The 57,500-nt window shown below is 57.3% G+C and carries 56 protein-coding genes, 1 rRNA gene and 1 pseudogene (1 of these 58 only partly in view); 21 read left to right on the top strand and 37 right to left on the bottom strand.

The features are described from left to right. Positions 1-50, bottom strand: a 16S ribosomal RNA gene (locus JK232_RS20600); it reaches 1,492 nt to the left of the window's first position. 402 nt (positions 51-452) lie between these two features. Then, positions 453-1,019, bottom strand: coding sequence for a D-glycero-beta-D-manno-heptose 1,7-bisphosphate 7-phosphatase (gene gmhB / locus JK232_RS20595; RefSeq protein WP_072932392.1), 567 nt, complete (start codon positions 1,017-1,019; stop codon positions 453-455). A 188-nt stretch (positions 1,020-1,207) separates the two neighbouring features. On the opposite strand from gmhB, the gene metN reads away from it, so the two are divergent. From metN to proS, 6 genes are all read left to right on the top strand, one after another. After that, positions 1,208-2,239 carry a methionine ABC transporter ATP-binding protein MetN gene (gene metN, locus JK232_RS20590; protein ID WP_212589636.1) on the top strand — a complete coding sequence of 344 codons (1,032 nt, stop codon included), beginning with the start codon at positions 1,208-1,210 and terminating at the stop codon, positions 2,237-2,239. After that, positions 2,232-2,885, top strand: a complete 654-nt coding sequence (locus tag JK232_RS20585; RefSeq protein ID WP_072932396.1) for a methionine ABC transporter permease MetI — start codon at positions 2,232-2,234, stop codon at positions 2,883-2,885. Before metN ends, JK232_RS20585 begins: the two co-directional genes overlap by 8 nt. Positions 2,886-2,947: 62 nt before the next feature. After that, a complete protein-coding gene (locus JK232_RS20580) occupies positions 2,948-3,763 on the top strand; it encodes a MetQ/NlpA family lipoprotein (RefSeq protein ID WP_212589635.1) in 816 nt (271 codons plus the stop codon). A gap of 113 nt (positions 3,764-3,876) precedes the next feature. Continuing rightward, positions 3,877-4,284, top strand: a complete 408-nt coding sequence (rcsF, locus tag JK232_RS20575; RefSeq protein WP_072932409.1) for an Rcs stress response system protein RcsF — start codon at positions 3,877-3,879, stop codon at positions 4,282-4,284. Continuing rightward, on the top strand, positions 4,281-4,988 hold the full coding sequence (gene tsaA, locus JK232_RS20570) for a tRNA (N6-threonylcarbamoyladenosine(37)-N6)-methyltransferase TrmO (RefSeq protein ID WP_072932411.1): 708 nt from the start codon (positions 4,281-4,283) through the stop codon (positions 4,986-4,988). The genes rcsF and tsaA overlap by 4 nt, the downstream gene beginning before the upstream one ends. A 121-nt stretch (positions 4,989-5,109) precedes the next feature. Then, entirely contained in the window at positions 5,110-6,828 is a 1,719-nt protein-coding gene (gene proS / locus JK232_RS20565; RefSeq protein WP_072932413.1) for a proline--tRNA ligase, read from the top strand. Between the two features lie 68 nt (positions 6,829-6,896). Here the strand turns inward: proS and nlpE are convergent, their stop codons facing one another. Genes nlpE through JK232_RS20550 form a run of 3 tightly spaced genes read right to left on the bottom strand, consistent with a single transcriptional unit; the run spans position 6,897 to position 8,605 of the window. Further along, positions 6,897-7,589 carry an envelope stress response activation lipoprotein NlpE gene (nlpE, locus tag JK232_RS20560; protein WP_072932415.1) on the bottom strand — a complete coding sequence of 231 codons (693 nt, stop codon included), beginning with the start codon at positions 7,587-7,589 and terminating at the stop codon, positions 6,897-6,899. Positions 7,590-7,639: 50 nt separating this feature from the next. After that, positions 7,640-8,059 (bottom strand): alternative ribosome rescue aminoacyl-tRNA hydrolase ArfB, encoded by a 420-nt coding sequence (arfB, locus tag JK232_RS20555; protein ID WP_212589634.1) that lies wholly within the window; start codon positions 8,057-8,059, stop codon positions 7,640-7,642. Then, the gene (locus tag JK232_RS20550; RefSeq protein ID WP_072932419.1) at positions 8,060-8,605 is read right to left on the bottom strand and encodes a YaeQ family protein; all 546 of its coding nucleotides are present in this window, start codon (positions 8,603-8,605) and stop codon (positions 8,060-8,062) included. Between the two features lie 225 nt (positions 8,606-8,830). On the opposite strand from JK232_RS20550, the gene JK232_RS20545 reads away from it, so the two are divergent. Beyond that, complete coding sequence (locus JK232_RS20545; protein ID WP_072932421.1) at positions 8,831-9,031, top strand: YaeP family protein; 201 nt, start codon at positions 8,831-8,833, stop codon at positions 9,029-9,031. Then, entirely contained in the window at positions 9,018-9,278 is a 261-nt protein-coding gene (rof, locus tag JK232_RS20540) for a Rho-binding antiterminator (RefSeq protein ID WP_072932423.1), read from the top strand. Before JK232_RS20545 ends, rof begins: the two co-directional genes overlap by 14 nt. Positions 9,279-9,338: 60 nt before the next feature. On the opposite strand, the gene JK232_RS20535 is transcribed toward rof, so the two are convergent. The 3 genes from JK232_RS20535 to JK232_RS20525 are packed head-to-tail and all read right to left on the bottom strand — an operon-like array spanning position 9,339 to position 11,494. Further along, on the bottom strand, positions 9,339-9,650 hold the full coding sequence (locus tag JK232_RS20535; RefSeq protein ID WP_212589638.1) for a c-type cytochrome: 312 nt from the start codon (positions 9,648-9,650) through the stop codon (positions 9,339-9,341). Beyond that, complete coding sequence (gene tilS / locus JK232_RS20530; protein WP_101828677.1) at positions 9,650-10,999, bottom strand: tRNA lysidine(34) synthetase TilS; 1,350 nt, start codon at positions 10,997-10,999, stop codon at positions 9,650-9,652. Before tilS ends, JK232_RS20535 begins: the two co-directional genes overlap by 1 nt. 51 nt (positions 11,000-11,050) lie before the next feature. Further along, a complete protein-coding gene (locus JK232_RS20525) occupies positions 11,051-11,494 on the bottom strand; it encodes a VOC family protein (protein ID WP_072932430.1) in 444 nt (147 codons plus the stop codon). 302 nt (positions 11,495-11,796) lie between these two features. Between JK232_RS20525 and JK232_RS20520 the strand changes: the two genes are divergently transcribed. From JK232_RS20520 to JK232_RS20510, 3 genes and pseudogenes are all read left to right on the top strand, one after another. After that, a complete protein-coding gene (locus tag JK232_RS20520; RefSeq protein WP_072932610.1) occupies positions 11,797-12,516 on the top strand; it encodes a (Fe-S)-binding protein in 720 nt (239 codons plus the stop codon). 9 nt (positions 12,517-12,525) lie between these two features. After that, positions 12,526-13,951: pseudogene (locus tag JK232_RS20515) on the top strand (LutB/LldF family L-lactate oxidation iron-sulfur protein); the annotation flags it as partial. Then, positions 13,947-14,651, top strand: coding sequence for a LutC/YkgG family protein (locus JK232_RS20510; protein ID WP_072932435.1), 705 nt, complete (start codon positions 13,947-13,949; stop codon positions 14,649-14,651). The pseudogene JK232_RS20515 and the gene JK232_RS20510, both read left to right, overlap by 5 nt. 1 nt (position 14,652) lies before the next feature. Here JK232_RS20510 and JK232_RS20505 read toward each other — a convergent pair whose 3' ends face one another. Together JK232_RS20505 and JK232_RS20500 are read right to left on the bottom strand one after the other, a co-directional pair. After that, the gene (locus JK232_RS20505; protein WP_101834880.1) at positions 14,653-16,821 is read right to left on the bottom strand and encodes a lysine decarboxylase LdcC; all 2,169 of its coding nucleotides are present in this window, start codon (positions 16,819-16,821) and stop codon (positions 14,653-14,655) included. 142 nt (positions 16,822-16,963) lie between these two features. Continuing rightward, a complete protein-coding gene (locus JK232_RS20500) occupies positions 16,964-18,787 on the bottom strand; it encodes a chitinase (RefSeq protein WP_072932612.1) in 1,824 nt (607 codons plus the stop codon). 120 nt (positions 18,788-18,907) lie between these two features. Between JK232_RS20500 and JK232_RS20495 the strand changes: the two genes are divergently transcribed. Then, entirely contained in the window at positions 18,908-19,111 is a 204-nt protein-coding gene (locus tag JK232_RS20495) for a hypothetical protein (RefSeq protein WP_139300363.1), read from the top strand. Here JK232_RS20495 and accA read toward each other — a convergent pair. The 17 genes from accA to rpsB all read right to left on the bottom strand — a co-directional run bounded on the left by accA (position 19,102) and on the right by rpsB (position 38,820). Beyond that, a complete protein-coding gene (accA, locus tag JK232_RS20490; protein ID WP_072932451.1) occupies positions 19,102-20,061 on the bottom strand; it encodes an acetyl-CoA carboxylase carboxyl transferase subunit alpha in 960 nt (319 codons plus the stop codon). The two genes, JK232_RS20495 and accA, sit on opposite strands and share 10 nt — an antisense overlap. 12 nt (positions 20,062-20,073) lie before the next feature. Further along, entirely contained in the window at positions 20,074-23,556 is a 3,483-nt protein-coding gene (dnaE, locus tag JK232_RS20485; protein ID WP_072932453.1) for a DNA polymerase III subunit alpha, read from the bottom strand. A gap of 60 nt (positions 23,557-23,616) precedes the next feature. Further along, on the bottom strand, positions 23,617-24,219 hold the full coding sequence (rnhB, locus tag JK232_RS20480; protein WP_072932455.1) for a ribonuclease HII: 603 nt from the start codon (positions 24,217-24,219) through the stop codon (positions 23,617-23,619). Continuing rightward, a complete protein-coding gene (gene lpxB / locus JK232_RS20475) occupies positions 24,216-25,364 on the bottom strand; it encodes a lipid-A-disaccharide synthase (protein WP_072932458.1) in 1,149 nt (382 codons plus the stop codon). The genes rnhB and lpxB overlap by 4 nt, the downstream gene beginning before the upstream one ends. 3 nt (positions 25,365-25,367) lie before the next feature. After that, a complete protein-coding gene (lpxA, locus tag JK232_RS20470) occupies positions 25,368-26,156 on the bottom strand; it encodes an acyl-ACP--UDP-N-acetylglucosamine O-acyltransferase (protein ID WP_072932460.1) in 789 nt (262 codons plus the stop codon). Positions 26,157-26,159: 3 nt separating this feature from the next. Further along, positions 26,160-26,615, bottom strand: coding sequence for a 3-hydroxyacyl-ACP dehydratase FabZ (gene fabZ, locus JK232_RS20465; protein ID WP_072932463.1), 456 nt, complete (start codon positions 26,613-26,615; stop codon positions 26,160-26,162). A 156-nt stretch (positions 26,616-26,771) separates the two neighbouring features. After that, positions 26,772-27,794, bottom strand: a complete 1,023-nt coding sequence (gene lpxD, locus JK232_RS20460; protein WP_072932465.1) for a UDP-3-O-(3-hydroxymyristoyl)glucosamine N-acyltransferase — start codon at positions 27,792-27,794, stop codon at positions 26,772-26,774. A 3-nt stretch (positions 27,795-27,797) separates the two neighbouring features. Further along, positions 27,798-28,295, bottom strand: a complete 498-nt coding sequence (skp, locus tag JK232_RS20455; protein ID WP_072932467.1) for a molecular chaperone Skp — start codon at positions 28,293-28,295, stop codon at positions 27,798-27,800. A 156-nt stretch (positions 28,296-28,451) separates the two neighbouring features. Beyond that, positions 28,452-30,875, bottom strand: a complete 2,424-nt coding sequence (gene bamA / locus JK232_RS20450; protein WP_101828681.1) for an outer membrane protein assembly factor BamA — start codon at positions 30,873-30,875, stop codon at positions 28,452-28,454. A 35-nt stretch (positions 30,876-30,910) separates the two neighbouring features. Beyond that, positions 30,911-32,266, bottom strand: coding sequence for a sigma E protease regulator RseP (gene rseP, locus JK232_RS20445; RefSeq protein WP_072932472.1), 1,356 nt, complete (start codon positions 32,264-32,266; stop codon positions 30,911-30,913). Between the two features lie 28 nt (positions 32,267-32,294). Then, entirely contained in the window at positions 32,295-33,143 is an 849-nt protein-coding gene (gene cdsA / locus JK232_RS20440; RefSeq protein ID WP_072932474.1) for a phosphatidate cytidylyltransferase, read from the bottom strand. 9 nt (positions 33,144-33,152) lie between these two features. Then, the gene (ispU, locus tag JK232_RS20435) at positions 33,153-33,911 is read right to left on the bottom strand and encodes a (2E,6E)-farnesyl-diphosphate-specific ditrans,polycis-undecaprenyl-diphosphate synthase (RefSeq protein WP_072932477.1); all 759 of its coding nucleotides are present in this window, start codon (positions 33,909-33,911) and stop codon (positions 33,153-33,155) included. Between the two features lie 235 nt (positions 33,912-34,146). After that, complete coding sequence (ispC, locus tag JK232_RS20430; protein WP_212589633.1) at positions 34,147-35,343, bottom strand: 1-deoxy-D-xylulose-5-phosphate reductoisomerase; 1,197 nt, start codon at positions 35,341-35,343, stop codon at positions 34,147-34,149. Positions 35,344-35,497: 154 nt separating this feature from the next. Next, positions 35,498-36,055, bottom strand: coding sequence for a ribosome recycling factor (gene frr, locus JK232_RS20425; RefSeq protein ID WP_072932483.1), 558 nt, complete (start codon positions 36,053-36,055; stop codon positions 35,498-35,500). 158 nt (positions 36,056-36,213) lie between these two features. Beyond that, positions 36,214-36,939 (bottom strand): UMP kinase, encoded by a 726-nt coding sequence (pyrH, locus tag JK232_RS20420; protein ID WP_072932486.1) that lies wholly within the window; start codon positions 36,937-36,939, stop codon positions 36,214-36,216. 147 nt (positions 36,940-37,086) lie between these two features. After that, a complete protein-coding gene (tsf, locus tag JK232_RS20415; protein WP_072932488.1) occupies positions 37,087-37,944 on the bottom strand; it encodes a translation elongation factor Ts in 858 nt (285 codons plus the stop codon). A gap of 150 nt (positions 37,945-38,094) precedes the next feature. Next, positions 38,095-38,820: a 30S ribosomal protein S2 gene (rpsB, locus tag JK232_RS20410; protein ID WP_072932490.1), complete on the bottom strand. Its 726-nt coding sequence runs from the start codon at positions 38,818-38,820 to the stop codon at positions 38,095-38,097. A 344-nt stretch (positions 38,821-39,164) separates the two neighbouring features. Between rpsB and map the strand changes: the two genes are divergently transcribed. The 4 genes from map (at position 39,165) to JK232_RS20390 (ending at position 44,070) form a co-directional block, all read left to right on the top strand. Continuing rightward, complete coding sequence (gene map, locus JK232_RS20405) at positions 39,165-39,959, top strand: type I methionyl aminopeptidase (protein ID WP_072932504.1); 795 nt, start codon at positions 39,165-39,167, stop codon at positions 39,957-39,959. Positions 39,960-40,002: 43 nt separating this feature from the next. After that, the gene (gene glnD / locus JK232_RS20400) at positions 40,003-42,681 is read left to right on the top strand and encodes a bifunctional uridylyltransferase/uridylyl-removing protein GlnD (protein WP_072932507.1); all 2,679 of its coding nucleotides are present in this window, start codon (positions 40,003-40,005) and stop codon (positions 42,679-42,681) included. Between the two features lie 39 nt (positions 42,682-42,720). Continuing rightward, the gene (gene dapD, locus JK232_RS20395) at positions 42,721-43,545 is read left to right on the top strand and encodes a 2,3,4,5-tetrahydropyridine-2,6-dicarboxylate N-succinyltransferase (RefSeq protein WP_101834874.1); all 825 of its coding nucleotides are present in this window, start codon (positions 42,721-42,723) and stop codon (positions 43,543-43,545) included. 132 nt (positions 43,546-43,677) lie between these two features. After that, positions 43,678-44,070, top strand: coding sequence for a DUF3461 family protein (locus tag JK232_RS20390; protein ID WP_072932614.1), 393 nt, complete (start codon positions 43,678-43,680; stop codon positions 44,068-44,070). Between the two features lie 58 nt (positions 44,071-44,128). On the opposite strand, the gene JK232_RS20385 is transcribed toward JK232_RS20390, so the two are convergent. The 4 genes from JK232_RS20385 to syd all read right to left on the bottom strand — a co-directional run bounded on the left by JK232_RS20385 (position 44,129) and on the right by syd (position 46,947). Then, positions 44,129-44,578: a flavodoxin gene (locus tag JK232_RS20385; protein ID WP_072932512.1), complete on the bottom strand. Its 450-nt coding sequence runs from the start codon at positions 44,576-44,578 to the stop codon at positions 44,129-44,131. A 27-nt stretch (positions 44,579-44,605) separates the two neighbouring features. Further along, on the bottom strand, positions 44,606-45,379 hold the full coding sequence (truC, locus tag JK232_RS20380; RefSeq protein WP_072932514.1) for a tRNA pseudouridine(65) synthase TruC: 774 nt from the start codon (positions 45,377-45,379) through the stop codon (positions 44,606-44,608). Position 45,380: 1 nt separating this feature from the next. Next, positions 45,381-45,707: a YqcC family protein gene (locus JK232_RS20375; RefSeq protein WP_072932516.1), complete on the bottom strand. Its 327-nt coding sequence runs from the start codon at positions 45,705-45,707 to the stop codon at positions 45,381-45,383. Between the two features lie 694 nt (positions 45,708-46,401). Beyond that, entirely contained in the window at positions 46,402-46,947 is a 546-nt protein-coding gene (gene syd / locus JK232_RS20370; RefSeq protein ID WP_072932531.1) for a SecY-interacting protein, read from the bottom strand. Between the two features lie 73 nt (positions 46,948-47,020). On the opposite strand from syd, the gene queF reads away from it, so the two are divergent. From queF to xni, 3 genes are all read left to right on the top strand, one after another. Further along, the gene (gene queF, locus JK232_RS20365) at positions 47,021-47,866 is read left to right on the top strand and encodes an NADPH-dependent 7-cyano-7-deazaguanine reductase QueF (protein ID WP_212589632.1); all 846 of its coding nucleotides are present in this window, start codon (positions 47,021-47,023) and stop codon (positions 47,864-47,866) included. Positions 47,867-47,982: 116 nt separating this feature from the next. Next, on the top strand, positions 47,983-49,347 hold the full coding sequence (gene ppnN / locus JK232_RS20360) for a nucleotide 5'-monophosphate nucleosidase PpnN (protein ID WP_072932536.1): 1,365 nt from the start codon (positions 47,983-47,985) through the stop codon (positions 49,345-49,347). An 86-nt stretch (positions 49,348-49,433) separates the two neighbouring features. Next, positions 49,434-50,186 carry a flap endonuclease Xni gene (gene xni, locus JK232_RS20355; protein WP_072932539.1) on the top strand — a complete coding sequence of 251 codons (753 nt, stop codon included), beginning with the start codon at positions 49,434-49,436 and terminating at the stop codon, positions 50,184-50,186. A gap of 35 nt (positions 50,187-50,221) precedes the next feature. Here xni and rlmM read toward each other — a convergent pair whose 3' ends face one another. The 4 genes from rlmM to JK232_RS20335 form a co-directional block, all read right to left on the bottom strand. Further along, the gene (gene rlmM / locus JK232_RS20350) at positions 50,222-51,322 is read right to left on the bottom strand and encodes a 23S rRNA (cytidine(2498)-2'-O)-methyltransferase RlmM (RefSeq protein ID WP_072932540.1); all 1,101 of its coding nucleotides are present in this window, start codon (positions 51,320-51,322) and stop codon (positions 50,222-50,224) included. Next, positions 51,315-51,710, bottom strand: a complete 396-nt coding sequence (locus tag JK232_RS20345; RefSeq protein ID WP_072932542.1) for a DUF423 domain-containing protein — start codon at positions 51,708-51,710, stop codon at positions 51,315-51,317. Before JK232_RS20345 ends, rlmM begins: the two co-directional genes overlap by 8 nt. Positions 51,711-51,785: 75 nt before the next feature. Next, on the bottom strand, positions 51,786-52,706 hold the full coding sequence (locus JK232_RS20340; protein ID WP_072932544.1) for a transcriptional regulator GcvA: 921 nt from the start codon (positions 52,704-52,706) through the stop codon (positions 51,786-51,788). 364 nt (positions 52,707-53,070) lie between these two features. Next, positions 53,071-53,292, bottom strand: a complete 222-nt coding sequence (locus tag JK232_RS20335) for a YgdI/YgdR family lipoprotein (RefSeq protein ID WP_072932547.1) — start codon at positions 53,290-53,292, stop codon at positions 53,071-53,073. Between the two features lie 193 nt (positions 53,293-53,485). Here JK232_RS20335 and csdA point away from each other — a divergent pair, with 193 nt between their 5' ends. Both csdA and csdE read left to right on the top strand, forming a co-directional pair. After that, positions 53,486-54,691: a cysteine desulfurase CsdA gene (gene csdA / locus JK232_RS20330; RefSeq protein WP_101828685.1), complete on the top strand. Its 1,206-nt coding sequence runs from the start codon at positions 53,486-53,488 to the stop codon at positions 54,689-54,691. Between the two features lie 22 nt (positions 54,692-54,713). Then, entirely contained in the window at positions 54,714-55,151 is a 438-nt protein-coding gene (gene csdE / locus JK232_RS20325) for a cysteine desulfurase sulfur acceptor subunit CsdE (protein ID WP_212589637.1), read from the top strand. Between the two features lie 5 nt (positions 55,152-55,156). Here the strand turns inward: csdE and tcdA are convergent, their stop codons facing one another. Together tcdA and mltA are read right to left on the bottom strand one after the other, a co-directional pair. After that, positions 55,157-55,981: a tRNA cyclic N6-threonylcarbamoyladenosine(37) synthase TcdA gene (gene tcdA / locus JK232_RS20320; RefSeq protein ID WP_072932551.1), complete on the bottom strand. Its 825-nt coding sequence runs from the start codon at positions 55,979-55,981 to the stop codon at positions 55,157-55,159. A gap of 83 nt (positions 55,982-56,064) precedes the next feature. Further along, complete coding sequence (gene mltA, locus JK232_RS20315) at positions 56,065-57,237, bottom strand: murein transglycosylase A (protein WP_072932553.1); 1,173 nt, start codon at positions 57,235-57,237, stop codon at positions 56,065-56,067. Between the last annotated feature and the right edge of the window lie 263 nt (positions 57,238-57,500).

Raw genomic sequence — 57,500 nt, 5'->3', positions numbered from 1 at the left:
TAGGCCTGCCGCCAGCGTTCAATCTGAGCCATGATCAAACTCTTCAATTAAAAGCTTGATTTGCTAAGTTAATAGCGATGCTCAAAGGTTACTGTCTAAATTACTTTAGTTAGTCACTCTTCAAGACTTAATATTTTGTGCATCCGANTTTGTGCATCCGAAGATGCTTGATATTGTCTTGTGAGTGCCCACACAGATTGTCTGATAAATTGTTAAAGAGCAGTGAGTTACGCGCTTTCGCTTGCTAACTCGAGGTGGCGTATATTACGCTTTCCTCTTTCAGAGTCAACCTCTTTTTCAGAAGTTTTTTCTCTTGTTTTCTCTCTTCCCGGCCGCTTGTGAAGTGAATCACTTGCGCCGTGTCGATGGAGGCGCATTATAGGGAGCTGGCTCAGGATGGCAAGCAAATATCTTCACTTTTATTCTACATGCTCTCTTTTCAAGCAACATGTTTAGCTTTTACGCTTTTTAATCGCTTCCGGCAGATCAGCCAGGCTATTTAACACCCAGTCTGCCTGTTTTTCACCCTCAGCCGTCACCGGCTTGCCGCTTCTGACCAGAACTTTGGTCCCTACCCCTGCCGCCAGCCCGGCCAACATATCTTCTGGTTTGTCCCCTACCATATAAGAAGCGGCCATATCGATATTAAGCTCTTGCTGTGCAGATAACAGCATACCTGGCTGTGGCTTACGGCAATCACACGCCTGGCGGTACGCCTCGACGCTGCCTTCAGGGTGGTGCGGGCAGAAATAGATGCCGTCCAGATCCACCTCGCGGTCTGCCAGTGACCAATCCATCCATTCGGTCAGCTGCATGAACTGATCTTCTGTGAATATCCCACGGGCAATACCTGACTGGTTGGTCACGACCACCAGTGCAAACCCCATCTTTTTGAGGGCCTGACAGGCTTCAATTACGCCCTCTATAAATTGAAAGTTATCGATCTCGTGAACGTATCCATGATCAACATTTAATGTACCGTCACGGTCGAGGAAAATAGCTGGAACTTGTTGTGCCACGTTTTTGCTCCTGATGGCTGGAAAACCCGGCCAGTATCGCATGTTTTTATCGGGTGAGAGAGTACCGGGACGCTGCAATCTGCGTTGACTTAGACGTCTAGACACCTTAACATCCGCCCACGCTCTGACATCCTATGCCGGAGCCACTTTTATCAAGCCACAGGCAACCGCGATAAAATAAGAAGAACATGATTAAACTTTCCAACATTACTAAAGTGTTTCAGCAGGGGTCGCGTACCATTAATGCGCTCGATGATGTGACACTTCACGTCCCTGCCGGACAGATCTATGGTGTCATCGGTGCCTCTGGTGCCGGTAAAAGCACCCTTATCCGCTGCGTTAACCTGCTGGAGCGCCCAACCCATGGGCAGGTTCTGGTAGACGGTACGGATCTCACCACGCTTTCCGAAAGTCAGCTGGTGCGCGCCCGCCGTCAGATTGGCATGATCTTCCAGCACTTTAACCTGCTCTCATCCCGCACTGTCGCCGGTAATGTCGCCCTGCCGCTGGAGCTGGACAACCAACCCGCGGCGGAAATTAAACGCCGCGTCGCTGAATTGCTGGATCTGGTCGGGCTGGCTGACAAGCATGACGCTTACCCGGCAAACCTTTCCGGCGGCCAGAAACAGCGCGTGGCGATCGCCAGGGCGCTGGCCAGTAACCCTAAAGTCCTGCTGTGTGACGAAGCCACCAGCGCACTGGACCCGGCCACCACCCGCGCCATTCTGGAATTATTGAAAGACATCAACCGCCGTCTCGGCCTGACGATTTTGCTGATTACCCATGAAATGGACGTCGTGAAACGCATCTGTGATCAGGTCGCCGTGATCAGCGGCGGCAAGCTGATTGAGCAGGATAAAGTCAGCGAAATGTTCTCTCATCCAAAAACGCCGCTGGCCCAGGCCTTTATTCAGTCTACCCTGCACCTGGATATCCCGGATGATTATGCCGAGCGCATGATCCCGGAGCCGGCTGCCGGCCGCGTGCCGTTATTGCGGCTGGAGTTCACCGGTCAGTCGGTGGATGCGCCATTGCTGTCGGAAGCGGTACGCCGTTTCAACATCAATAACAATATTATCAGTGCCCAGATGGATTATGCCGGTGGCGTCAAGTTCGGCATTATGCTGACTGAACTGCATGGCGATGAATCTTCCACCCTGGCGGCGATTCAGTTCCTGAAGGAACATCATGTGAAAGTTGAGGTTCTTGGTTATGTCTGAGGCAATGATGTGGTTATTAGGCCGCGGCGTCTGGGAAACCCTGATGATGACCTTCGTCTCCGGTTTCTTTGGTTTTGTGCTGGGTCTGCCGGTGGGCGTGCTGCTCTATATTACCCGCCCCGGCCAAATCAGCGACAACCCGAGCCTTTATCGGGTGCTGTCAGCCCTGGTCAATATTTTCCGATCGATTCCTTTTATCATCCTGCTGGTCTGGATGATTCCCTTCACGCGCATTATTGTCGGCACCTCGATCGGCTTGCAGGCGGCAATTGTGCCGCTGACCGTGGGGGCCGCACCCTTTATTGCACGGATGGTGGAAAACGCCCTGTTGGAAATCCCGACCGGCCTGATTGAAGCGGCACGCGCGATGGGCGCCACCCCAATGCAAATCATCAAGAAGATTTTGTTGCCGGAGGCCCTGCCGGGCCTGGTGAATGCCGCCACCATTACGCTCATCACGCTGGTAGGCTACTCTGCAATGGGCGGCGCAGTCGGTGCCGGGGGCCTGGGGCAGATTGGTTATCAGTATGGTTATATCGGCTATGATGCTACGGTGATGAACACGGTATTAATCTTACTGGTGCTGCTGGTTTACCTGATTCAGCTTTGCGGTGACCGCATTGTTAAAGCCGTCACACATAAATAACGGTCGTCATAATAGCGCCCTGCGGGGCGTATAATTAATATCCGTCTATAGAGGAAAAGGATATGGCTTTTAAATTTAAATCTCTCGCGGTCGTGGGTGCACTTTTAGGGTCGCTGGCGCTGGCTGGGTGTGGTCAGGAAGAGAAAGATCCAAACCATATTAAAGTCGGGGTAATTGTCGGTGCTGAACAGCAGGTGGCAGAAGCGGCACAAAAAGTAGCGAAAGAGAAATATGGCCTGGATGTCGAGCTGGTCACGTTCAATGATTATGTGCTGCCGAACGAAGCCCTGAGCAAAGGCGACATCGATGTGAACGCCTTCCAGCACAAACTGTATCTGGATCAACAAATCAAAGATCGCGGCTACAAACTGGTGCCGGTCGGCAATACCTTTGTGTACCCGATTGCCGGTTACTCCAAAAAAATCAAATCCCTGGCTGAGCTGCAAAACGGCTCCCAGATCGCCCTGCCGAACGACCCGACCAACCTGGGCCGCTCCCTGCTGCTGCTGCAGAAACAGGGTCTGATCAAACTGAAAGAGGGTGTGGGCCTGCTGCCGACCGTACTGGACGTGGTAGAGAACCCGAAACAGCTGAAACTGGTTGAACTGGAAGCCCCGCAGCTGCCGCGTTCCCTGGATGACCAGCAGATTGCGCTGGCGATCATCAATACCACGTACGCCAGCCAGATCGGCCTGACGCCGGCGAAAGACGGTATCTTTGTCGAAGACAAAGACTCGCCTTACGTCAACATGCTCGTTTCCCGCGAAGACAATAAAGACGCAGAAAACGTGAAGAAATTCGTTCAGGCGTACCAGTCGGCTGAAGTCGACGAAGCGGCGAATAAAATCTTCAACGGCGGTGCAGTAAAAGGCTGGTAACTCCCCTGTTGCCGATTTTTACAGGATATCTCTGAGACGGGCTGCGGCCCGTCTTGTTATTTGCGCGATAGATTGTTTCAATAACGCCACTTTTTTATAGCAGAGGAACTCCCATGCGCGCTTTACCTCTCTGTTTGCTGGCGCTGCTGCTTGCAGGATGCACCACTACGCCGACGCCCCCGCCGGCTTCCGCTAACAAACCGATTTTCTCTTCACCTAAACCGGCCCGCCCCAAACCCGCTGTTCCGCATGCTGCACCGGTAAAACTGTATAACAGTGCCGAAGATCTGGTCGCCCAACCGTTCCGCGATCTGGGTGCCGTCTCCGGCGAATCCTGCCAGGCGACGGCGCAATCCGCCCCGCCCAACATCGCCACCGCCCGTAAAAAAATGCAGATCCGCGCCTCTACAATGAAGGCTAACGCGGTGCTGGTGCATAAGTGTGAGATCGTCAGCGGCACCGCAGGCTGTTATCAGCAGGCTGTTTGCCAGGGCACCGCGCTGGACGTCACCTTTAAATGACCCATTTCAGCTTTCAGCAGATCGGGGTGATCCGCTCGCCGTATAAAGAGAAATTTGCCGTTCCCCGTCAGCCGGGGCTGGTTGAGGATGGCGGCGGTGAGTTGCACCTGTTGCCCCCTTATAATCAGCCGGAAGCGGTGCGTGGGCTGGAGGCGTTCAGCCATCTCTGGGTGATGTTTATCTTTCACCAGACAATGGAAGGCGGCTGGCGGCCGACGGTGCGTCCGCCGCGTCTGGGCGGCAATGCCCGTATGGGTGTCTTTGCCACCCGCTCCACCTTCCGCCCCAACCCGCTGGGCATGTCGCTGATTGAGCTGAAAGGCATCCGGCAGCAGGGTAATGCGCTCATCTTGCAACTCGGCAGCCTGGATTTGGTTGACGGAACACCGGTCGTGGACATCAAACCCTATCTGCCGTTCGCTGAAAGCCACCCTGAGGCACGCGCCGGTTTTGCCCAATCCGCACCGGCGGCGGATATGCCGGTTCGCTTCTGTGCTTATGCCGAGCAGCAGTTGCAGGCCGAATACCGCGCGTATCCCCAGTTACGTCGTTTTATTACGCAGGTACTGGCCCAGGACCCACGCCCGGCCTACCGTAAAGGGGATGACGAAGATCGTGATTATGCGGTACACCTGCTGGCGTTTAATGTCCGCTGGCGGGTGCAGCAAAATGAGACGGAAGTCCTCAGCCTCGACAGGGTGTAATTTTCTTACCGCTCTCTTTTGCGCAAGCCCGCGGCACTGGTAAACTAAGTGACTTTTCATATTTTGGCCGCCCTCCCGGCAGCCTGATGCAATTTGCTGTTCTAATTGGAACCACTACATCATGCGTACTAGTCAATACCTGCTCTCCACCCTGAAGGAGACCCCAGCCGACGCAGAGGTCATCAGCCACCAGCTGATGCTGCGCGCCGGGATGATTCGCAAGCTGGCCTCCGGGTTATACACCTGGCTGCCGACGGGCCTGCGCGTTCTGAAAAAAGTCGAAAACATCGTGCGCGAAGAGATGAACAACGCCAACGCAATCGAAGTGTCGATGCCGGTGGTACAGCCTGCGGACTTGTGGCAGGAGAGCGGCCGCTGGGAGCAGTACGGCCCGGAATTGCTGCGCCTGGTTGACCGTGGCGATCGCCCGTTCGTGCTCGGCCCGACGCATGAAGAAGTGATTACCGATCTGATCCGTAACGAAATCAGCTCTTATAAACAACTGCCGCTGAATTTCTTCCAGATCCAGACCAAATTCCGTGATGAAGTCCGCCCGCGTTTTGGCGTGATGCGCTCACGTGAATTCCTGATGAAAGATGCGTACTCCTTCCACACCACGCAGGAATCCTTGCAGGAAACCTACGAGGCGATGTACGCCGCGTACAGCAAAATCTTTACCCGCATGGGCCTCGACTTCCGTGCCGTTCAGGCAGACACCGGCTCCATCGGCGGCAGCGCCTCGCATGAGTTCCAGGTGCTGGCCTCCAGCGGTGAAGACGATATCGTCTTCGCGACCGGCTCCGACTATGCCGCCAACATTGAGCTGGCAGAAGCCGTGGCCCCTAAAGCGGAGCGCGACGCGCCTGCTGAAGAGATGCGTGAAATTGACACGCCGGATGCCAAAACCATCGCGGAACTGGTAGAGCAATTTAACCAGCCGATTGAGAAAACCGTGAAAACCCTGCTGGTGCATGCCCGTGAAGAGAGCGGCCATAAACTGGTGGCATTGCTGGTACGCGGTGACCATGAGCTGAACGAAATTAAAGCAGAGAAAGTGCCGTTAGTGGCCGTTCCGCTGACTTTCGCCACCGAAGCGGAAATCCGCGAGCTGGTGGGCGCAGGCCCAGGTTCACTGGGGCCGGTTAACCTGCCGGTGCCGGTGGTGGCTGACCGTGCCGTCGCCGTGATGAGCGACTTCAGCGCCGGTGCCAACCGTGACGGCAAGCACCTGTTCGGCATTAACTGGGAGCGTGACGTCGCGCTGCCGCAGGTCGCTGACATCCGTAACGTCAAAGAGGGTGATATCAGCCCGGACGGCCAGGGTACGCTGCTGATCAAACGCGGTATCGAAGTGGGTCACATCTTCCAGCTCGGCACCAAGTACTCTGAAGCCATGAACGCCACCGTACAGGGCGAAGATGGCCGTAACCAGACCATGACCATGGGCTGCTACGGTATCGGGGTCACACGCGTGGTGGCAGCTGCCATTGAGCAGAACCATGACGAGCGCGGCATCATCTGGCCGGACGCTATCGCGCCGTTCCAGGTTGCCATCCTGCCGATGAACATGCACAAATCTTTCCGGGTGAAAGAAGTGGCAGAAGCGCTGTATACCACCCTGCGTTCACAGGGCGTGGATGTCATCCTGGACGATCGCAAAGAGCGTCCGGGCGTGATGTTCGCGGATATGGAGCTGATTGGTGTGCCGCATACTATCGTCATTGGCGATCGTAACCTGGATGCCGAAGAGGTGGAGTATAAAAACCGCCGCTCCGGTGAGAAGCAGATGCTCAAAACCGCCGAGATGGCTGATTTCCTGCTGAGCCAGATCCCGCGCTGAGCCAGGCTGATGCCCTGATAAAAAACGCCCTTACCGGGCGTTTTTTTATGCGTTTTTTTCAGCGGCTGTCAGTCACAGCGCTTACCGGGGCGGAACTGCGGTGAGCTGTCCGGCACCAGCGCGCGTTGCGGCTCGCCGCCTGATACAGCGGGTTGCAGGACGTAATGCCCCTCCAGCGTCAGGAATACCGGCTCTGCCTCCTGATCGTCGCCGCGTAACTTACGGAATGCACGTTCCAGATCCGTCTGGTGTTCTACCGGATAGCTTTTGTCCGTCGTGCAGTCATGGAATATCGCTTTGCCCGCCTGCTGCCGGAACATACCGCTCATGGTCATCGGCGTAGCAGGCAGCGGTGCCGTGACCGGCTGTAAGGTGTAATTGAACGCTGATGAGATCGGCGTGCCGTTACGGTCGAGCATTTCCAAACTCTTCTCATGCGCGCGGAAATAGCGCTTTTCGCCGTCGCGCGAGGTCAGTACCAGTTTGTCAGCGGTACGCGCCCAGCGGCCATACGCCGCGAAAACCCGTTTCTCTGTGTCACGGCTCTCCTCACCGGTGTAGCGCTCCTGCAACACATAGGTACCGTCTTCCGCCAGAAACAGGGAGGTGTCAATCCCACTGCAATCTGCACACGGCAACAGGCCGCGATAGCTCTGCGCCATCGGCTGCAACGCCTGCTCCTGCGCGTGGAACGCACGGTGGCAGCCAAACAGGGAAAGCGCCCCCAATGAAAACAGCAGCGCCAGGGTTATTTTTTTCACAATGCTCTCCTGCTGTGTGCATCTTCCTGGTTGAGGTTAACGTGCCCGCTTCAGGCCTGGCGGACCTTTCCGCGCAGGGCTTTGGTGGACGCTTTACGGCTTTTGCCTTCCAGCCGCCGCACTTTGGAGGCTTTGGTCGGCCGGGTGGGACGGCGTACCTTTTCGACGACGACTGCCTGCTGGATCAGGGCCGCCAGCCGGCTTAACGCGGCCTCACGGTTCATCTCCTGGCTGCGGTACTCCTGCGCTTTGATAATCACCACCCCTTCCGCCGTAATCAGATGGTGGGGCATCGCCAGCAGCCGTTCCTGGTAAAACGGCGGCAGGCTGGAGGCGCGGATATCAAAACGCAGGTGAATCGCGGTGGAGGTTTTGTTCACATTCTGCCCGCCCGCACCCTGCGCACGGATCGCCGTCAGTTCTATCTCGTGGTCGGGCAGGGTCACGCTGTTTGAAATGAATAACGCCACTTAGCTCGCCTGTTGCCATTCGGTGAAATGAATCTCCAGGTTGGTCTGCGCATCAGACAACCATAGGGTGCCTTCCTGAAGCGTAGCCTGTAAATCCATGTTCCGGTTAGCTAATCCTGCGAGCCTGGCCATCTGTGCATCATCCAGGAAACGGACGCTGAGATTGCGTAACGCCTGCGCTTTCGGTGCCATTTGGGCCCACCAGACGTTGGCGGCACGTTCGCCATAGGCGTAAAGCACCACGCGTGGGGACTGGTTGCAGGCTTTTTTCAGCCGTTTTTCATCCGGCAGGCCCAGCTCCACCCACAGTTCCAGGCCGTTATGGTCATTGCGTTGCCAGAGTTCCGGCTCCCCTTCTGCACTCAGGCCGCGGGTAAAGTGCAGCCGTTCGTCCGCGTGGCAAATCCAGGCCAGCAGGCGCAGCATCATGCGCTGTTCCGTTTCGGAAGGATGCTGGGCAACGGTCAGGTTGGCGTCATAGAAAAAATTGCGGTCCATGTCGGCAATGTTTATCGCCGCTTTATAAATTGTGGCTTTGAGCGCCATGTTCACCTCTCACGTTAAGGTCCACAGTGTACTTGAAAGCGAGGGGCATCGGCCAGTGATGCCCGGCCGCGCTAAATGCCTGATACCCGATGAAAGCCGGGCCGGAGCGCTGAACTCTCTGCGGTGCCTGTGCTATAGTCGTTAGATAATGAACGTTTATCTTCATAGGACAATCGGCACGCCAGGCGTGTATCCTATCGGGATAAGCGCTCTGGGGAGGATATTGTGCGACAATATTGCGAGTTAGTACGCCGGTTTTATGCTGAGATCGGCAGCGGTGATCTTGGCTATGTGCCCGATGCGCTGGGCTGTGTGTTGCAAACATTGGACGAAGTCGCCGCGAACCCGGCACTTCCGTCCTCCGTTAGGGACCAGGCGGCTTTTGCCGCCGCTAACTTATTGGTGAGCGATTATGTCGATGAATGATGAGTATCAACCCATCAATTGTGATGACTACGATAATCTTGAGCTCGCCTGTCAGAAGCATTATGTATTGACGCTGAAGATGCGAAGCGGAGAGATTGTGGAAGGCAAGGCAAGCGATCTGATTTCACGCAAGCGCGTGGAGTATCTGGTGATCGAAGAGGCCGGCAGCACGCGGGACGTGCGGCTGGATTACATTGCCAGCTTCAGCCACCCGGAACTGGGCACCGTTGAGGTCAGCATCGACTGACAACATCCGGGGTAACAAGGGCAGCCTGTGGCTGCCCTTTTTTATGCCCGCGATCCGGATTCAGGGTTTTTGCGCTGCATAATAAGCCGCCAGATCGCTGATATCCTGATCTGACAGATCGGCCGCGTAACCGCTCATGATCGCCGCCTGCCCGGCACTGCGATCGCCGCTTTTATAGGCGTGCAACGCGGCTTCAAGATAGTCCTGCTGCTGCCCGGCCAGATTCGGGTAAATCGCCGCGGAGGCCTTGCCGTCCTGCCCGTGGCACGCCATACAGGCCACCGCCTTTTCTTTCCCTGCCGCACTGTTGCCTGCCGCCAGCACCGGCCCGCTCAGCCCGCACGCCAGCATGATTGTCACTGCCCACTTCATCATTGTTCCTTACTCATGCCATTGCCCGGCTTCTGCCAGGTCACACGCCAGCCGGGTTGACCGGCGCCCGCTGCGCCTTCGCGCGTCACAAAGACGCCGGGCGCGGCAATCAGCTGCTCGCCATAGAAGATTAACGGCGTCCGGTTGCGCTCCCAGGGGGGAATGGCCAGCTCCTGCCAGAGTTTTTTAATCTGCCGGGAGTGCGGGCGGCCGACAATATAAAATGCGCCCTCCGCATAAAAGCGTACGGTGACGGTTTCATCCGGCCGCGCCCGGCGGATCCACTGCGCTTTCCCGGCGGTAAACTGCTCTGTGACATGCAGGCTGCCCACGCCATCCGGCAACGTCAGCGCACACGGGGGTTCCCAGGCCAGCACCTCATGGTCGATCTCCTGCATCACCGGCAGCAGGTAGAGCCGCTGACGGAAACGCCGCACCGACCCACCGCCCAGTTGCAGTTGTGGCTCTGCATCGGCACGGCTCTCCGCGACTTCACGCCACAACCGCTGAAGCTGCTCACGGGCCGGCATCGGCATACCGTGGCGCGCCATCCAGCGGCGCAACAGCGCGGCGCGTTTCGCCTCTGACATCGTCCGCAGCGCCTCAATCGCCAGGGATCCCTGTGCGTCCAGCAGCGACGTCAGCGTCTCCTCCAGCAGTTCATCCAGCAGGGCTTCCTGCTCGCCGCACAGGGCGGCACTGCGGCTGGTGGCCGCGGCGAAATGCGGCCAGCGCTGGTGCAACACCGGCAGCACCTGCCGCCGCAGGAAATTGCGGTCAAAGCGGTCATCCTGGTTGCTGTCGTCATCAATCCAGCTCAGACCCTGCTCATCGGCATACCCTTCCAGCTCCTGGCGGGACACATCCAGCAGCGGGCGCACCAGCTGGTGGCCGTGGAACGCCGTGGCACTTTTCATGGCAGACAGCCCGGCCGGGCCGCTGCCGCGCTTCAGCGCCAGCAGAAAGGTTTCACATTGGTCATCAAGATGCTGGGCGGTCAGCAGCGTTTCACCCGCCTGCAACGTGGAAGCCAGCGCCTGATAGCGGGCGTCACGCGCCGCGGCTTCCACCCCGCCCTGCCGGGGATCGGGCGTAACACGAAGGAGGGTCAGCGGGATCTGCCATTGTGCGCACAGCGCCTCACAGTGCGCAGCCCAGTCGTCAGCAAAGCGGCTCAGGCCGTGATGGATATGCACCGCCCGCAGTGACAGGTCACGCCCGCCAAGGCGCAGCGTCACCAGCAGGTGCAGCAGGACGGTGGAGTCCAGCCCGCCGCTGAAGGCGACACAGCAGGCGCGGCTGTCGCCAAGTTGGGTATTCAGGTGGGATAACAGTGTTTCATCATTCATAGCAGTGGGTTTTCCTGCGCCTCACTCGTTCATGAGGCGCACGTTACCCACTCAGGCGCCGGCAGGCAAGCGCTCAATGGTCGCTTCGTCTTCATTGGCGGCCGGGCGCACCTCATACAGTTCCAGCGGCAAGCCGTCCGGGTCACTGAAGAAGGTGAAGCGCTGGCCGGTCAGGGGATCGATGCGCACCGGCTCACAGGTCACGCCGGACTGCGCCAGCGAATCCACTGCCTCGGCGATGTTTTCCACACTGAACGCCAGGTGGCGCAAGCCGCATGACTCCGGGCGGCTGGGGCGCGCCGGTGGCTGAGGGAAGGAGAACAGCTCAATGGTATAGACACCGTTCAGGGCCAGATCGCCTTTCCAGGAGTCGCGCTCTTCACGGTAAAACTCCCCCAGCAGGTGGAAACCCAGCACATCACAATAGAACTGTTTACTCACCTGATAATTGCTGCTGATGATGGCGATATGGTGCACCTGGCGTAATTTAAGCATTCCTCACTCCTTATGATTCTCGTTCTATTTCGCATGACCCCGCACGTTAGCGACCACGCCGGGGAGCGTCAATGCGGTTACTCTGAGAAAGCCCGAAATTCCCGCCGACGGACAGAAACAGACAATGCAAATGTTAAATATTTGTTTAATTTCACGCTACCCACAGTAAAAAGGTTGAGCGCACCGCCACTTCTGCCTGCCCGGACATAAAGTGTTCACGCCTTGCTGTATATGCCTTTTACTATGGAAACAGGACAAAAGGCGCAGATTTTTTCTGCCTACTGCAATGCGGGAGCATGTCGATGAAAGTTAACTTTTATGTAACCTGTATTGGCGACGCGATCAAAGCCAACATGGCCAAAAAAAGTGTGTTGCTGCTGGAAAAGCTGGGATGCGAGGTGCTTTTCCCGGAACGCCAGGCGTGCTGCGGCCAGCCGGCCATCAACGGCGGCTATGTCAAAGACGCCAAACCGGCGATGAAATCCCTGATTACCGCCTTTGAGGAGAACGACTACCCGATCATCTCCCCGGCCGGTTCCTGTACCTATGCGATCAAAAGTTATGCCGGTTACCTGGCCGATGAGCCGGACTGGGCGCGGCGTGCGCAGGCGGTCGGCGACCGGATGCAGGATCTGACCTCCTTTATTGTGAATACCCTGGGGCTGAGCGATGTCGGTGCGCGGCTGCCCGGCCGGGCGGTTTACCACCCATCGTGCAGCCTGTTCCGCAAACTGGGGGTGAAAGAGGAGCCGCTGACGCTGCTGCGCCACGTCGCGGGGCTGGAACTGCTGCCGATCCGCAACCAGGAAACCTGTTGCGGTTTTGGCGGCACCTTCTCGGTGAAAATGGCGGAAATCTCCGGCGAAATGGTGAAAGAGAAAGTGGTGCATATGATGGACGTCCGGCCCGATTACCTGATTGGCGCGGACGCCAGTTGCCTGATCAACATCGGCGGCCGCCTGCACCGTGAACGGCAGCCGGTGAAAGTGCTGCATATTGCTGAAGTCCTGATGAGCCGCTGAGGAGCCGCTATGTCGATGAAAACCAGTGCGGTGGCCTTTAAACCGCGCATCAAAATTCAGATGCAGGACAGCGTAATGCGCAATGCGGTGGCGATGGCGCAGGAGCGTATCGGCACCAACCGGCAGATCATGGTCGAGGAGCTGGGAAACTGGGAAGCGTGGCGCGACCGCGCAGAACAGATCCGCAACCATGTGCTGGAAAACCTGGATGCCTATCTCTACCAGCTGTCAGAAAAAGTCACGGAAAACGGCGGCCATGTCTATTTTGCCCGCACCAAAGAGGAGGCTACCGCTTATATCAGTGAGGTGGCGGCCCGTAAGCAGGCCAAAAAAGTGGTGAAGTCCAAGTCGATGGTCACGGAAGAGATCGGGATGAATGCCGTGTTGCAGCAACAGGGCATTGAGGTGATTGAAACGGACCTCGGTGAATATATTTTACAGCTTGATGAGGATCCGCCGTCGCACATCGTGGTGCCGGCGATCCACAAAGATCGCTTCCAGATCCGCGATGTGCTCCACAACAAGCTGGGCTATGAAGGCCCGGAAACGCCTGAGGCGATGACGCTGTTTATCCGCGAAAAAATCCGTGAGCATTTCCTGACGGCGGACATCGGCATCACCGGCTGTAACTTTGCGGTGGCGGAAACCGGCTCAATTTGCCTGGTCACCAATGAAGGCAATGCACGCCTCAGCACCACGCTGCCGAAGACGCATATCGCCGTGATGGGCATGGAGCGCATCGCGCCGACCTTTGAAGAGGTCGATGTGCTGATCACCCTGCTCTGCCGCAGCGCCGTGGGGTCACGCCTCACCAGTTACAATACCTGGCTGACCGGCCCGCGCGAAGCGGGGCACCTCGACGGGCCGGAGGAGTTCCATCTGGTGATTGTGGACAACGGCCGCTCGCAGGTGCTGGGCTCCGAGTTCCGCGATATTCTGCGCTGCATCCGTTGCGGCGCCTGTATGAACACCTGCCCGGCTTACCGCCACATCGGCGGCCACAGTTACGGCTCGATCTATCCCGGCCCCATCGGTTCGGTGCTGTCACCGCTGCTGGGGGGATATGAGGATTTCAAGGATCTGCCCTACGCCTGTTCACTCTGCTCGGCCTGTAATCAGGTCTGCCCGGTAAAAATCCCGCTGGCACAATTGCACCTGAAACACCGGCAGCACATGGCCGAACAGGGCATGACGCCGAAAGCCGAACAGCGTATTACCCGGCTGTTCAACTATGCCAACGCCCGCCCCGGCGTGTGGAAAGTTGGCATGAAGATCGGTGCCAAAGCGGCCGGCTGGCTGATTAAAGACGGCAAAGCCCCATTCAGCCCGGCGGCGATCGGCGAATGGACCCAGGCGCGTGACCTGCCGGATGCCGACGGCGAGAGTTTCCGCAGCTGGTTTAAACGCCATCAGGCCACAGGAGAAGAGTAATGCTGACCCCACAGAACCGTCACGACTTCCTGGAGGAGATCGCCCGCCAACTGGGGCGCCCGCTGCGCCGTGAGCCGCCTGCCCCACCGCCGCCGGTCAGCGATTTCGCCGCCTCACGCCTGACGGAACTGACGCAGGAAGAGCGCTGCACCGCCTTTTCCGATTACGCCCGTGACGTGCTGAAAGTCAATTGTTGCCGCGTCAGTGAGGATCAGCTGATCCCTGCGGTGTTGGCACTGTGTGAGGAGTATGGCCGGTCGCCGGTGATCGTCAGCGGTGACCTTCGTTTACAGGCATTGGGCGTGACGCAGGCGCTGCAACAGCAACTCGGCGCAACCGTCTGGCAACCGGATGCCGGGGCTGAAAATCTGACGCGCGCCGAACAGGCCCAGGTCGGGGTGGTGTATGCCGAAGCGGGGCTGACCGAGTCCGGCAGCGTGGTCTTGTTCTCCGCACCGGATCGCGGCCGCGCCGTGAGTCTGTTGCCCACCGCCTCCATTTTTGTGCTGCGCAAAAGCACCATTCTGCCGCGGGTGGCCCAACTGGCGCAGCAACTGCACCAGCGGGCGCAACGCGGCGAACGGATGCCGAGCTGCATTAACCTGATTGCCGGGCCGAGCTCCACTGCCGATATTGAGCTGATCAAAGTGGTGGGCGTGCACGGGCCGGTGCACGCCGCCTATGTGATCATTGAGGATTGCTGAGTCACGCGGTACGCAGCTTGTTCTCTTCGCTGTCGCCGGTTTTCAGCACGTTGACCAGGTAACGGCCATCCTCGGTAAGTTTCGCGCCGTGGATGTCCGTTTCAAAGCCCGGATAGTGCTGCCCGATAGAACAGAGCATCAGCAGGAAATCCAGCACGGCGCGGCTCTCCCCAGTGATCATCTCACCGGGCATGACCACCGGCACGCCCGGCGGGTATGGCAGGATCATGCTGGCTGAGACTTTGCCCACCATCTCGCTCAGTTCGCACACTTCCACATTGCCCTTCACCTGCTGCTGGAACATCTCATACGGCGTCATTTTCATCTCCGGCAGCACATCAAACGCTTTCAGCATCAGCTGTGGCAGATCATGTTTGACGATCAGGTTATGGATGCCTTTGGCCAGATCCTGAATGCGCATGTTGTGGTAGAAATCCGGGTCTTCCGCATAGAGATCCGGCAGCATATTGCGTACCCGCAGGTTAAGGTCAAAGGCGCGCTTGAACTCTGTCAGCCCGCGTAGCAGGCTGAGCGCCTTGGTTTTATCGATGCCGATACTGAACAGGAACAGCAGGTTATAGGGGCCGGTTTTCTCTACCACCACCCCGCGCTCGTCCAGGAACTTGGCCACCAGCGCCGCCGGAATGCCGGAGGCTTCCAGGTTGCCCTGCTCGTCCATGCCCGGCGTCAGAATGGTGACTTTGATCGGGTCAAGGTACATATGCTCCGGGTCGGTGGCCCCGAAACCGTGCCAGTTATCGTCCGGGTTCAGCGGCCAGCATTCAGCCTCGCTGATGTTCTCCGGCTGCCAGACGTCAAAGAACCAGCTGTCGGACTCCTGACGCAACCGCTGGATCTCATGGCGGAAATGGAGTGCGCGCTCAACCGAGCGGTTAATCAGCCGCCGCCCCGGGTTACCGCGCAACATCGCCGCGGCCGTTTCCATCGAGGCCACAATGCTGTAGTTCGGCGACGTGGTGGTGTGCATCATGTAGGCTTCGTTGAACGTCTCCTCCCGGTATTCGCCTTTGATATGAATCATCGACGCCTGCGAAAAGGCGGCCAGCAGCTTATGCGTTGACTGGGTTTCATAGATGACCTTGCCGGGGATGCGCTCGCCGCTCATGCCGCTTTTGCCGGCATAGATCGGGTGGAAATTGGTGTAAGGCACCCAGGCCGAGTCAAAGTGGATCGACGGCACATCCAGCTCCTGCTTGATGTAGTCGGTGTTATAGAGCAGGCCGTCATAGGTTGAGTTGGTGATCACCGCATGTACCGGCCAGCCGGCATTGGGGGTGTTCGCCACTTTCTGCGCAATACTTTCACGGCTGAACTCCCGGCGCGGAATGCCGCCCAGAATGCCATAGGCGTTACGTACCGGGCGCAGGTAAATCGGGATGATGTTGGTCATCATCATCAGGTGCGCCAGCGATTTATGGCAGTTGCGGTCAATCAATACCGTGCTGCCGGCGGGCGCGGCGTACATCCCGACAATCTTATTCGCCGTTGAGGTGCCGTTGGTCACCATATAGCTCTGTTCCGCATTGAACGTGCGGGCAATGTACTCTTCCGCCTCCAGATGCGGCCCGGTATGGTCAAGCAGCGAGCCCAGCTCCGTCACGGAGATGGAGACATCCGCTTTCAGGGTATTGGCCCCAAAAAAGTCGTAGAACAGCGTGCCCACCGGGCTTTTCTGGAACGCGGTGCCGCCCATATGGCCGGGGGTGCAGAAGGTGTATTTCCCCTCTTTGACATAGTTAAACAGCGCCTTCGTCAGCGGCGGCGTGATCGCATCGCGGTATTCGTCGGTATATTGCTGGATGCGCTGGGCGATATCTTCAGCTGCATCCAGGGCATACTCGAAGAAGTAGAGCACCATGCGCATCTCATTGAGGGTGACGTCCAGCGAAGAGTGGGTGTTGATAAAGGCGTAGAGCGGCAGGTATTCGTTGAGCTCGTTGATCTCAGTACACAGCTCCATGCTGTATTGATCCCAATCGAAAATGACGCCGCAGATCCGCGCGTTGTGCTCAATCAGTTTCAGCAGGTCAGCCGCGTTCTGCGGGTAAACCAGCTTGAATCCGCGCCGGGTCAGGGCTTCATCCAGCTCACGCATCGGCTCATCTTTATAGTAAGCCGTGGCCGGCGAGAGAATGGCGATGATATTCATGCAATGATCCTTATTGGTTTTCGGCGTGCCCTTTATTGAAACATAGCAAAACAGCTGGCGTTACGCCTGCCGTCCGAAAACCCTTCCCTATAAAAATGGGCGGGTTACCCCGCCCATTGCATCCTGGTGTCAAGCACACCGCTTATTTACAGCTTTTAATCAATTTCCATTGTGACCAATCACCGGTGAAGTCCGGATTCCCTGGTTCATTATTTTGAGTCCAATAGTTGGCGCGGTACTCATTACCTTTCCAGACCACGCTCTCGCCACCGTAATAGACTTTGTCTTGCTCCCAGGAGTTGGCGCAACCGGTGGTGGTGTCAGGAATTGGCGCTTTTTTCGGTGACACTTTCAGCTCATAACGCGCCACGCTGCTGGTTTTGCCGTCTGACACGGTCAGGGTGAACTTATACGTCGAGTCCAGAGTGACCACCGGGGCGACAAAGCTCAGGCTGTTTCTGTCAGTCAGGCTTCTGCCGTTCGGCAGCAACCAGTGATAGCTCAGGGTATCGCCGTCAGCGTCATGGGATTCCCCCGCATTCAGCGTGACATTTGCCTGGCTTTCCACTGTCCCGATGGGGCCGGAGATGACGGCCACCGGGGCACTGTTTTCCGGCACCACCGGTGTCGGCTGCGGAGCAGGCGTCGGCTGTGGCGCAGGTGTTGGCTGTGGAGCCGGTTGCGGAGCGGGTGTCGGCTGTGGCGCGGGTGTCGGTTGCGGCACGGTGCCGCCCTCGCCCGGTGCACCCTCAATTTTCACATTGAAGTTATGTTCGACGCAGCGGACATAGTCCCCCTCTTTGAATGCCGTAAACGGTGTCTGGTATCCCACCAGTTTACAGGCGTAGGTTTTGCCGTCCGGTGTATCGGCGCTCCACCCCCAGTCCTGTTCCCAGTAAATCGGCAAGGCACCTGCGCCGCCTTCATCAAACTGTTTCATGTTGGCGCAGCCCAGCACCTCATCTGCCGGCACCGGCACTTTCAGGTATTCCGCTTCACTTTTGTAGTAAGAGATACGGTTCAGCCCCTGGGCGATATCCTGTGGCCCGCCGCACTCCACCCCGCCGTTGATGATCTGAATGGAAGTCCCAAAGCCGGGGACCAGGCCGTTGGCTTTATCATGATCGTTCGGTACCCAGGTGCCGTCGATCACATGCAACATGCTCGGTTTCGGCGGTTGCGGGTATACAAAGAAGAACACCGCACTGGCCAGGTTCAGCCAGGTGTCCGCCACCAGGTCCGGGCGGTCAAGCAGGGTGCGGACGGTGCCGTACATCGCATCGGAGAACGGCCCATAGTTATAGTTATAGGAGAGCTGTTTGGCACCGCGGCCAAAGTAACTGAGGAAGTTCCCCTCGGCATCTTTACCGCATGGCCAGGTCTGGCCTTGCCACACATCCGGGTTACATTCGCCGTTATAGCCACCCAGCTGGCCTTCGGCCCAGCCCATTTCACGCAGCCAGACTAACCCCTGCCGCCACTCAGCTTCCGGTCGCCAGCTTTCATGGCCGCCGGTTTCCTGGGCAAAGTGCGCGAACATGGTCGCCAGGACTTTACGGCAAATGGCTTCGGAATCGCGGCCGTCAGTATACGTACCGCATACCGCCGGGAATTTTCCCAGGGCTTTTAAGAAATTGCTGTAGCTATATTCCGGCGCCCGCAATGGGAAAATATATTCCCAATCCTTATTGGTTAATATTTTCTCAACCCGTTTTACGTTTTCTGGATTAGACGGTTTTCCCGGTTCAATGGCTTCAACGACACTATTATCCAGCGTGCGGATCGATTCTTTTACTTTCAGCATCAGTGGATCGGTCGTCATTTCTTTTTCTTTTTTAACTAAGTCACTGTATTGCACTACATAAGGCTCAGAGGACTTGGTTTCTGCCGCCTGTAGCGGCAAGAAAGCACACAGCCCCAGTGAAAGCGCAATAGAATTCAGCGCTATATTTTGTGTGGATGTCATCGTCATAGTTAACCCCTTGAAGGATAAATAGCGGCCACTACGCTAATGTTTACCATCGCATTAACCGCCGTAAATATTCCGCGAACGCGAAACACCTTCAGCATAAATAGGGTTAATCAAGTGACAAACTCAATTCATCTCAATGGTAAACATGATGAATTAAAAAACAGGGAAATAAAGAACATTGAAAGGGAAAATAATAAAAAGAGAGTAATTGCCGGAATGAGTGATAAAAAATCATGCTCACTTTCTGACGCCGGTAATAAAAAAGCCCGCCCTTTTACAAGGGCGGGCTGTCTGCCTGCGTTGACGTATCAGCAGTAACCGTAGGTCATCAGCCGCTGGTAGCGACGATTGCGCAGTTCTTCTTCATTCAGCACGTCGAGGTCGCTGAGGTCGGCCAGCAGCTGAGCTTTCAGGGAAGCCGCCACCGCCGGGATGTCACGGTGCGCGCCGCCCAGCGGCTCCGGGATCACGGAGTCAATCAGCTTCAGCTCTTTCAGGCGCGGGGCGATGATGCCCATCGCGTCGGCGGCCAGCGGGGCTTTATCGGCGCTTTTCCACAGGATAGAGGCGCAACCTTCCGGCGAGATAACCGAGTAGGTGCTGTACTCCAGCATGTTCACCTTGTCACCTACGCCAATCGCCAGTGCGCCGCCGGAGCCACCTTCGCCGATCACGGTACAGATAACCGGGACGTTCAGGCGCGACATTTCACGCAGGTTGCGGGCAATCGCTTCTGACTGGCCACGCTCTTCTGCCCCCACGCCTGGGTAGGCACCTGGGGTGTCGATGAAGGTAATGATCGGCAGCTTGAAGCGTTCGGCCATTTCCATCAGGCGCAGCGCCTTACGGTAACCTTCCGGGGCCGGCATACCAAAGTTACGGCGGATCTTCTCTTTGGTTTCACGGCCTTTCTGATGACCAATAATCATCACCGGGCGGCCATCCAGGCGGGCAATACCGCCTACAATGGCTTTATCGTCAGCGTAAGCGCGGTCGCCGGCTAACTCGTCAAACTCTGTGAAAATATGTTCGATATAATCCAGCGTGTAGGGACGGCGCGGATGGCGCGCCAGCTGGGCAATCTGCCAGGCCCCCAGATCGGAGAAGATTTTGCGGGTCAATTCCACGCTTTTCTCACGCAGGCGCTGAACCTCTTCGTCCAGATTAATATCTAATTTTTCGTCTTGACGACTGACTGCAGTCAGCGAGTCAATTTTCGCTTCAAGCTCCGCAATCGGCTGTTCAAAATCAAGAAAATTCAGACTCATAGTATTCCTATATTAGTCAAATTCCAGTTCCACCTGCTCATTACCGACCAAGGTACGCAAATCCAGCAGTAAACGATCGGTCGGCGTGACGCGCCAGGTTGCACCAAAGCGCAGCCGTGCGCGTGCATCTTCGCGCTGATAATACAGATGCACTGGAATCGTCCCCGATCGATGGGGTTCCAACGACTGACGGAGACGGTTCAAAAGCTGGTCATCAATTTGCCTGTCAGTCAGCGAGATAGCAAGCCCGCGAGCATATTTTTCCCGGGCTTCACTGATGTCCATGAGTTCACGGGCCGTCATTTTAAGGCCGCCGCTGAAGTCATCAAAGCTGACCTGTCCGGTGGCAATCAGGATACGGTCTTTTTCCAGCAAATGCTGGTATTTTTCCAGCGCATCGGTGAACAACATCACCTCCAGACGCCCTGAGCGGTCATCCAGCGTGCAAACCCCGATGCGGTTACCCCGTTTGGTCACCATAACGCGTGATGCCACCACTAATCCTACCGCAGTGGTCATTTTGCCCCGTTCCGTCGGGTGCATATCTTTCAAACGTTGCCCGCCGGCATAACGTTCGATCTCCTTCAGGTATTGCGTGATGGGGTGGCCGGTGAGGTATAACCCCAGCGTCTCACGCTCCCCATCCAGCACTTTCTGTTCCGGCCACGGCGCTACGCTGGCGTAGGACTGCTCCACCTGCTCCGGGGCCTCCGCCAGCACGCCGAACATGTCGACCTGACCAATCGCCTCCGCTTTGGCATGCTGGTCGGCGGCTTTCAGCGCGTCGCCCAGTGAGTGCATCAGCGCGGCGCGGTGCGGCCCGAGGCGGTCAAACGCCCCTGACATAATCAGCTTCTCCAGAATGCGCCGGTTCAGCTTTTTGATGTCGGAACGCGCGCAGAGGTCAAACAGCTCTTTGAAGTAGCCGTCTTTGTTACGCGCCTCAATGATGGCTTCGATCGGCCCTTCCCCGACGCCTTTGATCGCGCCGATGCCATAAACGATCTCACCGTCATCATTAACGTGGAAATGATAGAGGCCGCTGTTGATGTCCGGCGGCAGGATTTTCAGCCCCATGCGCCAGCACTCATCCACCAGCCCGACCACTTTCTCGGTGTTGTCCATGTCCGCGGTCATCACCGCCGCCATGAACTCTGCCGGATAGTGCGCCTTCAGCCACAATGTCTGGTAAGAGACCAGCGCATAGGCGGCGGAGTGCGATTTGTTAAAGCCATAACCGGCAAATTTCTCTACCAGGTCGAAGATTTTCACCGACAATTCGCCGTCGATGCCGCGTGATTTCGCGCCGTCTTCAAAACCGCCGCGCTGTTTGGCCATTTCGACCGGGTTCTTTTTCCCCATCGCACGGCGCAGCATGTCCGCGCCGCCCAGCGTATAACCAGCCAGCACCTGGGCTATCTGCATCACCTGTTCCTGATACAGGATGATGCCGTAGGTCGGCTCCAGTACCGGCTTCAGGGACTCATGCTGCCACTGGATGTCCGGGTAAGAGATCGCTTCGCGGCCATGCTTACGGTCGATGAAGTTATCTACCATGCCGGATTGCAGCGGGCCGGGGCGGAACAGCGCCACCAGCGCGATCATGTCTTCGAAGCAGTCAGGCTTCAGGCGCTTGATCAGGTCTTTCATGCCGCGCGATTCAAGCTGGAAGACTGCCGTGGTCTCCGAGCGTTGCAGCATGTCGAAACTTTTCTTGTCATCAAGCGGGATAGAGGCGATGTCGATCGGCTCCAGCCCCTGTTTGGCGCGCCGGGCGTTGATCATCTCCAGCGCCCAGTTAATGATGGTCAGTGTGCGCAGGCCAAGGAAGTCAAACTTCACCAGCCCGGCATATTCCACGTCGTTCTTGTCGAACTGGGTAACCGGCTGGTTGCCTTCCGCGTCACAGTAGAGCGGCGCGAAATCGGTGATTTTGGTCGGCGCAATCACCACGCCCCCGGCGTGTTTACCGGCGTTACGCGTTACCCCTTCCAGCTTGCGCGCCATGTCGATCAGCGCACGCACTTCTTCATCGGCGTCGTAGATCTCCGGCAGTTGCGGCTCCGCCGCAAAGGCTTTCTCCAGCGTCATGCCCGGATCGGGCGGCACCAGCTTGGAAATACGATCCACAAAGCCATACGGATGCCCCAGCACCCGGCCCACGTCACGGATAACCGCTTTGGCCGCCATCGTCCCGAAGGTAATAATCTGGGACACCGCGTCACGGCCATACAGCTCCGCCACGTGCTCAATCACCAGGTCGCGTTTCTCCATGCAGAAGTCGACGTCAAAGTCTGGCATTGAGACACGTTCCGGGTTGAGGAAGCGCTCGAACAGCAGGTCAAACTCCAGCGGATCGAGATCGGTGATTTTCAGCGCGTAAGCCACCAGTGAACCGGCACCCGACCCACGGCCCGGCCCTACCGGCACCCCGTTGTCTTTCGACCACTGGATAAACTCCATCACGATCAGGAAGTAGCCGGGGAAGCCCATCTGGTTGATCACGTTGAGTTCAACATCCAGCCGTTCATCATACTCCGGCCGTTTCTGCGCCCGCACCTCAGGGTCAGGGAACAGGAACTCAAGCCGCTCCTCCAGCCCCTCGCGTGATTTCATGACCAGGAAATCTTCGGTGGTCATCTCCCCGGTCGGGAACTGCGGCAGGAAGTATTCACCCAGGCGGATCGTGACGTTACAGCGCTTGGCAATCTCAACGCTGTTTTCCAGCGCTTCCGGGATGTCGGCAAACAGCTCGCACATCTCCTCTTCGCTGCGCATATATTGCTGGGCGCTGTAGTTACGCGGCCGCTTGGGATCGTCGAGGGTGAAACCGTCATGAATGGCGACGCGGATTTCGTGGGCGTCAAAATCATCGGCCACCAGGAAGCGCACATCGTTGGTGGCCACCACCGGCACGCCGCGCTCGGTCGCCAGCGCGACGGCGGCGTGGAGATAGGCTTCTTCATCCGCCCGCCCGGTGCGGATCAGCTCCAGGTAATAGCGGTTGGGAAAGTGTTCGGCATAAAACGCCAGCGCCTGATCAACCTGCACCTGATTGCCGCGCAGCAGGAATTTACCGACGTCGCCCAGGCGGCCGCCGGAGAGCAGCAACAGCCCCTCTTTCTGCTCTGCCAGCCACTCACGGTCGATAATCGGGCCGGCCGCGCCGTAGCCGCGCTGATAGGCCCGCGAGATAAGCAGCGTGAGGTTTTGGTAACCCTCATTATTCATCGCCAGCACGGTGAGCTGGGCCAGCTCATCGCCCAGTTCGGGACTCTGCACATGGAAATCGGCCCCGATGATCGGTTTGATCCCGGCACCGTGCGCGCTGCCATAAAACTTCACCAGCCCGCAAAGGTTGGTGAAATCCGTGATTGCCAGGGCCGGCATAGCGAGGGCAGCGGCTCGCTTAACCAACGGGCCCACTTTGGCTAGCCCATCGATCATGGAGTAGTCACTGTGTACGCGCAGGTGAACAAAACGAGGTTCGGCCATATCGAAATACCAGAATAGAGTGAATGGAAACCACGCACCGGAAGGTGCGCGGGTAATCAATTAACGTGGCGGCAGCGCCAGCGCTCGCCTGACCGGGCCAAAACTACGCCGGTGGTGGATTGTCGCCCCGAACTGCGCCAGCCTCTCCAGATGAAAGGCGGTAGGATACCCTTTGTGCTGGGCAAAACCATAGTCCGGGAACTGCTGGTCCAGCGCGGCCATCTCGCGATCGCGGGTCACTTTAGCCAGAATCGACGCGGCGCTGATCTCTGCCACCCGGCTGTCGCCTTTGACCACGGCCTGTGCCGCCATCGGCAGTGCCGGGCAGCGGTTGCCGTCAATCAGCACCATGTCCGGCGTGACGGCCAGCCCGGCGACCGCCCTCTGCATCGCCAGCATTGTGGCATGCAGGATATTCAGCTGATCAATCTCTTCCGGCTCAGCACGCCCCAGGCTCCAGGCCAGCGCCTTTTCGGTGATTTCGTCAAACAGCGCCAGACGGCGTTTTTCGCTGAGTTTTTTGGAGTCGGCAAGCCCGGCAATCGGGCGGGCCGGGTCGAGGATGACGGCGGCGGTGACCACCGCGCCGACTAACGGGCCACGGCCCACTTCATCCACACCGGCAATACAGTGCGCGGCGGGATAGACAAAAATTTCACTCATGGATGAGCCAGTTCCAGTACAGCCTGCGCCGCCTGTTCATCGGCGTTGCAGCGGATATGCTGATGTAGTTCAAGGAAAGTCTGTTTCAGCGCCGCACTCTGCTCCCCGCCCGCCAGCAGCGGTAACAGGGCAGTGGCCAGCTTCTCCGGCACACAGTCATGTTGCAACAGCTCCGTGACGATTTCGCGCCCGGCCAGCAGGTTTGGCAAGGAGACATACGGCGTTTTAATCAGCCGTTCGGCCAGCCAGAACGTAAAGGGTTTCATCCGGTAACCCACCACCATCGGGCACTTCGCCAGCATACACTCCAGCGCGGCCGTGCCGGATGCCAGTAGCGCGGCGTCACTGGCGATCATCGCATCCCGCGACTGGCCGTCCAGCAGGTGCATCGGCAGTGCCGGTGCCACCTCCGCTTTAATACGCTCAAACTGTTCGCGACGCCGGGCATTAACCAGCGGCACCACAATCTCCAGATCGGGATACGTTTCGCGCAGCCGCAGCGCCGTACGCAGGAAGTCTGCACTGAGCATCTCGACTTCCGCATTGCGGCTGCCCGGCAGCAGCGCCAGACAGCGTGCGCCGGCCGCAATACCCAGACGCTGGCGGGCCTGCTGTTTATCAGGCTGCAGCGGCATGGCATCTGCCAGGGTATGGCCGATAAAGCGGCACGGCACATTGAATTTGTCGTAAAACGCTTTTTCGAAAGGCAGGAAAGCCAGCACCAGGTCGGTCGCTTTGCCGATTTTGAAAACGCGCTTTTGCCGCCAGGCCCAGACTGAAGGGCTGACGTAATGAATGGTACGCAGGCCGCGCTGTTTCAGCCGCCCTTCCAGCGTGATATTAAAATCCGGGGCATCAATGCCGACAAACACATCGGGTTGTAATTCGCTGAAGCGGCGCGTCAGGTCACGGCGGATTTTCAACAGGCGCGGCAGACGCTCAACGACTTCCACCACGCCCATCACCGCCAGCTCTTCCATTTCGTACCAGGCTTCACACCCTTCCGCCTGCATCAGCGGCCCGGCGACACCCACAAAGCGGGTGTCCGGGTAATGCGTCTTCAATGCACGAATCAAACCGGCGCCAAGAATGTCGCCGGATGTTTCACCGGCAACCAGGCCGATCGTCAATGGACGTTTTTGCATAGGTCAGCGAATAATGCCGCGCTTGGAACGGGCAAAGAACTCACTGAACGGTTTGACTGCCGGGTGCTGCTCAGCGATAGCGGCAATTTCCGGCAATGCCTCTTCCAGCGTTTTACCGCTGCGGTAGAGCACCTTGTAGGCATTGCGGATCGCATGCAGCGACTCTTTCTCAAAACCGCGGCGTTTCAGCCCTTCGATATTGATGCCGAACGGCGTGGCATGGTTGCCCTGCGCGATGACAAACGGCGGCACATCCTGCGCCACACCGGAACACCCGCCTACCATCACATGCGCACCAATCACACAGAACTGGTGAATCGCCGTCATGCCGCCGATGATAGCGAAATCATCGATATGCACGTGGCCGCCAAGCGTCGCGTTATTGGCCAGAATACAGCGGTTACCGATCACACAGTCATGCGCCACATGGGCATTGACCATCAGCAGATTGTCATCGCCAATCTTCGTCAGGTTGCCGCCCTGGGTGGTGCCGCGGTGGATGGTGACGCTTTCACGGATGCTGTTACGATCGCCAATCTCAGTACGCGTCGGTTCCCCGGCGTATTTCAGATCCTGGTTAACTTCACCAATGGTGGCGAACTGATAAATCGTGTTGTCACGGCCAATTTTGGTGACGCCGTTGACCACAACATGCGATTTCAGCACCGTCCCTTCACCAATCTCTACCTGCGAGCCGATATAGCAAAAAGGACCAATATGTGCGCCGGCACCGATAACGGCACCCTCTTCAACAATAGCGCTGGGATGGATATAGGCGGTTTTGTCAGTCACGAATTAACTCTCCCGACGACGGGCGCACATCATTGTAGCTTCACAGGCCACTTCACCGTCAACTTTGGCGACACCTTTGAAACGCGCTACGCCACGACGCTCTTTAATGAATTCAACTTCCAGAATCATCTGGTCACCTGGTAATACTGGACGTTTAAAGCGGGCATCGTCAATGGCAGCGAAGTAGTACAGTTCGCCCGGCTCAAGTTTGCCGACGCTTTTAAAGGCCAGAATACCGGTTGCCTGAGCCATAGCCTCAAGGATCAGTACACCTGGGAAAATCGGCTTACCAGGGAAATGGCCCTGGAAAAACGGTTCGTTGACTGAAACGTTTTTCACTGCACGAAGGAATTTACCTTCCTCGAAATCCAGAACGCGATCGACCAGCAAAAAAGGATAGCGGTGCGGAAGCAAATCCATGATCTCTTCAATATGCAGAGTATGAGTGTCAGTAGTCAAAATACTCTTCCTGTCTAAAAAACTGATGGCATTAATAACACGGCCTGCTTAACCCCCAAAAGGAGGGCATAAGGCAGGCCGCAAATAGGGGTATGTATGTGCAACGTGCTGCAGCACGCTGCGGCCTTACCCGCCGTTCGCGGGCAAGGATGGTGATTAGTCTTTTCCGACTTTACGCTCAACAGCTTTTAAGCGCTTGTTTATTTCGTCAATATTCATCACCAGCGCGGCAGTTTTTCGCCACGCTTTATTGGTCTGCAGCGGAATGCCCGAAGAGTATACCCCAGGTTCAGTGATTGGTCGCATAACCATTCCCATTCCGGTAACAACGGCCTGATCGCAGATCTCCATGTGACCGTTGATCACACTGGCTCCGCCAATCTGGCAATAACGGCCGATTTTAAGGCTGCCGGCCATAATGACGCCGCCCGCAACCGCCGTATTGTCGCCAATCACGACGTTATGCGCAATCTGACATTGGTTATCAATGATGACACCGTTGCCGATAATGGTGTTGTCCAGCGCACCGCGGTCGATGGTGGTACAGGCGCCAATCTCTACCCGGTCACCAATTTGTACGGTACCGAGCTGAGGAATTTTGATCCAGTTACCACGATCGTTGGCATAACCGAAACCGTCTGCGCCGATGACCGTGCCGGATTGTATCAGGCATTGCTGGCCGATTTCGATATTGTGGTAAACCGTAACGTTGGCCCACAGGCGGGTGCCTGCGCCAATCCGGGTATTTTTACCGATGAAACATCCCGCACCGACCACCACGTTGTCGCCCAGTACAACGCCGGATTCAATCACCGCGTTGGCACCAATCGCCACATTGGCCCCCAGGCTTGCCTGCGGGGACACCACGGCACTCGGCGCAATCTCTTCAGCCGGTGACGGGGTCGTATCTAACAGCTGCGCCATGCGCGCATAGGTCAGATAAGGGTTTTTCACTACCAGCGCGGCACCCTGCCAGAACGGCAGGTCAGCTTCCGTTAAGACCACTGCGCCCGCCTGGCAGGCAGCGAGTTGTTCACGGTAGCGGCTGTTGGAGAGGAAAGTGATGTGCTCAGAACCTGCGGAATGCATAGAAGCAATGCCGGTGATGGCAATATTGCCATCACCGTGCACGTGTGCATCCAACTGCTGTGCAAGATCAGCCAGTCGAATTGAAGACATGGATTATTTAACCTGTTTCAGCACATCAGCAGTAATGTCTTTGTCAGCATTGGCATAAGCCACGGCGTTAGCGTCGATAACCACGTCATAGCCTTCTTTGCTGGCAACGGATTTCACTGCATCCTGAATACGGCTCAGGATTTTGTTACGCTCTTCCATCTGACGGCGACGGTTGTCCTGCTCGAAAGCCTGCGCTTTGCTGGAGAAGGTTTCACGCTGTGCCATCACGCTTTTTTCCAGTTTGCTGCGCTCGCTGGCTTTCATGGTAGAGCCGTCACGCTGCAACTTTTGCATCTGGGTTTGCAGATCGCGTTCCATACCCTGCAACTCAGTCGCCCGGCTTTTGAATTCGCTCTCCAGTTGCTTGGCAACTGCATCACGCGCAGGAAGCTGCTGGAAAATGCTGGAAACGTTAACCACTGCAATTTTGTCAGCAGCCTGAACGCCTGCAGAAGCAGCCATTGCTAAACCGAGGCCTGCGGCACACAACCACTTTTTCACTATAAACTCCTTAACATCACCCGTTTGTGTCATAGACACTTGAATTACACAACCCACCAAGCATAACACACTGCCTTTTCCCAGGACTCGCCTGGGAAAGAGAGCGGCCGCGTGATGTCGCCGTGATTTTGCCGGACAGACACCCCAGGGGGTGTCTTACCATGTTTTGCCGATATTAAACTGGAACTGCTCTGCCTTGTCGCCATCATATTTTTTGATTGGCTGCGCATAGGAGAAGACCAGCGGCCCCAGTGGCGACATCCACTGCAGCGCGATACCGGAAGACACGCGGAAGTTATCCGGTGAACTGTAATCCGGGACGCCTGCCGCGTCAGTCGCGGAGGTGTTTTCCCAGTTGGTATCCCACACTGTACCACCGTCCACAAACAGCGAGGTACGTACGGAGTTAGCATATTTTTCGCTGATAAACGGCGTCGGAACAATCAGCTCAGCACTCAGTACCGCCATCGCGTTACCGCCGACAGCATCATCTGAGTTCTCTACCGGGCAGCCGGCATAGCTGGTGTTACCGCTGTTACAACGGTAATAAGCGGCTTTCGGGCCAATGGTATTGGACTGGAAGCCACGCACCGTGCTTGAACCACCGGCATAGAAGTTGTCGTAGAACGGCACTTCTTTGCCGCCCAGGCCATCAGCATAACCGGCACGGGCACGGCCCATCAGCACCCATTCGCGGTTTTCGCTCAGCGGCAGATAGGACGTCGAGTCAAAGGTGACTTTGTAGTATTCGTTATCCGAACCCGGTACCGTCACCTTGCCGTTCAGGCTGGCGCGCGTCCCGGACGTCGGGAAGTAACCGCGGTCAAGGTTGTTGTACGTCCAGCCGAGGTTCAGCATGAAGTCATTGGCGCTGTAGTCGGTGGTGTTGGTATCTTCACCCACGGTCACAGCCGGGTTAACGCCCACGGAATTCAGGTAACGCCACATGTTGACCTGAGGCTCCATATCGGACAGGTCGTTATGGACGTAGTCCAGCCCCAGACGCAGCGAGTTATTCTCGTTGATCGGGAAGCCAAGCGTCGTGCCGAGGCCGTAGCTGCGGTTGGTATAGTCAGACAGGTCAGCGTCGTCCGCTTTGAAGTCGTTATAGAACAGACGGCCGCCCAGGCTTACCCCGTCCACCGTAAAGTACGGGTCGGTCAGGGAGATTTCCGCATAGGTCTGGTAATCGTTCTTGGTACCGTTAATGCCCACGGTGTTCCCGGTGCCCAGCCAGTTATCCTGCTGTACGCCGACCTGGAAACTCACGCCGCTTTCTGTACCGTAACCAATACCGAAGTTGAAGGTACCGGTATTACGCTCTTTAACTTTATAGGTGACATCCACCTGGTCAGTCGTGCCCGGCACGCGCTGGGTATCGACGTCCACCGTTTCAAAGTAGCCCAGGCGGTTCAGGCGCTCTTTGCCCTGGTCAACCTGGTCATTGCCCAGCCAGGCCCCTTCCATCTGGCGCATTTCGCGGCGCAGTACGGAGTCCTTACTGGTGTCATTGCCTTCAAAACGGATATGGCGCACATAGAAGCGGTTCCCGGCATCAACCGCAATATGCAGTTTGACCGTCTTGTCCGCATCATTGATTTCAGGCTGGGTAATCACGCGCGGGTAGGCGTAACCATAACGGCCCAACATCTGTTTGATGTCGTTTTCCATTTTGGTCACTTTGGTGCCGTTATACAGCTCGCCCGGCTCGATTTTCGTCAGGCTGGTGACTTCCGCAGAGTGCCCGGCCATATTGCCGTTAATCTCAACACCGGACAGCTTATACTGCTCGCCTTCGGTGATATTCAGGGTGATATAAATCCCCTTCTTATCCGGCGTCAGGCTGACCTGGGTGGAGTCGATGTTGAAACGGGCGTAGCCGCGATCGAGATAGAAACTGCGTAAGGTTTCCAGATCCCCCGCCAGCTTCTGCTTCTGATATTTCCGGTCGCCGACCAGGTTCCACCACGGCACTTCATCACGCAGCTGGAAGCGCGAGATAAGTTCATCCGTCGGGAACGCGTGGTTACCCACGATGTTGATCTGCTGGATTTTGGCTGACACACCTTCCGTAAAGACCAGTTTCAGGTCAACACGGTTACGCGGCAACGGCGTCACCACCGCTTTCACGGAGGCGCTGTATTTACCGACGCTGTAGTAGAAATCCTCCAGGCCTTTCTCAATGCTGGAGAGAGTCGTGCGATCGAGCGCTTCACCAACGCGGACGCCAGAGGCTTCCAGGTTCTGTTTGAGCATGTCATCTTTCACCGACTTATTACCGGAGAAAGTGATGCTGGCGATTGTCGGGCGCTCTTTCACTTGTACGATTAAGGTATCACCATCACGCAGGACGCGGACATCCTCGAAGTTCCCTGTTGCAAACAGGGCGCGGATGGTGCTGCTGATATCTTCATCATTCACCGTATCGCCTACGCGAACCGGCATATTGAGTAACGCCGCACCGACGGCAACTCGTTGCAGGCCTTCGAAATGAATGTCCTTCACTACGAACCCGTCTGCACCGTATACGGTGGCGCTGCCAAACAGCAGCGACGCTATGAGCAACTTTTTCATCGCCATCGTTGTTATGCGTTCTTCCTAACCTATCCCCCGCCTCAGAGACGGGAGAAATCATTGAAAAGTGCAAGCCCCATTAACAGCACCAGCAATACCGAGCCGATGCGATAGCTGAAGTCTTGTACTCGCTCAGAAACCGGCCCACCCTTCAGCTTTTCAATCGCCAGGAAGAGCAGGTGTCCACCATCCAATACCGGCAGTGGGAACAGGTTGATAATCCCGAGGTTCACGCTGATAAGCGCCAGGAACATCAGGTAGTAAACCAACCCGTACTCTGCTGACATCCCTGCGCCCTGCGCAATGGAAATAGGGCCACTCAGGTTGTTCAGCTTCACATCACCGGTAATCAACTTGCCCAACATACTGACCGTCAGCTTCATCAGCTGCCAGGTTTTGTCCCCGGCTTCATAGAAGGCTGTAAACGGCCCATACTGGCGGATCGTCTTATACTCATCAGGCAGCGGGATAATCTTCGGGACCACGCCGGCAAACCCTTCCACCTCACCTTTTCCTGCCGGCTTTGTATCCGGAATCAGGGTCAAAGACAAGGGGGAACCTGCCCGCGCAATCTCTACAACCAGTGGTTTGGCCGGGTTATCACGCACCAGCGTGACAAAACGCTGCCACTGCCCTAAAAGCTGACCATTGACTTTAACGATCCTGTCACCGGGTTGCAAACCCGCTTTTGCCGCAGCTGAACCCGCCTGCACTTCTGCCAGTACCGGTTCAATCTGCGGACCACGCGGCATAATGCCCAATGCCACGACGGGATCCTGCTTGTCCGGCTCAAACTGCCACTGACGTAAATCCAGTGTCTTCTCAACAACCTGTGAGGAGCCAAACGGCGCCACACCGACCGTGGTTTGCGCATCGCCAATTTTGCCGATAAGCTCCAGACGCACTGAATCCCAATCAGGCGTTTCGATACCGCCAAGTGACTTAAGTTCCATACCCGGCGAAATTTCCGCGTGTGCGGCGACCGAGTCAGGGGCTATCTCCCCCACCACCGGGCGCAGGCTGGGAACCCCGATGATGAACACCAGCCAATAGGCAAAAACAGCGAAAATAAAGTTGGCAACAGGCCCGGCGCTGATGATCGCTGCGCGCTGCCAGACCGTTTTGTTGTTGAAGGATTGGTGACGTAATTCAGGTGGGACGGCCTCAACCCGCTCGTCGAGCATTTTGACATAGCCGCCGAGCGGGATCAGGGCGATAACATATTCGGTGCCCTGGCGGTCAGTCCGCCTCCAGAGCGCGCGGCCAAATCCGATAGAGAAACGTTCAACACGGACACCACAGCGACGGGCGACCCAGAAATGGCCGAACTCATGCACGGTGATCAACACCCCCAGCGCAACGATAAACGCCGCCAGGCTCCAGAGTATGTTCATCATATTCCCTAAACTCCCCGTCTCAGACGGCTTAGAACACCAACAGCATCAGGCAGGCAAAAACCGGTACCGCGGCCGTCAGGCTGTCAATCCGGTCGAGTACCCCACCGTGACCGGGGATAAGGCTGCCGCTGTCTTTAATACCGGCTTCACGTTTGAACATGCTTTCCGTCAGGTCGCCCAGTACCGAGGCCAGGGCCGCGACAATAGAGCATACCAACAGCATCATAGGCTGAATGCTCAGCGGCGCATAACGGCCGAAAGCCCAGGCGATAACCGCAGACGTCACCAGCCCGCCAATCAGCCCCTGCCAGGTTTTCCCCGGTGAGACTCTGGGTGCGAGCTTATGTTTTCCGAACAGTTTGCCGAAGATATACGCCCCTGAATCTGCGCCCCAGACCAGCAGCATCACATACAGCAGCCACCAGGCACCGGCTGTGGGATTCTCTTCATAACCATATTGCCGCAGCGACACCATGCCCCAGAAAAACGGCACGATGGTCAGCAGGCCAAACAGCAGCCTCAGGGGTTTTGAATGGCGCCATATGCCGGCTGAGCGGGGATAGAACAGCACCAGCAGCAGGGCTGCCGCCCACCACAGCAACGAGGCCCACAGTGACAGGCTTACCTGCAACACAGGCAGCGACTGAGGATAGGCCGGCACGGTCAGCATCATTAGCGCCAGCAGGAACCCGCACAGGATAGCCAGCCAGACGCGCTGGTTGCGTGAGGTGAAGCCGGCCAGCTGGCCCCACTCCCAGGCAGCCAGCATACAGACGATCAGGGTAACGACAGCAAACCCCACCGGCGGAAGCAGAAACAGCGCGGCGATGACGATCGGGATTAAAATAAACGCAGTGATGAGGCGATACTTCAGCAAAAGTTCTCCCTAGGACGCATCAGCGCCGATAGGTGTTGTTCCCCCGAAGCGGCGCTCGCGATGTGCAAATGCATTCAGCGCACCTTCAAAGACATGTTCATCAAAATCAGGCCAAAGGACATCTGTAAAGTAAAGCTCAGCATAGGCAATCTGCCACAGCAAAAAATTACTGATACGGTGCTCTCCACCCGTCCGGATCACCAGATCCACCGGGGCCTGCTCGTGCAGGCAAACCAGCTCGCTTAAGCCTTCCTCAGTAATCTGGTCTGGCTGAAGCTCGCCCGCCTGAACCTGCTGCGCCAGCGTTCTCATTCCCTGAATGATATCCCAGCGGCCGCCATAATTCGCCGCGATGTTAAGCGTCAGGCCATCATTACCGGCGGTTAACGCTTCAGACCGTCGGATTCGCTCCTGCAGACGGGCACTGAAACGGCTGGTATCCCCAATCACCCGTAAGCGGACGTTATGTTTATGCAGGCTTTTGACTTCGCTGTCCAGCGCTCTGACGAACAGCTCCATCAATGCGGTTACTTCCTGTGCGGGACGATTCCAGTTTTCACTGCTGAAGGCATAAAGCGTGAGTGCATCAAGATGATGGTTGGCAGCGAAACTCACTGCGCGACGCACCGATTTCACCCCTGCTTTATGACCAAAGATCCGTAACTTTCCCTGACGTTTAGCCCAACGGCCGTTGCCGTCCATGATAATGGCGACGTGGCGTGGTCCCGGGATGGGCAGGTCAGCCCCTTGTTGATTTGCGGACGACATAACGCGTACTTATTTCCTCAATCAGAAATACAACAGTGCTACCGGAACATAAGGCCCTGTGTGCGCAAAAAAGCCGTGAACAGGCACGGCTTACCCTAAAAAAAGCCCCCGCACTGCCGGCGACAGCGCGCCGCTGAAAATCCTTTTTACTGACATTCATGGCAGGTGCCGGGAGGCGCTGACTATACCATTTTCACCTAACGCCGACAAATTGCCGTAAATGCAAGCAGATAGGTCAGCGACGGGCCGCGTTCACGCGGTGAGATGCCGCATCACGTGCCCGGCGGTCGATCTCCAGCACATCCTCGACACTGTGTGGCTCTGTCAGGGCCAGTGTATCAAGCACGGCGCGGTTTACGGCAGCAATGTCAGTGAAGCGGATCGCATTATCCAAAAATGCCGCGACGGCAATTTCGTTAGCGGCGTTCAAGGCCGTGGTGGCAGCCTGCCCGGTATGGCAGGCATCAATCGCCAGCTTCAGACAGGGATAACGCTGATAATCAGGCTCCATGAAGGTCAGCGCCCCAATGCGGCAGAAATCCAGGGGAGCGACACCGGCCCCGACCCGTTGCGGGTAGGCCATCGCATGGGCGATCGGGGTACGCATATCAGGGGAGCCGAGCTGCGCCAGCACGCTGCCGTCACGGTAACGCACCATAGAGTGAATCACGGATTGCGGATGGAGAATCACTTCCATCTGTTCAGCAGAGGCGTTGAACAGCCAGCGGGCCTCAATATATTCCAGTCCTTTATTCATCATGGTGGCGGAATCGACGGAAATTTTACGGCCCATCGACCAGTTGGGATGCGCACAGGCCTGCGCCGGGGTCACACCGGCGAAATCCGCCAGCGGTGTGTCACGGAACGGGCCACCGGAGCCGGTTAAAATAATCCGCGCGACACCATGATCTTCAAGGGAAGCATACCCTAAGCAGCGTTGAATGCTCTCCGGTAAACTCTGAAAAATCGCGTTATGTTCGCTGTCGATAGGCAGGAGTTGGGCGCCGCTCTGTGCCACAGCGTCCATAAAGATGCGCCCGCAGGTCACCAGGGACTCTTTATTGGCCAGCAGCACCTGTTTGCCGGCCCGGATGGCGGCAAGCGTGGGCAGCAGGCCGGCAGCGCCGACAATGGCCGCCATCACCTGGTCAACCTCAGGCAGGGCCGCTAACGTGCAGGCCGCTTCCTGGCCGGCCATCACTTCAACCCGGAGGCCCAGCTCAGCCAAACGCAGACGTAACTGCTGTGCCGCCTGTTCATCCGCCATCGCGGCGTACTCAGGCCTGAATTCGGCACACTGTTGTGCCATGACGTCGACATTATGCCCGGCAACCAGGGCTTTAACCGTAAATTGCTGAGGGTTGGCACGAATAACAGCCAGGGTGCTGATGCCAATAGACCCGGTGGAACCCAGAATGGTCAGTTGCTTCATGAGGATGCTCTGAATAACTGTTTATTATGATTGGAAGGCGTCCAGTCTGAAACCTGCAACCTCTGTTGTCTATGGGATTTCAGCGACAAACAGAAATATCACCTTATAAAATAATAAAGCGCCGCCGGGGCGACGCTTTATTTCACAGCGGGAATTAAAACTCCATCAATTCCGCTTCTTTCTCTGTCAGCGTGACATCGATTTTCTTAATGAAAACATCGGTCATTTTCTGGATATCATCCTGAGAACGACGCTCTTCGTCTTCACTGATTTCTTTGTCTTTCAGCAGAGCTTTCACTTTTTCATTAGCATCACGGCGCACGTTACGTACGGAAACGCGACCCTGCTCTGCTTCGTTGCGCACGACTTTGATCAGATCTTTACGACGCTCTTCTGTCAATGCCGGCAGCGGTACACGAATCACTGCACCCGCAGAGGACGGGTTCAGGCCGAGGTCAGAAGACATAATGGCTTTTTCAACGGCCGGGCCGAGGGTGCGGTCGAAGACGGTAATAGCCAGGGTGCGGGAATCTTCAGCCACGACGTTAGCCAGCTGACGCAGCGGCGTCGCGGAGCCGTAATATTCCACCTGAATCCCATCCAGGATGCTTGGAGAAGCACGGCCGGTACGGATTTTACTGATGTGGGTTTTGAAAACTTCCACGCATTTTTCCATACGCGTTTCAGCATCTTTTCTGATTTCGTTAATCACGTTGCGAACCCTTGAAAACTGGTTACTTGGCAGACTCTACACTAAGTATAGTCGGAAAATATTCACACCAGCAGCGAGACTGGCTAAAGATAACAGGGGAGCACCGGCGGTATACCGCTCCCGCGTGCGCCCATGATATCAAAATTAATGGTACGCCGTTATTTACAGATCAGCGTGCCTTCTTTTTCACCCATCACGACGCGGCGCAGGGCGCCCGGTTTGTTCATGTTGAATACGCGGATCGGCAGGTTATGGTCACGCGCCAGGGTAAAGGCCGCGAGATCCATCACTTTCAGTTCGCGCTCCAGCACATCAGCATAAGAGAGCTGTTCGTACAGCGTTGCATCCGGGGTTTTTACCGGGTCAGCGGAGTAAACGCCATCCACTTTCGTCGCTTTCAATACCACGTCAGCTTCGATTTCGATACCGCGCAGACAGGCCGCAGAGTCAGTGGTAAAGAACGGGTTACCGGTACCGGCAGAGAAGATAACCACGCGGTTATTACGCAGCAGGCTGATCGCTTCAGCCCAGCTGTAGTTATCACACACGCCGTTCAACGGAATCGCGGACATCAGGCGGGCATTCACATAGGCACGGTGCAGCGCATCACGCATCGCCAGGCCGTTCATCACGGTGGCCAGCATTCCCATGTGATCGCCCACTACGCGGTTCATGCCGGCCTGAGCCAGGCCCGCCCCGCGGAACAAGTTACCCCCGCCAATGACCACACCGACCTGGATGCCCAGCTCGACCAATTCCTTTACTTCCTGTGCCATACGATCCAAAACGCTAGCGTCGATACCAAAACCTTCTGCGCCTTGCAGGGCTTCGCCACTCAGCTTAAGCAGGATACGCTGATATACGGGTTTTGCATTGGTTGCCATGGTGTTCTGTCCTAAGAAGCAGTGAGAGTAGTGGGGTTTTTTGTGTATCACATCACAACTTTGTTGCAAGCGCTACAAGGCAGGATGTCATTGGGATTAATCTGGCTGGATAAAACGGAACCGCCTGATGGCGGCTCCGTAAAGTCATTAAGACTGCTTGCTCATGGCTGCAACTTCAGCAGCGAAGTCAGTTTCGACTTTCTCAATGCCTTCGCCCACTTCAAAGCGGATGAAGTTGATCACGTCAGCGTTGTGCTCTTTCAGCAGCTGGCCAACGGTTTTGTTCGGGTCCATAACGAAGTTCTGGCCGGTCAGAGAGATCTCACCGGTGAATTTACGCATACGGCCTTCAACCATTTTCTCAGCGATTTCGCGCGGTTTACCAGACTGCATCGCGATGTCCAGCTGGATCTGGTGCTCACGGGCAACCACGTCAGCCGGGACGTCGTCAGGTTTCACGTATTCCGGTTTGCTTGCAGCAATGTGCATTGCTACGTGCTTCACCAGCTCTTCGTCAGCGCCGGTTGCAGCAACCATGACGCCGATACGTGCACCGTGCAGGTAGGTACCCAGCACGTCGCCTTCCAGGACAGCCAGGCGGCGGATATTGATGTTTTCACCAATTTTTGCCACCAGCGCAGTACGCTGCTCTTCAAACTTCGCTTTCAGCACTTCAACGTCGTTGATTTTTTCGTCCATCGCTGCTGCGATAACGTCATCACCGAAGGCTTTGAAGCCTGCGTCTTTAGCCACGAAGTCAGTTTCGCAGTTCAGCTCAACGATTACGCCGTATTTACCGTCTGCAGACACTTTGGTCAGAATCACGCCTTCAGCAGCCACACGGCCTGCTTTCTTAGCAGCTTTCGCCTGACCGGATTTACGCATGTTGTCGATAGCCAGCTCGATGTCGCCGTTAGCTTCAACCAGTGCTTTCTTACATTCCATCATGCCTGCGCCGGTACGTTCACGCAGTTCTTTTACCAGGGAAGCGGTAATATCAGCCATTCTATTTTCCTCGGTTATCTCGTGGGGGAGCGAGAGGCTCTCACAGAGACGGTTCTCGCATTTAAGATAAGCAAAGGGGGCCTATAAAAGGCCCCCTAACCAACCATATTCAATACCTGGTTAATAAGGGCTCAGTGTGAGCTTGCCTTATTATTCAGCTTCTACGAAGCTGTCTTCTGCCTGAACAGCCAGATCTTGCGAACGGCCTTCACGAACAGCGGCAGCAACAGCGCTCAGGTACAGGTTTACTGCACGGATTGCGTCGTCGTTACCTGGGATGATGAAGTCAACGCCATCCGGATCGGAGTTGGTATCAACGATGGAGAATACCGGGATACCCAGGTTGTTCGCTTCTTTGATCGCGATGTGTTCGTGGTCAGCATCGATAACAAACAGTGCGTCCGGCAGGCCGCCCATGTCTTTGATACCGCCCAGGCTGTTTTCCAGCTTGTCCAGCTCACGGGTACGCATCAGCGCTTCTTTCTTGGTCAGCTTGTCGAAAGTACCGTCTTGAGACTGGATTTCCAGATCTTTCAGGCGCTTGATGGACTGACGAACCGTTTTCCAGTTGGTCAGCATGCCGCCCAACCAGCGATGGTTCACGAAGAACTGGTCGCAGCTGTTTGCTGCTTCTTTTACCGCTTCGCTTGCAGCGCGCTTGGTACCAACGAACAGGATCTTACCTTTACGGGAAGAGATCTTGGTCAACTCAGCCAGGGCTTCGTTGAACATCGGTACAGTCTGCTCCAGGTTGATGATGTGAACTTTGTTACGTGCGCCGAAGATGAATGGCTTCATTTTCGGGTTCCAGTAACGGGTCTGGTGACCGAAGTGTACACCGGCCTTGAGCATGTCGCGCATGGAAACAGTTGCCATGATAAAACCTCTATAGTAGATGTTGGGGTTATGCCTCCACGTATCCCATAACGCCGACCAATCAGAGCAAGCTCCTCAGGGCACCCCGGCGTATGTGCCGATACGTGTGTGTTATACACATATGAGTTTAGTTGGCCGATACCGTCTGGTCATTATTCACGACGCAGATGCGGTTCGCCGGCGCGCTTTATACCATAAACCCGCCCCTGACTCCACTACTTGTTACATCCCATGCTGCCGGGAAATCAGCGTTTGGCAGCGAATTGCCGGGCTGATACCATATTATGATGCACTCTTTTTTGCTGGCCGGCTGGCCGGCCCACTGAACATCTGCGGAACATTTCATGGCAATTTCGATTAAAACTCCTGAAGACATTGAGAAAATGCGCGTCGCCGGCCGCCTGGCGGCGGAAGTGCTGGAAATCATTGAGCCTTACGTCAAACCCGGCGTGACCACCGGCGAACTTGACCGCATCTGCCACGACCACATCACGAATAAACAACAGGCCATTTCCGCCTGCCTGAACTACCACGGCTTCCCGAAATCGGTATGTATTTCAATCAATGAAGTGGTGTGCCACGGTATCCCAAGCGATGACAAAGTCCTGAAAGACGGTGACATCGTTAACATTGACGTCACGGTGATTAAAGACGGCTTCCACGGCGACACCTCAAAAATGTTTATCGCCGGCAAACCCACCATTCTGGGCGAGCGCCTGTGCCGCGTCACCCAGGAGAGCCTCTACCTGGCGATTAACATGGTGCGCCCCGGCATCCGCCTGCGCAGCCTCGGCAAAGCGATCCAGGCCTTTGTGGAAGCGGAAAAATTCTCAGTGGTGCGTGAGTATTGCGGCCACGGCATCGGCGAAGGGTTCCACGAAGAGCCGCAAGTGCTGCATTATGATGCGGATGACGGCGGCGTTGTGCTGCAGCCGGGCATGGCCTTTACCATTGAGCCGATGGTCAACGCCGGTGATTTCCGCATCCGCACCATGAAAGATGGCTGGACGGTAAAAACCAAAGATCGCAGCTTGTCCGCGCAGTATGAGCATACTATTGTGGTGACAGAGAACGGCTGCGAAATAATGACCCTGCGCAAGGATGACACCCTGCCGGCGGTGATTACGCACGAACAGTAAAAGAACAAGCCGGCGGTTGCCGGCTTTTTAATGGGCTGCGCTTATGTCTGAGAATTTTCCCGATCACGAAATCCCTGTTATCCCGCCGCGCTCCGTGCCTGAGCAGCCCCCCTCCCCTACCCACCTGACTGATGCACAGATCACCTGCCCGTCGCTGAAGCAGCACCTTGAAACTTTCCAGCTCTGGCTGGCAGCGGCCTTCAATGCCGGTGAAAGTGCAGAAACATTAGTGGAGGCCCGCAGCCTCTATATTGATCGGCTGTTACGCCGGCTCTGGACTTACTACGGCTTTGACGACGTCCCGGAGACGGCGCTGGTGGCGGTAGGCGGCTATGGCCGTGGCGAGCTGCACCCGCTTTCTGATATCGATGTGCTGGTGCTGAGCCAAAAGCGCCTCAGTGATGAACAGGCCCAGCGCGGCGGGGAGCTTATCACCCTGTTGTGGGACCTGAAGCTCGAGGTCGGGCACAGTATGCGCACCCTGGAAGAGTGCCTGCTGGAAGGGCTGGCGGATCTTACCGTGGCGACCAACCTGATTGAGTCCCGGATGATTTGCGGGGACGTCGCACTGTTCCTGTCGATGCAAAAGCATATTTTCAGCGAGGGCTTCTGGCCGTCGCCGGACTTTTTCCGCGCCAAAATCGAGGAGCAGCACGAACGCCACCTGCGCTATCACGGCACCAGCTACAATCTGGAGCCGGACATCAAAAGCAGCCCCGGCGGCCTGCGTGACATCCATACCCTGTTATGGGTGGCCCGCCGCCATTTCGGTGCCACATCCCTTGATGAGATGGTCGGCTTCGGCTTTCTCACCGACGCAGAGCGCACGGAGCTGAATGCCTGCCAGAGCTTCTTATGGCGCATCCGCTTTGCGCTGCATCTGGTGCTGACCCGCTATGACAACCGCCTGCTGTTTGACCGCCAGCTGAGCGTGGCCCAGCTGTTGCAGTACCAGGGCGAAGGCAATGAGCCGGTTGAGCGCATGATGAAAGATTTCTACCGCGCAACCCGCCGCGTGGGTGAACTGAACCATATGCTGCTGCAACTGTTTGACGAGGCGATCCTGGCGCTGGATGCCACAGAGAAACCGCGGCCGCTGGATGATGAATTCCAGTTGCGCGGCAACCTGATCGACCTGCGTGACGAAACCCTGTTTGCGCGCAAGCCTGAAGCGATCATGCGCATGTTCTACCTGATGGTGAAAACGCGCGATATCGTCGGCATCTATTCCACCACGTTGCGCCAGTTGCGCCATGTCCTGCGGGATTTGCACACCCCGTTGTGTGAAATCCCGGAGGCGCGTGAGCTGTTTATGGCGATTCTGCGCCACCCCGGCGCGGTGTCGCGGGCGCTGGTGCCGATGCACCGCCACAGCGTGCTGCTGGCCTATATGCCGCAGTGGAGCAACATCGTCGGGCAGATGCAGTTTGACCTGTTCCACGCCTACACGGTGGATGAGCACACCATCCGGGTGCTGCAAAAGCTGGAGAGCTTTGCTGACGAAGCCACCCGCCCGCGCCATCCGCTCTGTGTGGAAATTTACCCGCGCCTGCCCCACCCGGAACTGCTGCTGGTTGCCGCGCTGTTCCACGACATCGCCAAAGGGCGCGGCGGCGACCACTCGATCCTCGGCGCGCAGGACGTCATGGCGTTTGCGGAGCTGCACGGGCTGAACTCCCGCGAAAGCCAGCTGGTGGCTTGGCTGGTGCGCTGCCACCTGCTGATGTCCGTGACCGCCCAGCGGCGTGACATCCAGGACCCGACGGTTATCCAGCAATTTACGGCGGAAGTGCAGAGCGAAACCCGGCTGCGTTATCTGGTGAGCCTGACCGTGGCGGATATCTGTGCCACGAACGAAACCCTGTGGAACAGCTGGAAACAGAGCCTGTTGCGTGAGCTCTATTTCGCCACCGAAAAGCAGTTGCGCCGTGGGATGCAGAACAGCCCCGATTTGCGCGAACGGGTCCGCCACCACCGGTTACAGGCGCTGGCGCTGCTGCGGATGGACAACATCGACGAGGAGTCGCTGCACCGCATCTGGAGCCGCTGCCGCGCCGACTATTTCCTGCGCCACTCGCCGAACCAGTTGGCATGGCACGCCCGCCACCTGCTGGAGCATGACTCCACCCTGCCGCTGGTGCTGGTCAGCCGGCAGGCCACGCGCGGCGGCACGGAGATCTTTATCTGGGCGCCCGACCGCCCCTATCTGTTTGCCGCCGTGGCCGGTGAACTGGACCGCCGCAACCTGAGCATCCACGATGCCCAGATCTTCACCAACCGTGACGGTATGGCAATGGACACCTTTATCGTCCTGGAACCGGACGGCAGCCCGCTGGCCGCCGACCGCCACGACGCGATCCGCCAGGCGCTGGTACAGGCGATGACCCAGGAGTATCAGCCGCCGCGTGCGCGCCGCCCGTCACCGAAGCTGCGCCACTTCAGTGTGCCGACCAACGTCAATTTCCTGCCGACCCACACTGACCGGCGCAGCTATCTGGAGCTGGTGGCCCTTGACCAGCCCGGCCTGCTGGCCCGGGTGGGTGAAGTATTCTCCGATCTCGGGCTGTCACTGCATGGCGCGCGGATCACCACCATCGGCGAACGGGTTGAGGATCTGTTTATTCTGGCCGACAGCGATCGCCGCTCCCTGAACCGGGAAACGCGGCGAAAACTGGAACAACGGTTGACAGAAGCCCTCAACCCAAACGATAAAGTGTCATAGATATTTTTCCCTAAACGACAAATCAGGACAGATAACAGGATGCAGCAACTACAAACCGTTATTGAAAACGCCTTCGAGCGCCGCGCAGAGATCACCCCGGCGAACGTGGACACCGTAACGCGCGAAGCGATTAACCAGGTCATCGGTCTGCTGGACAGCGGCGCCCTGCGCGTTGCCGAAAAGATCGACGGGCAGTGGGTAACGCATCAATGGCTGAAAAAGGCCGTGCTGCTTTCCTTCCGCATCAATGACAACCAGGTGATTGACGGCGCGGAAACCCGTTATTACGACAAAGTACCGATGAAATTTGCCGGTTATGACGAAGCCCGTTTCCAGAAAGAAGGGTTCCGCGTGGTGCCGCCGGCGTCCGTGCGCCAGGGTGCCTACATTGCCCGCAATACCGTGCTGATGCCGTCGTACGTCAACATCGGTGCCTACGTGGATGAAGGCTCAATGGTGGACACCTGGGCCACTGTCGGCTCCTGTGCGCAGATTGGTAAAAACGTGCACCTCTCCGGCGGCGTCGGCATCGGCGGCGTGCTGGAGCCGCTGCAGGCCAACCCGACTATCATTGAAGACAACTGCTTCATCGGTGCCCGTTCCGAAGTGGTTGAAGGGGTGATTGTTGAGGAAGGCTCCGTGATCTCCATGGGCGTCTACCTGGGCCAGAGCACCAAGATTTATGACCGCGAAACCGGCGAAGTACATTACGGCCGCGTGCCGGCCGGTTCGGTGGTGGTGTCCGGCAACCTGCCGTCCAAAGACGGCAGCTACAGCCTCTACTGCGCCGTGATCGTGAAGAAAGTGGATGCGAAAACCCGCGGAAAAGTGGGCATCAACGAACTGTTGCGCACCATCGACTAAGCCAGAACGGATAGCGGGTCATTGACCCGCTATTTTTTTGCCCGCCAGACGGCACGCATTGCCCGCAATCACATCTTATGCTGCCGGTTTACGCCATACTTCCCACTGGATAATAACCAGAAAGGTGCTGCTATGTATGAAAACCTGAAAAGTTTAGGGATCCCTAATCCGGATGATATTGACCGTTACAGCCTCCGTCAGGAAGCCAATAACGATATCCTCAAAATTTATTTCAGAAAGGATAAGGGTGAATTTTTCGCGAAAAGCGTGAAGTTTAAATACCCGCGCCAGCGCAAAACCGTGGTCGCGGACAATGCCGGCCAGGGGTTCAAAGAGATCCATGAGATCAACCCGAACCTGCGGTATGTGATCGACGAGCTGGACCAGATTTGCCAGCGCGATCAGGTTGAAGTGGATCTGAAACGTAAGATCCTGGATGACCTGCGCCATCTGGAGTCGGTGGTGGCCAACAAAATCGCCGAGATCGAATCCGATCTGGAAAAGCTGACCCGCAACGGCCGTTAGGCCCTGCCCCGGCGAAAAAAAAGCACAGCCTGCGCTGTGCTTTTTTATGCCCGGACGGTCAGCCCAGCAAGGTGCTCCACTGCTGCACCCAGGGGCCGCTGACCACTTCCGGCTCCGGCTGTTCGATAGCATCGATCTCCAGCCGCTCGCCAATCCGGGTCGCCCCCTGCTCCTGCAACAACGCATCAAACGCGCGCCCGCCGCCACAAAAATGGTCATAGCTGCTGTCACCGAGTGCGATCACGCCATAACGCAATTCCGGCTGGTAACCCACATGCTCACGGATCGCCTCAAACAGCGGCACAATCGAATCCGGCAGGTTGCCTTGCCCGGTGGTGGAGGTGATCACCAGCGCATAATGCGACCGGTAATATTGCCATGCCTCCAGCGTGCCCTCTTCAAACAGCTTAACCTGATGTCCCTGTTTGGTGAGAATAGCTTCCGCCTCTTCTGCAACCATCAGCGCATTGCCATACACGGTGCCGACAAAAATGCCTACCTGAGCCATGCCGCTCCTCCCTTTTGGGTGATTGAATCAGCCGTTATCCTGACCCGGCTGCGCCGGAAACTCAACCCTTTCCAGCGCCGGGACGCAGCCCTGCCAGCCAAACGCGGTGGTGAGCCGTTGCCAGCGGTTGTCCCAACGGGCGGTCAGTGCCAGCGGTTCGCCGGTCACCGGGTGCGCCAGCGTCATATGGCTGGCATGGAGCATCAGGCCGGGGCAGTCAAAGTGGCCCGCGATACCGCGGTTCTGACGCAGGTCACCGTGCGTGGTATCGCCGATAATCGGGTGGCGCAAATGCGCCATATGGCGGCGCAGCTGATGTTTGCGGCCGGTTTCCGGCGTCAGCTCGACCAGACTGAAACGGGACGTCGGGTAGCGCCCGATGGCCAGCGGCACTTCTGCCTGCGCCAGCGCACGATAGTGGCTGATGGCCGGCTGCGGGGCCTTGTCCGGGTTACTGAATTTGTCGGCGATCTTATCCAACTCTTCCGTCAGCGCGTAATCCACCGTGCCATCCTCCAGCACATAGCCGCGCACCACCGCATGGTAGGTTTTCTGCACGTCACGCTGTTCAAACTGCTGGGAGAGCAGGCGCGCCACCTCACTGGAGAGCGCCATCAACAGAATGCCGGACGTCGGGCGATCGAGGCGGTGGACGGTAAACACATGCTGGCCAATCTGATCGCGCAGGGTCTGCATAACAAATACCGTTTCGTGGCGATCAAGCCAGCTGCGGTGCACCAGCCAGCCGGCCGGTTTGTTCACGGCAACCAGATGCGCATCCTGATACAGAATTTCCAGCATCTCAGGCTTCTTGGTTCAGCAGGTCATCGAGACGTTGTAACGCCGCCAGCAACCCGTGCGGCACGCTCTCCTGGCCGGTAAAGGCCATCTCGAAATAGGGGGTCAGGGCAAAGCGGGTCGGCAGCGCGGCCTGTTGCGCCAGCAGGGCCTGCATCCGCGGCAGGAACACCCATTGCAGCCACTGTTCGGCGCGCATGGTGTCCACGCTGAACGGCTCGGTGCTGTTAAACGCAGCCGCGTCAGGCGGTGCGGCCTGCCACAATCCGGCGGCTTTCATCGTCTGCTCAATCTCCAGCAGACGCTGTTGAACCTGGTTTTCTGTACTCATGGTTTCTCTCAGCTTTTACGTATTCAGCTTGCACAATCATCATCCGGTCGCCGGGTATCCGGCCGGGCCGGGAGAGCATACCATCAATTATCCGCCCCTCAAGGGCACAAAAAAATGGGGGTACTGTAAAAACAGTACCCCCGGTTCGTTTTGCAGCGCTCCCGCTACCTGTGTGCTCCCTGCTCAATCCTTGAAAACTTTTCCAACGGTTATCCTAACCTGCTGTCCTTGTCTGACGTCCCTCTTTCATCCTGACGTGTCATCCTGCACCCTGCCGGTGCGCACTCCTTTAGTCTTCCTGACCCACCTGTCTGCTCCGTGGACAAGCTCTCATTCTCCATCCTGGAGGTGTCCCTTACTTCTTCCTGAAGCCTCCTGAGCATCTTCCTGATACTCTCCTGCATTCGTCCTGAATGCTCTCCTGCTGAAGCGGGTATCATCCTGATTATCCTGCTTCACCGCGTTCCCTCGTGGTGGTAATACAATCGCTTATTTGCCTTAGTGCCGCAAGGCACTGTAAGTAAAACCCGTAACATGAACCTGCAACGCTTACCCTGCCTTACCCAACAATTATTTGAATTATAATGATTTTTATTTAAGCGACAGATAATAACACATGAAATTAAAAGCGATGTCTTACAGCCCGTGTGAGAGATCTCTTACACGGGCATTGGGCAGAAGCGTAAGGCTCTTCTTACGCGGCCACCGGCTGAAGCTGGTTCAGGAAGGCCGGCAGGCTGGGCGCCAGCACCGTACGGCGTGCCGTCCCGAAGGATTCCAGCACCACATTCCCGGTCAGGTTACAGAGTGACACCATCAGCATCTCGGAATCCGTGGTGCCGATAAACAGCGTGGGTGACAGCTTCAGCCGTTTTTGCGTCACCAGATGGCCGATCAGGTTCTCCTGTAACCGGGTGAAATCCTCCTCACTCCAGACCTGCAACAGCGTCAGCGCCTGGCCGTCAAAGGTGGCGGTCATGTCCCCGGCATATTGGCTGGTGTAGAAAGCGTGGATCTCGTCGCGTAACTGAATGTCCAGCGCCCGCTCAACATTCGCCAGCGTGGCCGGCGGGCTGAAAGGCTGCGCCTGCCAGTACACCGCCTCATCGCTGCTGCGTAATACGCAGGGGGAAGGCACGCCCAGCAATGCCTCACTGGCGGGTGCAAAACCGGTCTGTGCCTGCCAGTGTGCTTCGTAACGCTGGGTGAAGGCCGACAGCGCCTCAACGGTATCTTTCATATTTTCTCTCATCTCTTGGGCAGGGTACGGTAAACTGGGCACTATTGTACCTATCCCGACGTAAGGTGACAGCATGTCCTCCTATCAGGAGCATCAGGCTCTGCAAAAACTGACCCTGGGGAAACCCACCGCTTATCAGGATCACTACGACGCCACACTGCTGCAGGCGGTGCCGCGCAGCATGAACCGTGAACCCCTGGGGCTTTACCCGGATAACCTGCCGTTCCACGGCGCGGATATCTGGACGCTGTATGAACTCTCCTGGCTGAATGCCAAAGGCCTGCCGCAGGTGGCCGTGGGTGATGTCCGGCTCAATGCCGCCAGCCTCAACCTGGTGGAGTCAAAAAGCTTCAAGCTCTACCTTAACAGCTTCAACCAGACTCGCTTTGCGAGCTGGGACGAGGTGCAGGCGACGCTGCAACGTGACCTCACTGCCTGTGCCCAGGGCGACGTGCAGGTGGCGCTGTTCCGCCTGGATGAGGTGGAAGGCCAGCCGATCAGCCGCTTTGAAGGCGAATGCATCGACGATCAAGAGATTGAGATCGACAACTACCAGTTCAGCACCGACGTGCTGGCGCAGGCAACATGCGGCGAACCGGTGGAAGAGACCCTGGTCAGCCACCTGTTGAAATCCAACTGCCTGATCACCCACCAGCCGGACTGGGGCTCAGTGCAGATCCACTATCGCGGCAACCGCATCGATCGCGAGGCACTGCTGCGGTATCTGGTTTCTTTCCGCCATCACAATGAGTTCCACGAACAGTGTGTTGAGCGTATTTTCAACGATCTGATGCACTTTTTCCGCCCGGAAAAACTGGCAGTTTATGCCCGATATACCCGTCGTGGTGGTTTAGACATCAATCCTTGGCGGGCGAATTTCAATTTTGACCCGGCTGCCGGGCGTCTGGTGCGGCAATAATTGCGAGACGCCGCTCAACAAACAACCGAACACTAATCAGGCATTGGTAAAAAGCCAGGGGCATCGTTAAGGTTAAAGAAATAACAACGGCATCACACAGGATGTAAGGAGCAATTTTGATTACTCATATCAGCCCGCTTGGCTCTATGGATCTGTTGTCACAACTGGAAGTCGATATGCTGAAACGGACGGCCAGCAGCGACTTATACCGTCTTTTCCGTAACTGTTCCCTGGCTGTGCTGAACAGCGGCAGCCAGACCGATAACAGCAAGCAATTGCTGGATCGTTTTCAAGACTTTGATATCAACGTGCTGCGCCGTGAGCGCGGGGTAAAACTCGAGCTGGTTAACCCGCCGGAAGAGGCCTTTGTCGACGGGAAGATTATCCGTTCGCTGCAAGCCAACCTGTTTGCCGTGCTGCGCGATATTCTGTTTGTGAATGCGCAAATGACCAGCGCCGGGCGTCTCCAGCATCTTGACCTGGAAAACCCGGCGCACCTCACCAACCTGGTGTTCTCTATCCTGCGCAATGCGCGCACGCTCCATCTGGATGAAGACCCAAACCTGGTGGTGTGCTGGGGCGGCCACTCGATTAACGAAACCGAATACCTCTATGCCCGCCGCGTCGGCAGTGAGCTGGGCCTGCGTGAGCTGAATATCTGCACCGGCTGCGGGCCGGGGGCCATGGAAGCGCCGATGAAAGGCGCGGCCGTGGGCCATGCACAACAGCGCTACAAAGGCGGGCGTTTCATCGGCATGACGGAGCCGTCAATCATTGCCGCCGAACCGCCTAACCCGCTGGTGAACGAGCTTATCATCATGCCGGACATCGAAAAGCGCCTGGAAGCGTTTGTGCGTATCGCCCACGGCATCGTCATCTTCCCCGGCGGCGTCGGCACCGCCGAGGAGCTGCTCTACCTGCTGGGGATCCTGATGAACCCGGAGAACCAGGATCAGGTCTTGCCGCTGATCCTCACCGGGCCGAAAGAGAGTGCCGACTACTTCCGCGTGCTGGATGAATTCATCTTTAACACGCTGGGCGAAGAGGCGCGCCGCCACTACACCATCATCATTGATGACCCGGCTGAAGTAGCACGCCAGATGAAAAAAGCGATGCCGCTGGTGAAAGAGAACCGCCGCGCCACCGGTGATGCCTACAGCTTTAACTGGTCAATCCGTATTGAGCCGGATCTGCAACTGCCGTTCCTGCCGACCCATGAAAACATGGCCGGCCTGAACCTCTACCCTGACCAACCGGCCCAGGAGCTGGCGGCCTCACTGCGCCGGGCGTTCTCCGGCATCGTGACCGGTAACGTCAAAGAGTTCGGGATCCAGGCGATTGAGACCTTCGGCCCTTATAAACTGCATGGCGATCCGCAACTGATGAAGCAGATGGACAGCCTGTTGCAAGGGTTTGTGGCCCAGCACCGCATGAAACTGCCCGGCACGGCTTACATTCCCTGCTATGAGATCTGTGCCTGATCCCCTCCCCCGGCGCGGCTTCCGCGGCGTCGTTTTTTCTTTTCCGCCGGGCTGCCCGGCGGAGTTTTACACCAGGTCTGCCCGCCATGATCCATCTTTTAATTATTGATGCCCTTAACCTTATCCGGCGCATCCATGCGGTACAGGGCTCACCCTGTCAGGATGCCTGCCGCCACGCCCTCAGCCAGATCTGCCAACATGCGCAGCCCACCCATGCGGTGGCCGTGTTTGACGAGGATGACCGCGCAGACAGCTGGCGTCACCGCTGCCTGCCGGAGTACAAAGCCGGGCGCAACCCGATGCCGGAAAACCTGCAACAGGAGTTGCCTCTGCTGCGTGCAGCCTTTGAGGCCGCGGGCATCGCCTGCTGGCAATCGCCCGGCCATGAGGCGGATGACATCGCCGCTACCTTGGCGGTAAAAGTGGCCGGTGCCGGGCATCAGGTGACGATTGTGTCCACCGACAAAGGCTATTGCCAGCTGCTGGCCCCCCAGGTGCAGATCCGCGACTACTTCCAGAAACGCTGGCTGGATCTGCCGTTTGTGATGCAGGAATTTGGCGTCACCCCGTCCCAGCTGCCTGACTTCTGGGGCCTGGCCGGCATCAGCAGCAGCAAAATCCCCGGCGTCAGCGGTGTTGGGCCGAAAACGGCTGTCACCCTGCTGCAACAGGCGGGGTCGCTGGAGGCGCTTTACGATAATCTGGAGGCAGTGCCGGAGAAGTGGCGGGCAAAACTGGTACAGCACCGGGACGCGGCGTTTGCCAGCAAACAGGTAGCGACCCTCTGCACCGATGTGCCGCTGCATGGCAATCTGCAACAGCTCAGGTTACCGGCGTAAAAAAGAGAACGGCACGCTGTGCGTGCCGTTCTGGATTAACGCTCGTCGCGACGGCCGGGGACGGCCGACCACATCCGGCGCACATGCACCGTCACTTCTTCACGGTCGTGATAGAGCTGTTTGGCGTGAATCTCGGAGTTGATGCCGTTCTCATCAAGCTGCTCCTTGATCGCCTGGAGATTCTGGCTCACCTCTTCGTAGCGCTTTTTCATCGGCAGCTTCAGGTTGAAGATCGCCTCGCGGCACCAGCCTTTGACCAGCCAGTCCGTCATCAGCTGCGCCACTTTCGCCGGTTTTTCTACCATGTCGCACACCAGCCAGTAGATGTTGTTGCGCGGCGGCTCAAAGCGGAAACCGTCCGCTTTATAGTGCGTAACCTGCCCGGTTTCCATCAGGCTTGGCGCCATCGGGCCGTTATCCACGGCGTGTACCATCATGCTGCGCTGCACCAGTTGGTAAGTCCAGCCACCGGGGCAGGCCCCGAGATCCACCGCATGCATCCCGCTCGCCAGGCGCTCGTCCCATTCGTCTGCCGGAATAAAGACGTGGAACGCCTCTTCCAGTTTCAGTGTGGAGCGGCTCGGCGCATCTGACGGGAATTTCAGGCGCGGGATGCCCATATAGAACGGGGAGTTGTTATTGCTGTAGGAGTAACCGACATAACAGCACCCAGGGGCGATAAAGAAGACGTGCACCACCGGGCGGTGCGGGTTTTCACGCTGCGCCATCACATTTTGCTCACGCATCCCGGCGCGCAACGGTACCGTGAGTTTGCGGCAGAATTTGGTCAGCTCTTTGGCGTCGTTAGTGTCCGGCACTTCCACGCGCAGCTCGCCGGCGCCCTGCACCACGCCGACCAGCATCCCGACAATCGGCGATACGCGGTCATCCACCGGCAGATCCTTCAGCAGCTCCCCGACCACCAGCATCTGGCGGGCGAAAATCAGCTCGCGGAACGGCAGCTCGCGCGCCAGTTTATCGGCCTCTTCCGGCTGGTAGCACTCAAACAGCACATAACCGCTGTTCTCTTTAACCCTGGCAAAACCGAACACCTCGCGGGCGGCCGCTTTCTCCGTAATTTCTGCCGCGCACTCTTTCTCAAAACCGGGGCGACAATACAACGCTAACTTATTCATGGCGATCTGCCTTTCTCTTAAGACGCAACGCGCCAATCAACATCAAAACCCAGCCCGCCAGGAAGCAGAAGCCCCCAACCGGCGTAACAAATACCCACATACGCAGCTGTGACAGCGCCAGGCAGTAAAGGCTGCCGCTGAACAGCACCGTCCCCAGCGCCAGCAACGCCCCGCTCCAGTAAAACCACAGGCTGGCACGGCGCTGCATCGCCAGGGAGAGGCCCATAATGGCAAGGGTATGGAAACCCTGATAATTCAGGCCGGTCTGGATCCAGCCCATCTCTTTTGCGCCCAGTGAGGCGCTCAGCACATGGGCACCGAATGCGCCCAGCGCCACAAAAACAAAGCCGCTGATGGCGGCAAAAATCAGCATGAAACGGCTGCTCATGGTATGACCCATCTTTCTTTAAAAACGGCGTATGAAAGTAAAACCCAAAAAGCCTGTGTCAGGAACGACGCGCACTTAATGTTCGTATCGGAAACGGAATTTTTCCTGTTCGCTGGCCGCGCGGGCCAGGATCCATTGCCGGAAGGCGGCTATTTTACCGAGTTCTGCCTGACTGTCATGACATACCAGATAAAAAGCGTTTTTACTTACCAGCACGTCATTAAACGGGCAGACCAGGCGACCGGCCTCAATCTCCATCTGCGTCATGACATTATTGACCAGCGCGACCCCCTGGCCATGCACAGCCGCCTGCACCACCATCGCACTGTGGCTGAAAATCGGCCCTTGCTGCACATTAATGTGCGACAACCCCAATTGACGGGTATAGGCCAGCCAGTCACGGCGTGAGGAGTCATGCAGCAGGGTATGGTAAGCCAGATCGGCCGGGGTTTTCAGCGGGTGATCGCCGGTGGTCAGCAACAGCGGTGAACAGGCCGGCAGCAGGTATTCGGCGTAGAGCCGCTCTGCGCGCAGCCCCGGCCAGTTGCCGCGGCCATAAAAAATCGCCACATCCACGTCATCCGCCAGCTTGTCCTCTTCGCGGTCAACCGCCTGGATACGCACATCAATGCCGGGATAGGCCGAGTTGAACCCGGAAAGGCGCGGCACCAGCCATTGGATGGCAAAGCTCGGCGGCAGGCTGACGGTGAGTGCGCCTTTGGCGCTGCGGGCCTGCAATTTGCGGGTGGCGTCATTTAATGCCGTAAATATCTCTTTAATGTCAAGGTAATAACTCTGGCCCTCTTCCGTCAGCAGCAGGGACCGGTTGCGGCGGCGGAACAATTTAAGGCCGAGAAAATCTTCCAATGATTTGATTTGGTGACTGACGGCTGCCTGGGTAACGAACAGTTCCTCAGCCGCTTTGGTAAAGCTCAGATGGCGGGCAGCCGCATCAAATACCCGCAGGGCATTGAGCGGGGGGAGTCGTTTTGACATGGTAAACAGCTTATGAGTTGACGTGTGATTACAACAAATAATTTTTAGTTACTTATTAGATTTTTTTATCCGAGCCATTATAAATTGTCCGTTGAGGATGCGCCAGCAAATACCTATAGTGGCGGCACTTCCCGGGCCGGAACGAAAAGTTGATGGGTATGAGGATACCGAGAGGCTTTTGGCTTGTGGTTGTGATGTTGTGTTTGCAAGTTGTCTGGCACTCCAGACGCAGTAGCAGAAGCTACTCTTTTTCACTTCCTGTACATTTACCCTGTCTGTCCATAGTGATTTATGCAGCACCGCACTTTGCGGTGCTTTTTTTTTGCGTGTGGCGGAGCTGTGCGCCCCGCCGGCAAAGGGCCTGTTACTCCCCTTTCACCATCTCTTTCACGTCTGCACGGTTGATCTGCTGTTCATTGCCATAGGCGTCTTTGTAGCTGATCATCCCGGTATCATCATCAACCTGAGGTTTCCCTTCAGACACGATGGTACGGCCATCATTGGTGTGCATCACATAGTTGCTGGAACAGGCAGCCAACGTACAGGTCAACATTACGGCAGAAACCACTGCTGCTAACTTTTTCATCATGAACTCCTTGTAGAGAGATGTTTTCTCGAATTGTTGCTGTTATCAGGCGAAAAATTTTTTAGCCCGTTATAAATCAGCATAACAAAGTTCCGAGAGTTTGCCAGAAAAGTGCCCCCCGCCCCCACCCGGCCTTGTGCCGCCGCGTTAAATCGGCGAGGATCGGTGCCAGTAATCAGGAGAGCGCAATTCCATGACCCCGTTTGATGCGGCCGGCTTCCGCCGCCACTTCCCCGCGCTGGCCCACGCCGGCGTCTATCTCGACAGTGCTGCCACGGCGCTGAAGCCGCAGGCGATGATTGACGCCACCACGGCGTTTTATCAGCAGAGCGGCGTCACGGTGCACCGCAGCCAGCACGCGCAGGCACAGGCCCTGACCCGGCACTATGAGTCAGCACGTGAACAGGTCGCTGCCCTGATTAATGCCGCGCACCCGCAGGAAATTGTCTGGACGCGCGGTGCCACGGAAGCGCTGAACCTGGTGGCGCAGGGCTATTTCCGCCCGCGGCTCCAGCCCGGTGATGAGTTACTGGTGAGCCAGGCGGAGCATCACGCCAACCTGCTGCCGTGGCTGATGCTGGCCGAGCAGACCGGCGCGGTGGTGGTGCCGCTGCCGCTCGATCAGCACCAGATCCCGGACATCGACGCATTAGCTGAGCTATTGCGTCCGCGCACACGGTTGCTTGCCCTGGGGCAGATGTCCAACGTCACCGGCGGTTGCCCGGATCTGGCGCGCGCCATCGCCCTGGCCCATGCCAATAACACCCTGGTGGTGGTGGACGGCGCACAGGGCGCAGTGCATAACCCGCCGGACGTCCAGGCACTGGGCATTGATTTTTACGCCTTTTCTGCCCATAAGCTCTATGGCCCGACCGGCATCGGCATGTTGTACGGCAACCTGGCGCACCTTAACGAGATGGCGGCCTGGCAAGGCGGCGGCAAGATGATTAGCCAGGTCTCCTTCTCCGGTTACACCCCGCAGCCGGTGCCGCACCGTTTTGAAGCCGGCACACCTAACATTGCCGGGGTGATCGGTTTATCCGCCACGCTGGACTGGCTGGCCGGGCAGGATCTGGCGGCGGCAGAAGCGTACAGCCGCGGGCTGGCGCGTGATGCAGAACAGCAACTGGCCGCGATCCCCGGCTTCCGCAGTTTCCGCCGCTCTGACGCCAGCCTGCTGGCGTTCGATTTTACCGACGTGCATCACAGCGATATGATCACCCTGCTGGCCGAACAGGGCATCGCCCTGCGCGCGGGCCAGCACTGCGCGCAGCCGCTGATGGCGCAACTGGGCGTTTCAGGCACCCTACGCGCCTCTTTTGCCCCTTATAACACCCCGCAGGATGTCGGTGCGCTGGTCGCCGCCGTGCATCAGGCACGCGCCATGCTGCTGGATTAAGTTGACCGGAGTTAACCTTATGATGCTTGCCCCCCACCCGTTCGGCCACGCGCTTACCCTGGAGGCCCTGACCGCAACCTTTACCGGTTTCAGCCAGTGGGAAGATCGTTACCGCCAGCTGATCCAGCTCGCACGGCAATTGCCGCCGCTGGATGAGGCGCTAAAGACGCCGGAACGTGAACTGAGCGGGTGTGAAAACCGCGTCTGGCTCGGTTACCAGCGCAATGAAGACGGCACGCTGCACTTTTATGGCGACAGCGAAGGCCGGATTGTGAAAGGCTTGCTGGCGGTTATCCTTACCGCCATTGAAGGGAAAACGCCGACAGCGTTACAGCAGCTGGATCTGCTGGCGCTGTTTGATACCCTGGGCCTGCGCCAGCAGCTCAGCGCCACCCGTGCCGGCGGGTTGCAGGCACTGGCAGACGCCGTGGCCCGCATCGCCGCCGCTGAGGGCGGCTGACGCCGTTATGCCTGTGCCGCCTGGCGTTCTGCTTTGGCGACCATTTTCTTCAACGCATGGGACACCGCCACAAAACCAAAGGTGGCGGTGACCATCGTGGCCGCGCCAAACCCGGCGGCGCAATCCATCCGCTTCGGCCCCTCGGCGGTGCTGCGGGACGCGCAGACTGAGCCGTCCGGCTGCGGGTAGACCAGCGGTTCGCTGGAGAAGACGCAGTCAATCCCCAGTTTCCCTTTGCTGTTTTTCACCACGTTAAAATCACTCTTCAGCCGTTCACGCAGTTTGGCCGCCAGCGGGTCCTGGATGGTTTTCGCCAGATCGGTAACCTCAATCCGTGTCGGGTCAATCTGCCCGCCCGCCCCGCCGGTGGTCACCACCGGGATTTTGAAACGGCGGCAGTAAGCCAGCAGCGCCGCTTTCGGCCGCACGCTGTCGATGGCGTCAATCACATAGCTGAAGTTGTTATCCAGCAGCGCCGCCACATTCTCCGGCGTGATGAAATCATCGATGCAGGTGACGCGGCACTCCGGGTTAATCGCCAGAATGCGCTGGGCCATCACCTCGGTTTTCGCCTGGCCGACACTCTGTTTCAGCGCATGGATCTGGCGGTTGGTATTGGTGACACAGACATCGTCCATGTCGATAAGCGTAATCGCGCCGATGCCGGTACGCGCCAGTGCCTCGGCCGCCCAGGAGCCGACGCCGCCGATGCCAATCACGCAGACGTGCGCCGCCGCGAACACCGACAGCGCCGACTGGCCATACAGCCGGGCCGTGCCGCCGAAACGTTGCAGATAAGCGTCAGAATAGGCTGCTGTTGTCACGTTCATTACCTCAACACTGTAACCGGGATGCCCGGCGAAAAATAAAAAAGCAGCCCGCAGGCCGCTTCTGTTGCTGCCCGGTGGCGGAATTACTGCGGGTTGTTCACCAGCAGGGTGCCGCCTTGTGAACCGCTGTTCAGCACCGGTTTGGCCTGGCTCTGGTAGGCCGTGAACAGCGGGCCGCCGCTCTGTTTGGATTTCAGCACCCAGACCCGGCCATAGTGGTTGTAATAACCGGCCGCGTGGCCCGCTTCCGGGCCGATGCCCTGATAGATGTCGAAATGCTGGCCTTTAATCGCCCCGCCGACATCCAATGCCACCATCAGCCGCATATGGTACTTGCCGGTAAATTTGCCGTTATTGTCCAGCTCCGGCACTTCTGCCAGCAGCGTGGTGCCGGCCGGGATCAGCGAACGGTCCGAGGCCACCGAGGCTTTGGCAATCAGCGGTACGGCGCTTGCCCCTTTCACCGGCGCAAACATCTCCGGCTTAAAGAACACAAAGGAAGGGTTCTGTTCCAGCAGCTCACGCACTTCTGCCGGGGAGTGGCTGTCCGCCCACTGGCGGATCGCCTGCATCGACATATCTTCGCGCGCCACTTCACCGCGATCAATCAGCACTTTACCAATGCTGCGATAGGCGTGGCCGTTCTTGCCGCCGTAGCCAAAGAACATCAGCGGGCGGCCGTCGCCGAAATCCACATACCCGCTGCCCTGCACTTCCATCATGAAGTTATCCATCAGGGAGTTGGTGTAAGCCACTGCGTAACGCTCATCCAGCGCCCCGCTGTAAATCGCGGCGCGATCCGGCAGGCGGCGTTTGCCTTTTGGCGGCATCCGGTAGAGCGGGTAACGGAATTCGCCCTGCGGGGTATAGCGCGCCTGCACCACCGGCGTGTAGTAGCCGGTAAACTGCACATTGCCGAAGTTGTCCACGCCCTCCATCTGGTAGGCGCTCAGCCCGTACTGGCTGAGGGTACGGGTATCGCCCCCGGCGCGGATCCACTGCTGCACATTCTGATAAGTCGGGCTGTTGCGGCTGAACAGGCCCGGTGAGGCGTACTGGATTTCCTGCAGCTGATCGGCATAATCCTTGGCATTGACCGGCTTCCCTTTGGCATTCGGCTCATTAACCAGCGCCAGCGACTGTTCCAGACGCCCATCTTTATACTGCTGCCCACGATCGGTGGGCCGGGAAGAACACCCGGCCAGGATAGCGATTACCACGCCGCTGACGATATATTTGCCTAACGATCCTTTCATTGCCTGCACTCTTTACCGGATTTTCACCCGCGCACGATAACAAACGCCCATAGAGAAAGGAATTCTCCCTGCCAAAAAAGGCAGCCGCCATCGGGAAAAAACAGGCAAAAAAGCGTCATTTCGTTTAAAAAACCTGCGCCTAATGCATTAAATGTAAAAACAACTTGCAGCAAATCTCATGGCCGGTATAGTGCGCATCCATCGGACGCGGGGTGGAGCAGCCTGGTAGCTCGTCGGGCTCATAACCCGAAGGTCGTCGGTTC

The organism is Nissabacter archeti (assembly GCF_018257325.1).
In the GTDB taxonomy this organism is placed as follows: Bacteria; Pseudomonadota; Gammaproteobacteria; order Enterobacterales; family Enterobacteriaceae; genus Chimaeribacter; species Chimaeribacter arupi.
This window is presented reverse-complemented; position numbering and strand designations above follow the sequence as displayed.

Coding starts and splice junctions, on each gene's coding strand:
- lpxB (WP_072932458.1), bottom strand. CDS start 25,364: ATGCAAAAACGTCCATTGACGATCGGCCTGGTTGCCGGTGAAACATCC.
- syd (WP_072932531.1), bottom strand. CDS start 46,947: ATGAAAGATACCGTTGAGGCGCTGTCGGCCTTCACCCAGCGTTACGAA.
- ispC (WP_212589633.1), bottom strand. CDS start 35,343: ATGAAGCAACTGACCATTCTGGGTTCCACCGGGTCTATTGGCATCAGC.
- JK232_RS20535 (WP_212589638.1), bottom strand. CDS start 9,650: ATGAAGTGGGCAGTGACAATCATGCTGGCGTGCGGGCTGAGCGGGCCG.
- JK232_RS20580 (WP_212589635.1), top strand. CDS start 2,948: ATGGCTTTTAAATTTAAATCTCTCGCGGTCGTGGGTGCACTTTTAGGG.
- rseP (WP_072932472.1), bottom strand. CDS start 32,266: ATGATGAACATACTCTGGAGCCTGGCGGCGTTTATCGTTGCGCTGGGG.
- JK232_RS20520 (WP_072932610.1), top strand. CDS start 11,797: ATGAAAGTTAACTTTTATGTAACCTGTATTGGCGACGCGATCAAAGCC.
- pyrH (WP_072932486.1), bottom strand. CDS start 36,939: ATGGCAACCAATGCAAAACCCGTATATCAGCGTATCCTGCTTAAGCTG.
- JK232_RS20510 (WP_072932435.1), top strand. CDS start 13,947: ATGCTGACCCCACAGAACCGTCACGACTTCCTGGAGGAGATCGCCCGC.
- tcdA (WP_072932551.1), bottom strand. CDS start 55,981: ATGAACGTGACAACAGCAGCCTATTCTGACGCTTATCTGCAACGTTTC.
- rpsB (WP_072932490.1), bottom strand. CDS start 38,820: ATGGCAACTGTTTCCATGCGCGACATGCTCAAGGCCGGTGTACACTTC.
- JK232_RS20505 (WP_101834880.1), bottom strand. CDS start 16,821: ATGAATATCATCGCCATTCTCTCGCCGGCCACGGCTTACTATAAAGAT.
- metN (WP_212589636.1), top strand. CDS start 1,208: ATGATTAAACTTTCCAACATTACTAAAGTGTTTCAGCAGGGGTCGCGT.
- glnD (WP_072932507.1), top strand. CDS start 40,003: ATGTCTGAGAATTTTCCCGATCACGAAATCCCTGTTATCCCGCCGCGC.
- bamA (WP_101828681.1), bottom strand. CDS start 30,875: ATGGCGATGAAAAAGTTGCTCATAGCGTCGCTGCTGTTTGGCAGCGCC.
- queF (WP_212589632.1), top strand. CDS start 47,021: ATGTCCTCCTATCAGGAGCATCAGGCTCTGCAAAAACTGACCCTGGGG.
- dapD (WP_101834874.1), top strand. CDS start 42,721: ATGCAGCAACTACAAACCGTTATTGAAAACGCCTTCGAGCGCCGCGCA.
- JK232_RS20585 (WP_072932396.1), top strand. CDS start 2,232: ATGTCTGAGGCAATGATGTGGTTATTAGGCCGCGGCGTCTGGGAAACC.
- rcsF (WP_072932409.1), top strand. CDS start 3,877: ATGCGCGCTTTACCTCTCTGTTTGCTGGCGCTGCTGCTTGCAGGATGC.
- proS (WP_072932413.1), top strand. CDS start 5,110: ATGCGTACTAGTCAATACCTGCTCTCCACCCTGAAGGAGACCCCAGCC.
- JK232_RS20500 (WP_072932612.1), bottom strand. CDS start 18,787: ATGACATCCACACAAAATATAGCGCTGAATTCTATTGCGCTTTCACTG.
- JK232_RS20335 (WP_072932547.1), bottom strand. CDS start 53,292: ATGAAAAAGTTAGCAGCAGTGGTTTCTGCCGTAATGTTGACCTGTACG.
- JK232_RS20375 (WP_072932516.1), bottom strand. CDS start 45,707: ATGAGTACAGAAAACCAGGTTCAACAGCGTCTGCTGGAGATTGAGCAG.
- accA (WP_072932451.1), bottom strand. CDS start 20,061: ATGAGTCTGAATTTTCTTGATTTTGAACAGCCGATTGCGGAGCTTGAA.
- rlmM (WP_072932540.1), bottom strand. CDS start 51,322: ATGAATAAGTTAGCGTTGTATTGTCGCCCCGGTTTTGAGAAAGAGTGC.
- mltA (WP_072932553.1), bottom strand. CDS start 57,237: ATGAAAGGATCGTTAGGCAAATATATCGTCAGCGGCGTGGTAATCGCT.
- JK232_RS20390 (WP_072932614.1), top strand. CDS start 43,678: ATGTATGAAAACCTGAAAAGTTTAGGGATCCCTAATCCGGATGATATT.
- rnhB (WP_072932455.1), bottom strand. CDS start 24,219: ATGAGTGAAATTTTTGTCTATCCCGCCGCGCACTGTATTGCCGGTGTG.
- JK232_RS20340 (WP_072932544.1), bottom strand. CDS start 52,706: ATGTCAAAACGACTCCCCCCGCTCAATGCCCTGCGGGTATTTGATGCG.
- csdE (WP_212589637.1), top strand. CDS start 54,714: ATGCTTGCCCCCCACCCGTTCGGCCACGCGCTTACCCTGGAGGCCCTG.
- JK232_RS20385 (WP_072932512.1), bottom strand. CDS start 44,578: ATGGCTCAGGTAGGCATTTTTGTCGGCACCGTGTATGGCAATGCGCTG.
- xni (WP_072932539.1), top strand. CDS start 49,434: ATGATCCATCTTTTAATTATTGATGCCCTTAACCTTATCCGGCGCATC.
- ispU (WP_072932477.1), bottom strand. CDS start 33,911: ATGTCGTCCGCAAATCAACAAGGGGCTGACCTGCCCATCCCGGGACCA.
- truC (WP_072932514.1), bottom strand. CDS start 45,379: ATGCTGGAAATTCTGTATCAGGATGCGCATCTGGTTGCCGTGAACAAA.
- JK232_RS20525 (WP_072932430.1), bottom strand. CDS start 11,494: ATGCTTAAATTACGCCAGGTGCACCATATCGCCATCATCAGCAGCAAT.
- tilS (WP_101828677.1), bottom strand. CDS start 10,999: ATGAATGATGAAACACTGTTATCCCACCTGAATACCCAACTTGGCGAC.
- lpxD (WP_072932465.1), bottom strand. CDS start 27,794: ATGTCTTCAATTCGACTGGCTGATCTTGCACAGCAGTTGGATGCACAC.
- JK232_RS20550 (WP_072932419.1), bottom strand. CDS start 8,605: ATGGCGCTCAAAGCCACAATTTATAAAGCGGCGATAAACATTGCCGAC.
- csdA (WP_101828685.1), top strand. CDS start 53,486: ATGACCCCGTTTGATGCGGCCGGCTTCCGCCGCCACTTCCCCGCGCTG.
- map (WP_072932504.1), top strand. CDS start 39,165: ATGGCAATTTCGATTAAAACTCCTGAAGACATTGAGAAAATGCGCGTC.
- dnaE (WP_072932453.1), bottom strand. CDS start 23,556: ATGGCCGAACCTCGTTTTGTTCACCTGCGCGTACACAGTGACTACTCC.
- tsaA (WP_072932411.1), top strand. CDS start 4,281: ATGACCCATTTCAGCTTTCAGCAGATCGGGGTGATCCGCTCGCCGTAT.
- rof (WP_072932423.1), top strand. CDS start 9,018: ATGTCGATGAATGATGAGTATCAACCCATCAATTGTGATGACTACGAT.
- JK232_RS20345 (WP_072932542.1), bottom strand. CDS start 51,710: ATGAGCAGCCGTTTCATGCTGATTTTTGCCGCCATCAGCGGCTTTGTT.
- tsf (WP_072932488.1), bottom strand. CDS start 37,944: ATGGCTGATATTACCGCTTCCCTGGTAAAAGAACTGCGTGAACGTACC.